General features: G+C 63.1%; 51 protein-coding genes and 1 tRNA gene. 20 read left to right on the forward strand and 32 right to left on the reverse strand.

Annotated features, from left to right (window positions below; translation table 11 throughout):
* The 3 genes from HGI46_RS19090 to HGI46_RS19100 all read left to right on the forward strand — a co-directional run.
* Positions 1-529 (forward strand): electron transfer flavoprotein subunit beta/FixA family protein (locus HGI46_RS19090; RefSeq protein WP_168905447.1); only part of this gene is annotated, 529 nt, incomplete at its 5' end.
* Positions 529-1,461 carry an electron transfer flavoprotein subunit alpha/FixB family protein gene (locus tag HGI46_RS19095; protein WP_168905448.1) on the forward strand — a complete coding sequence of 311 codons (933 nt, stop codon included), beginning with the start codon at positions 529-531 and terminating at the stop codon, positions 1,459-1,461. The genes HGI46_RS19090 and HGI46_RS19095, both read left to right, overlap by 1 nt.
* Positions 1,462-1,610: 149 nt before the next feature.
* Complete coding sequence (locus tag HGI46_RS19100; protein ID WP_168905449.1) at positions 1,611-2,531, forward strand: hypothetical protein; 921 nt, start codon at positions 1,611-1,613, stop codon at positions 2,529-2,531.
* A gap of 166 nt (positions 2,532-2,697) precedes the next feature.
* Here HGI46_RS19100 and HGI46_RS19105 read toward each other — a convergent pair whose 3' ends face one another.
* From HGI46_RS19105 to HGI46_RS19125, 5 genes are read right to left on the reverse strand one after another with little or no spacing between them, the layout of a single operon-like run.
* The gene (locus HGI46_RS19105) at positions 2,698-3,381 is read right to left on the reverse strand and encodes a glutathione S-transferase family protein (RefSeq protein WP_168905450.1); all 684 of its coding nucleotides are present in this window, start codon (positions 3,379-3,381) and stop codon (positions 2,698-2,700) included.
* A 45-nt stretch (positions 3,382-3,426) separates the two neighbouring features.
* Complete coding sequence (locus HGI46_RS19110; RefSeq protein ID WP_168905451.1) at positions 3,427-3,975, reverse strand: glutathione peroxidase; 549 nt, start codon at positions 3,973-3,975, stop codon at positions 3,427-3,429.
* 13 nt (positions 3,976-3,988) lie between these two features.
* On the reverse strand, positions 3,989-4,651 hold the full coding sequence (locus tag HGI46_RS19115) for a CoA transferase subunit B (protein ID WP_168905452.1): 663 nt from the start codon (positions 4,649-4,651) through the stop codon (positions 3,989-3,991).
* An 18-nt stretch (positions 4,652-4,669) separates the two neighbouring features.
* Positions 4,670-5,521 carry a hypothetical protein gene (locus HGI46_RS19120; protein ID WP_168905453.1) on the reverse strand — a complete coding sequence of 284 codons (852 nt, stop codon included), beginning with the start codon at positions 5,519-5,521 and terminating at the stop codon, positions 4,670-4,672.
* Positions 5,518-6,228: a CoA transferase subunit A gene (locus HGI46_RS19125; RefSeq protein WP_168905454.1), complete on the reverse strand. Its 711-nt coding sequence runs from the start codon at positions 6,226-6,228 to the stop codon at positions 5,518-5,520. The genes HGI46_RS19120 and HGI46_RS19125 overlap by 4 nt, the downstream gene beginning before the upstream one ends.
* A 94-nt stretch (positions 6,229-6,322) precedes the next feature.
* On the opposite strand from HGI46_RS19125, the gene HGI46_RS19130 reads away from it, so the two are divergent.
* Positions 6,323-7,204: a LysR family transcriptional regulator gene (locus HGI46_RS19130; protein ID WP_168905455.1), complete on the forward strand. Its 882-nt coding sequence runs from the start codon at positions 6,323-6,325 to the stop codon at positions 7,202-7,204.
* Between the two features lie 62 nt (positions 7,205-7,266).
* On the opposite strand, the gene HGI46_RS19135 is transcribed toward HGI46_RS19130, so the two are convergent.
* The 5 genes from HGI46_RS19135 to lgt all read right to left on the reverse strand — a co-directional run bounded on the left by HGI46_RS19135 (position 7,267) and on the right by lgt (position 12,214).
* Complete coding sequence (locus HGI46_RS19135; RefSeq protein WP_168905456.1) at positions 7,267-8,088, reverse strand: cytochrome c1; 822 nt, start codon at positions 8,086-8,088, stop codon at positions 7,267-7,269.
* Between the two features lie 32 nt (positions 8,089-8,120).
* On the reverse strand, positions 8,121-9,413 hold the full coding sequence (locus HGI46_RS19140; protein WP_039337158.1) for a cytochrome b N-terminal domain-containing protein: 1,293 nt from the start codon (positions 9,411-9,413) through the stop codon (positions 8,121-8,123).
* Positions 9,414-9,424: 11 nt separating this feature from the next.
* Positions 9,425-9,988 (reverse strand): ubiquinol-cytochrome c reductase iron-sulfur subunit, encoded by a 564-nt coding sequence (gene petA / locus HGI46_RS19145; protein ID WP_118072511.1) that lies wholly within the window; start codon positions 9,986-9,988, stop codon positions 9,425-9,427.
* A gap of 286 nt (positions 9,989-10,274) precedes the next feature.
* The gene (locus tag HGI46_RS19150) at positions 10,275-11,321 is read right to left on the reverse strand and encodes an SAM-dependent methyltransferase (protein ID WP_168905457.1); all 1,047 of its coding nucleotides are present in this window, start codon (positions 11,319-11,321) and stop codon (positions 10,275-10,277) included.
* Complete coding sequence (gene lgt, locus HGI46_RS19155) at positions 11,318-12,214, reverse strand: prolipoprotein diacylglyceryl transferase (RefSeq protein ID WP_240344899.1); 897 nt, start codon at positions 12,212-12,214, stop codon at positions 11,318-11,320. The genes HGI46_RS19150 and lgt overlap by 4 nt, the downstream gene beginning before the upstream one ends.
* Positions 12,215-12,371: 157 nt before the next feature.
* Between lgt and HGI46_RS19160 the strand changes: the two genes are divergently transcribed.
* Complete coding sequence (locus tag HGI46_RS19160) at positions 12,372-14,075, forward strand: class I adenylate-forming enzyme family protein (RefSeq protein WP_118072514.1); 1,704 nt, start codon at positions 12,372-12,374, stop codon at positions 14,073-14,075.
* 21 nt (positions 14,076-14,096) lie between these two features.
* On the opposite strand, the gene HGI46_RS19165 is transcribed toward HGI46_RS19160, so the two are convergent.
* From HGI46_RS19165 to HGI46_RS19175, 3 genes are read right to left on the reverse strand one after another with little or no spacing between them, the layout of a single operon-like run.
* A complete protein-coding gene (locus HGI46_RS19165; protein ID WP_168905458.1) occupies positions 14,097-14,588 on the reverse strand; it encodes an asparaginase domain-containing protein in 492 nt (163 codons plus the stop codon).
* 32 nt (positions 14,589-14,620) lie between these two features.
* Positions 14,621-15,385: a hypothetical protein gene (locus HGI46_RS19170; RefSeq protein WP_168905459.1), complete on the reverse strand. Its 765-nt coding sequence runs from the start codon at positions 15,383-15,385 to the stop codon at positions 14,621-14,623.
* The gene (locus tag HGI46_RS19175) at positions 15,385-16,032 is read right to left on the reverse strand and encodes an RNA polymerase sigma factor (protein WP_206065832.1); all 648 of its coding nucleotides are present in this window, start codon (positions 16,030-16,032) and stop codon (positions 15,385-15,387) included. Before HGI46_RS19175 ends, HGI46_RS19170 begins: the two co-directional genes overlap by 1 nt.
* A gap of 306 nt (positions 16,033-16,338) precedes the next feature.
* Between HGI46_RS19175 and HGI46_RS19180 the strand changes: the two genes are divergently transcribed.
* Complete coding sequence (locus HGI46_RS19180) at positions 16,339-19,515, forward strand: autotransporter domain-containing protein (protein ID WP_168905460.1); 3,177 nt, start codon at positions 16,339-16,341, stop codon at positions 19,513-19,515.
* 57 nt (positions 19,516-19,572) lie between these two features.
* Here the strand turns inward: HGI46_RS19180 and HGI46_RS19185 are convergent, their stop codons facing one another.
* A complete protein-coding gene (locus HGI46_RS19185; RefSeq protein ID WP_168905461.1) occupies positions 19,573-20,898 on the reverse strand; it encodes a family 1 glycosylhydrolase in 1,326 nt (441 codons plus the stop codon).
* A gap of 86 nt (positions 20,899-20,984) precedes the next feature.
* Positions 20,985-21,896 (reverse strand): LysR family transcriptional regulator, encoded by a 912-nt coding sequence (locus HGI46_RS19190; protein WP_118072520.1) that lies wholly within the window; start codon positions 21,894-21,896, stop codon positions 20,985-20,987.
* A gap of 156 nt (positions 21,897-22,052) precedes the next feature.
* Here HGI46_RS19190 and HGI46_RS19195 point away from each other — a divergent pair, with 156 nt between their 5' ends.
* From HGI46_RS19195 to HGI46_RS19225, 7 genes are all read left to right on the forward strand, one after another.
* Entirely contained in the window at positions 22,053-23,345 is a 1,293-nt protein-coding gene (locus HGI46_RS19195) for a tetratricopeptide repeat protein (protein WP_168905462.1), read from the forward strand.
* Between the two features lie 17 nt (positions 23,346-23,362).
* Positions 23,363-28,195 (forward strand): hypothetical protein, encoded by a 4,833-nt coding sequence (locus tag HGI46_RS19200; protein WP_168905463.1) that lies wholly within the window; start codon positions 23,363-23,365, stop codon positions 28,193-28,195.
* Positions 28,196-28,376: 181 nt separating this feature from the next.
* On the forward strand, positions 28,377-29,222 hold the full coding sequence (locus tag HGI46_RS19205) for an SH3 domain-containing protein (RefSeq protein ID WP_240946896.1): 846 nt from the start codon (positions 28,377-28,379) through the stop codon (positions 29,220-29,222).
* Between the two features lie 99 nt (positions 29,223-29,321).
* A complete protein-coding gene (locus HGI46_RS19210) occupies positions 29,322-30,008 on the forward strand; it encodes a response regulator transcription factor (RefSeq protein WP_168905515.1) in 687 nt (228 codons plus the stop codon).
* Positions 30,005-31,351, forward strand: a complete 1,347-nt coding sequence (locus HGI46_RS19215; RefSeq protein WP_168905465.1) for a HAMP domain-containing sensor histidine kinase — start codon at positions 30,005-30,007, stop codon at positions 31,349-31,351. The genes HGI46_RS19210 and HGI46_RS19215 overlap by 4 nt, the downstream gene beginning before the upstream one ends.
* A complete protein-coding gene (locus HGI46_RS19220; RefSeq protein ID WP_168905466.1) occupies positions 31,348-31,935 on the forward strand; it encodes a hypothetical protein in 588 nt (195 codons plus the stop codon). Before HGI46_RS19215 ends, HGI46_RS19220 begins: the two co-directional genes overlap by 4 nt.
* 312 nt (positions 31,936-32,247) lie before the next feature.
* Positions 32,248-32,751 carry a hypothetical protein gene (locus HGI46_RS19225; protein ID WP_168905467.1) on the forward strand — a complete coding sequence of 168 codons (504 nt, stop codon included), beginning with the start codon at positions 32,248-32,250 and terminating at the stop codon, positions 32,749-32,751.
* Between the two features lie 398 nt (positions 32,752-33,149).
* Here the strand turns inward: HGI46_RS19225 and HGI46_RS19230 are convergent, their stop codons facing one another.
* From HGI46_RS19230 to HGI46_RS22420, 7 genes are all read right to left on the reverse strand, one after another.
* Positions 33,150-34,586, reverse strand: coding sequence for an NAD-dependent succinate-semialdehyde dehydrogenase (locus HGI46_RS19230; protein WP_168905468.1), 1,437 nt, complete (start codon positions 34,584-34,586; stop codon positions 33,150-33,152).
* Between the two features lie 22 nt (positions 34,587-34,608).
* On the reverse strand, positions 34,609-35,838 hold the full coding sequence (locus tag HGI46_RS19235; protein WP_240946897.1) for a fumarylacetoacetate hydrolase family protein: 1,230 nt from the start codon (positions 35,836-35,838) through the stop codon (positions 34,609-34,611).
* A complete protein-coding gene (locus HGI46_RS19240) occupies positions 35,807-36,892 on the reverse strand; it encodes a glycoside hydrolase family 172 protein (protein ID WP_168905469.1) in 1,086 nt (361 codons plus the stop codon). Before HGI46_RS19240 ends, HGI46_RS19235 begins: the two co-directional genes overlap by 32 nt.
* A 5-nt stretch (positions 36,893-36,897) precedes the next feature.
* On the reverse strand, positions 36,898-38,514 hold the full coding sequence (locus HGI46_RS19245; protein ID WP_168905470.1) for an MFS transporter: 1,617 nt from the start codon (positions 38,512-38,514) through the stop codon (positions 36,898-36,900).
* A gap of 81 nt (positions 38,515-38,595) precedes the next feature.
* The gene (locus HGI46_RS19250) at positions 38,596-40,719 is read right to left on the reverse strand and encodes a TonB-dependent receptor (RefSeq protein WP_206065833.1); all 2,124 of its coding nucleotides are present in this window, start codon (positions 40,717-40,719) and stop codon (positions 38,596-38,598) included.
* An 883-nt stretch (positions 40,720-41,602) separates the two neighbouring features.
* Complete coding sequence (locus HGI46_RS19255) at positions 41,603-41,827, reverse strand: transposase (protein WP_346766779.1); 225 nt, start codon at positions 41,825-41,827, stop codon at positions 41,603-41,605.
* Between the two features lie 15 nt (positions 41,828-41,842).
* The gene (locus tag HGI46_RS22420; RefSeq protein WP_277346383.1) at positions 41,843-41,974 is read right to left on the reverse strand and encodes a hypothetical protein; all 132 of its coding nucleotides are present in this window, start codon (positions 41,972-41,974) and stop codon (positions 41,843-41,845) included.
* Positions 41,975-42,357: 383 nt separating this feature from the next.
* On the opposite strand from HGI46_RS22420, the gene HGI46_RS22245 reads away from it, so the two are divergent.
* The gene (locus HGI46_RS22245) at positions 42,358-42,570 is read left to right on the forward strand and encodes a hypothetical protein (RefSeq protein ID WP_240946898.1); all 213 of its coding nucleotides are present in this window, start codon (positions 42,358-42,360) and stop codon (positions 42,568-42,570) included.
* A gap of 107 nt (positions 42,571-42,677) precedes the next feature.
* Here the strand turns inward: HGI46_RS22245 and HGI46_RS19265 are convergent, their stop codons facing one another.
* From HGI46_RS19265 to HGI46_RS19280, 4 genes are read right to left on the reverse strand one after another with little or no spacing between them, the layout of a single operon-like run.
* A complete protein-coding gene (locus tag HGI46_RS19265; protein WP_168905474.1) occupies positions 42,678-43,502 on the reverse strand; it encodes an amidohydrolase family protein in 825 nt (274 codons plus the stop codon).
* The gene (locus HGI46_RS19270) at positions 43,502-43,927 is read right to left on the reverse strand and encodes an RbsD/FucU domain-containing protein (protein WP_168905475.1); all 426 of its coding nucleotides are present in this window, start codon (positions 43,925-43,927) and stop codon (positions 43,502-43,504) included. Before HGI46_RS19270 ends, HGI46_RS19265 begins: the two co-directional genes overlap by 1 nt.
* Positions 43,921-44,889 (reverse strand): aldo/keto reductase, encoded by a 969-nt coding sequence (locus tag HGI46_RS19275; protein WP_168905476.1) that lies wholly within the window; start codon positions 44,887-44,889, stop codon positions 43,921-43,923. The genes HGI46_RS19270 and HGI46_RS19275 overlap by 7 nt, the downstream gene beginning before the upstream one ends.
* A 2-nt stretch (positions 44,890-44,891) precedes the next feature.
* The gene (locus tag HGI46_RS19280; protein ID WP_168905477.1) at positions 44,892-45,572 is read right to left on the reverse strand and encodes a GntR family transcriptional regulator; all 681 of its coding nucleotides are present in this window, start codon (positions 45,570-45,572) and stop codon (positions 44,892-44,894) included.
* A 122-nt stretch (positions 45,573-45,694) separates the two neighbouring features.
* Here HGI46_RS19280 and HGI46_RS19285 point away from each other — a divergent pair, with 122 nt between their 5' ends.
* The 3 genes from HGI46_RS19285 (at position 45,695) to HGI46_RS19295 (ending at position 49,866) form a co-directional block, all read left to right on the forward strand.
* Positions 45,695-47,236, forward strand: a complete 1,542-nt coding sequence (locus HGI46_RS19285; protein ID WP_240946899.1) for an altronate dehydratase family protein — start codon at positions 45,695-45,697, stop codon at positions 47,234-47,236.
* A 31-nt stretch (positions 47,237-47,267) separates the two neighbouring features.
* Positions 47,268-48,026, forward strand: coding sequence for a phytanoyl-CoA dioxygenase family protein (locus HGI46_RS19290; RefSeq protein ID WP_168905478.1), 759 nt, complete (start codon positions 47,268-47,270; stop codon positions 48,024-48,026).
* A gap of 109 nt (positions 48,027-48,135) precedes the next feature.
* A complete protein-coding gene (locus HGI46_RS19295) occupies positions 48,136-49,866 on the forward strand; it encodes an acyl-CoA synthetase (RefSeq protein ID WP_168905479.1) in 1,731 nt (576 codons plus the stop codon).
* A gap of 123 nt (positions 49,867-49,989) precedes the next feature.
* Here HGI46_RS19295 and HGI46_RS19300 read toward each other — a convergent pair whose 3' ends face one another.
* Together HGI46_RS19300 and HGI46_RS19305 are read right to left on the reverse strand one after the other, a co-directional pair.
* Complete coding sequence (locus tag HGI46_RS19300; protein ID WP_168905480.1) at positions 49,990-50,367, reverse strand: hypothetical protein; 378 nt, start codon at positions 50,365-50,367, stop codon at positions 49,990-49,992.
* A gap of 49 nt (positions 50,368-50,416) precedes the next feature.
* Positions 50,417-51,174, reverse strand: a protein-coding gene (locus HGI46_RS19305) for an IS5 family transposase (RefSeq protein WP_168905481.1) whose coding sequence is annotated in 2 segments (ribosomal slippage) — positions 50,417-50,841 and positions 50,841-51,174 — 759 coding nt in all. Because the reading frame shifts where the segments join, the coding sequence is not laid out codon by codon here.
* 169 nt (positions 51,175-51,343) lie between these two features.
* On the opposite strand from HGI46_RS19305, the gene HGI46_RS21945 reads away from it, so the two are divergent.
* Together HGI46_RS21945 and HGI46_RS21950 are read left to right on the forward strand one after the other, a co-directional pair.
* Positions 51,344-51,598, forward strand: a complete 255-nt coding sequence (locus tag HGI46_RS21945) for a hypothetical protein (RefSeq protein WP_206065834.1) — start codon at positions 51,344-51,346, stop codon at positions 51,596-51,598.
* Between the two features lie 60 nt (positions 51,599-51,658).
* Complete coding sequence (locus HGI46_RS21950; RefSeq protein ID WP_206065835.1) at positions 51,659-51,859, forward strand: hypothetical protein; 201 nt, start codon at positions 51,659-51,661, stop codon at positions 51,857-51,859.
* A 14-nt stretch (positions 51,860-51,873) separates the two neighbouring features.
* Here the strand turns inward: HGI46_RS21950 and HGI46_RS19315 are convergent.
* The 4 genes from HGI46_RS19315 to HGI46_RS19330 all read right to left on the reverse strand — a co-directional run bounded on the left by HGI46_RS19315 (position 51,874) and on the right by HGI46_RS19330 (position 55,579).
* Positions 51,874-51,947, reverse strand: a tRNA-Cys gene (locus tag HGI46_RS19315).
* Between the two features lie 75 nt (positions 51,948-52,022).
* Positions 52,023-53,411 carry an RNB domain-containing ribonuclease gene (locus HGI46_RS19320; protein WP_168905482.1) on the reverse strand — a complete coding sequence of 463 codons (1,389 nt, stop codon included), beginning with the start codon at positions 53,409-53,411 and terminating at the stop codon, positions 52,023-52,025.
* Positions 53,412-53,432: 21 nt separating this feature from the next.
* Positions 53,433-54,239, reverse strand: coding sequence for a crotonase/enoyl-CoA hydratase family protein (locus HGI46_RS19325; RefSeq protein WP_168905483.1), 807 nt, complete (start codon positions 54,237-54,239; stop codon positions 53,433-53,435).
* Between the two features lie 140 nt (positions 54,240-54,379).
* Positions 54,380-55,579 (reverse strand): LL-diaminopimelate aminotransferase, encoded by a 1,200-nt coding sequence (locus tag HGI46_RS19330; RefSeq protein ID WP_118072527.1) that lies wholly within the window; start codon positions 55,577-55,579, stop codon positions 54,380-54,382.
* A 195-nt stretch (positions 55,580-55,774) separates the two neighbouring features.
* Here HGI46_RS19330 and phaC point away from each other — a divergent pair, with 195 nt between their 5' ends.
* Positions 55,775-57,655, forward strand: a complete 1,881-nt coding sequence (phaC, locus tag HGI46_RS19335) for a class I poly(R)-hydroxyalkanoic acid synthase (RefSeq protein ID WP_168905484.1) — start codon at positions 55,775-55,777, stop codon at positions 57,653-57,655.
* Positions 57,656-57,671 lie beyond the last annotated feature (16 nt).

Below are 57,671 nucleotides of genomic sequence, written 5' to 3' on the forward strand. Positions count from 1 at the left end.
TCTGGCGATGGGCGCGGACCGGGCGGTGCTGGTGCAGGTCGAGGACGGCACCGAGGTCGAGCCGCTGGCGGTGGCCAAGATCATCAAGGGTATTGCCGATGAGGAGCAGCCGGCGCTGATCATCACCGGCAAGCAGGCGATCGACGATGACAGCAACCAGGTCGGCCAGATGGTCGCCGCATTGCTGGGCCGTCCGCAGGGCACCTTTGCCAACGAGGTTTCGGTCGAGGGCGATGCGGTCGTCGTGAAGCGCGAGATCGACGGCGGCTTGCAGACCGTGAAGCTGGCGCTGCCGGCGGTGGTCACCACCGACCTGCGCCTGAACGAGCCGCGCTATGCCTCGCTGCCCAACATCATGAAGGCCAAGTCCAAGCCGCTGGCCACCAAGTCGCCCGCCGACTACGGCGTGGACATCGCGCCGCGCCTCAAGACGCTCAAGGTCTCCGAACCGCCGGTGCGCTCGGCCGGCATCAAGGTGCCCGATGTCGACACGCTGGTCGCCAAGCTCAAGGAAATGGGAGTAGCCTGATGTCCAAGGTTCTCGTTCTCGTCGAACACGACAACGCTTGCGTCAAGGACGCCACGCTCGCTGCCGTCACCGCTGCCAGCCAGCTTGGCGAAGTGACCGCGCTGGTCGCCGGATCGAGCTGCGACGGCGCCGCAACGGCCGCCGCGCAGATCGCGGGCGTCGCCAAGGTCCTGAAGGCCGACGACGCATCGCTCGACAATGCGCTGGCGGAAAACGTCGCCCCGCTCGTCGCTGGCCTGATGGCCGACTTTGACGCCTTCGTCGCCCCTGCCACGACCACGGGCAAGAACGTCGCCCCGCGCGTGGCCGCGCTGCTCGACGTGATGCAGGTCTCGGACATCCTCTCGGTCGAAGGCCCCAAGACCTTCACCCGTCCGATCTACGCCGGCAACGCCATCGCCACGGTCGAAAGCTCCGACGCCAAGCTGGTCATCACCGTGCGCGGCACCGCCTTTGCCAAGGCTGCCGCCACCGGTGGCAGCGCAGCGGTCGAAGCCGTATCGGCCACCCCCGACAGCGGCCTGTCGACCTTCGTCAGCGCCGAGATCGCCAAGTCGGAACGTCCCGAACTGACCAGCGCCAAGATCATCGTCTCGGGCGGCCGCGCGCTGAAGGACGCTGCCACCTTCGAGCAGGTCATCACCCCGCTGGCCGACAAGCTGGGCGCCGGCATTGGCGCATCGCGCGCCGCGGTCGACGCAGGCTACGTGCCCAACGACTACCAGGTCGGCCAGACCGGCAAGATCGTGGCACCGGAAGTCTACATCGCGGTCGGCATCTCGGGCGCGATTCAGCACCTTGCCGGCATGAAGGACAGCAAGACCATCATCGCCATCAACAAGGACGAAGACGCCCCGATCTTCGCAGTGGCCGACATCGGCCTCGTCGGTGACCTGTTCACGCTGGTCCCGGAACTCACCGGCAAGCTCTGACACCATCACACACAACGCCACCTTGGAGTGTTTCCCCGGGGAAACACTCCAAATGGGTTAAGCGCGGAACAGGCCCTGCCACGTTGGCGGGGCCTCTTTCATTTCATTACACCACTTCAAATCCGGGCGATTGCGGTTAGGCTTCGCGCATGAAACAGTCCTCACGCTTTGCCTTGTGCCTCCTCCTGGCCGACCTCCCGCTTTCTACGGCATTTGCTACGCCGCTCGTGCTGGAACCGAGTTCTGACTGGACGTTGCATGTCCAGGAGGACAACTGCCAACTGCTTCGCAGGTTCGGCCAAGGGCAGGCCGAGCTCACCGTCCAGTTCGATACGCGCAGTCCTGCGGAAAGCCCTTCGCTGATGCTGATCGGCGAACCTGTCAGCTTCCGGGGGGAGAAGACCAGCCTCAAACTTTCGATGCTGCCGGGCGGCGGAAGTTACAACTGGGTCGACAATTCCGTCACGCGTGGTTTTACGCTCGATGGCAAGCCTACTCTGCTCGTGAGCTACGTGCCTTTCGTCGACAAGCCGGACAGCACGAAGCCGAAGTATGCCGATTTCCATGCCCGGCGCCGCCTTGTGCTCATGCCCGCGAAGATTGCCGCGATCGACAGAATGCTTGTCGAGCCTGCGCTGAAGCCACCGCTCTTGCTGAAGCTTGGCTCGATGGCCGAACCCTATGCCAGCTTGCGCCGCTGCGGGATGAACGTGGTGCGCAGCTGGGGTATCGAACCAACGGACACCGCACAGATGCCGGAGACCTATCCCTCACCCCGGCGCGGCGCCGATAGCTGGATCGCCGCCCTTCCCCTGCCCCGAGCGACGTCGCAAAGGTCAGACCGGGCCGAGGCACGGGTGCGCCTGATGGTCGACGAACAAGGCCGTCCCTATGACTGCAAGATCAACGTCACCATGGTCAAGGCAGGCTTTGTCGATGAAACCTGCCAGCATCTTATGCATAATGCCAAGTTCGATCCGGCGCTGAATGCTGCACAGAAGCCCGTCAAGGGATGGTGGACAACGGTTATCCGGTTCCAAATGCGCAAGGGGGCGAACGTCGGCCCGTAATTGCATTTCGTGCAACCAAAACTCCATCCTTCGCACTTGCGGAATCAGGGCTGAAACCGCACATAGGACAGGCCTTTCAGGCATCCTCTCCCAAACTTTCCAAGGCTGGCCTTCGGGCCGGCCTTTCTTTTTGCGCAATTGACTCGCAGTCAAGCGCCAAGGCGGATCAGGCGCGGCGGTAGTCGGCGATGATCTCTCCGCATTCGGCCAGCTCGGCCTCGTGACCTTCCTCGCGCCAGGCTTCCTCAAGCGCTTCGGCTTCCCATTGCTGCATGGCGGGGTGCGCCAGCACATGATCCACCCACGCCTGCCCTTTGCCGACATCTAGCCCGTAAGTGCGGATGCGGAAGGCAACGGGCGCGAAGAAAGCGTCGAGCGCGGTGAGAGCAGGCCCTGCCAGCCAAGGCCCGCCAAAGCGCTCCAGCCCCTCTTCGAAGATCTCGCGCACGCGGGCCACATCGCGCAGCAGCGCCGGGCGCATCGGGCGGGGCTTCACGCGAACGCCGACGTTCATCGTGCAGTCGTTGCGCAGGGCGGAGAAGCCTCCGTGCATTTCGGTCACGGCGCAGATGGCGAAGGCGCGAGCAGCTTCGTCAGCGGGCCAGACGCCGTCATGCCGTTCCGCAAGATGGAGTGTGATGCCGAGCGAATCCCACACTGTCCGTGCGCCATCGAGCAGGACGGGCACCTGCCCGGTGGGCGAGAAGGCGCGGAATTCGTCGTAGTTCGACGGCTTGGTGAAGGGCTCGATGCGATCCGTGAACGGGATGTCGAGCGCCTTCATCAGCAGCCAGGGCCGCAAGGACCAGCTGGAGTAATTGCGGTTTGCGGTGATCAGGGTGTAGCTCATGGGGCGCGAACCTAGCGCGCCATGAGCCACGCGCAAGCAGGCCGGCTACTTCGCCAGTTCTGCATCAATCGCCGCCACCAGCGCCGCATCTTCAGGCGTGACGCCCGGAGCGAAACGGGCGGCGACCTTGCCGTCGCGGCCGATCAGGAACTTCTCGAAGTTCCACAGGACTTCGGGGTCCTCGGTCGGCGTCATGCCATATCCCTTGAGCCGCTCGCGCATTTCTGCGGCCGGGCCCTGCTTGGTCGGAGCAGCCTGGATCAGCGCGGCATAGAGCGGCTGCTTGGCCGGACCGGTCACGTCAGCCTTGGCAAAGAGCGGGAAGGAGACCCCGTAGTTGAGCTTGCAGAACTCGGCGATTTCCTCGTGGCTGCCGGGCTCCTGCGCGCCGAAATCGTTGGCCGGGAAGCCCAGCACTTCAAAGCCGCTGCCTGCCTTGGCCTTGTAGAGCGCCTCAAGCCCCTCGTACTGCGGGGTCAGCCCGCACTTGGAGGCGACGTTGACCACCAGCAAGACCTTGCCGGCATGGTTGCCCAGCGTGTCCGGGCTGCCATCGATGCGGCTCAATGGAATTGCGGCAAGGTCATTGGCCATCAGGTGCTCCCCTTCAGAGATCGACGTAGTGCGCCGTCGTGCGGGCGCGGACCTCCTCGGCGGACACGCCCGGCGCGCACTCGATCAGCTTGAAAGGCGAATTGTGGTCCGGACGCTGGAAAACCGCAAGGTCGGTCACGATCATGTCGACCACGCCCTTGCCGGTCAGCGGCAGGGTGCAGGCGGGGATGAACTTCGGGTCACCGTTCTTGGCGCAGTGCTCCATGACCACGATGATCTTCTTGACCCCGGCGACGAGATCCATCGCACCGCCCATGCCCTTGATCATCTTGCCGGGGATCATCCAGTTGGCGATATCGCCGTTCTCGGCCACTTCCATCGCGCCCAGCACGGTGAGGTCAATCTTGCCGCCGCGAATCATGGCAAAGGACTGCGCGCTGTCGAAGTAGGCCGAATGGGGCAGTTCGCTGATCGTCTGCTTGCCGGCATTGATCAGGTCCGGGTCTTCCTCGCCTGCATAGGGGAACGGACCGATGCCGAGCATGCCATTCTCGGACTGCAGCGTCACAGTCATCCCCTCGGGCACATGGTTCGCAACCAGCGTCGGGATGCCGATGCCGAGGTTCACGTAGAAGCCGTCCTGCAGTTCGCGCGCGGCGCGTGCCGCCATTTCGTCACGGCTCCAGCCCGTCTTCAGCCCGTCATGCGTGGTCATGGGTCTTGCTCTTTCGTGTCACTTGATGGGGGGCGGCGCGAGGAACCAGCCTGCGCCGATGAACTGTTCGAGCGCGATGGCGACAGGGCCATCGGCATTGCGCAGATAGTCGAAGACCTCGTCGAAATCGGCCTTCCGGTCGCCGGCAATCGCCAGCACGCACCAGTCGTCGTCCGCGCGGTCGAGGATCTGCTGCTTGCGGGTCTCGCGCGAATGCAGGAGCATGACCCGATCGATGCCGAGCGGATCGAGTCCGGTCGCCTTGAGGATCGTGGCGAGGCGCTTGGCATCGCTTTCGGGCAGCGAGGCGATCCACACCACCGCCGTCCCCGTGCCGCGGATGCGCCGCAGGTGCTGGGCGAGGCCGGGCATCGGAGTGGGCGGATCGTTTAGGTCGAACGCCTTGTCGCCCGGATCGAGATCAATCAGCACGGCCCCGCGCTGGTCGGTGCAAGGGCTCATCTTGGGGACTGCGACAAGACTGCGCTGATCGAGCAGGGCAGAGGTGCGCACCTTGGCCGGCTGGGCCGCCTCGGCTTGGGCCAGAACATAGGCGGCAAGCGCGCCGTAGGGATCGTAGGACGAATCGTCTGCGGCTTGAGGCTCTGCCGCTTCGACCATCGGTGCGGCCGCAGCAGGCTCCGGCACTTCCGGGGCAGGCGCCAGCAGTGGCGGCGTGGCCGAGACGCCTTGGCCGACCGTCACTTCGGGCGTCGTCTGGGGTTTGGGTTGCTCGGGCTTGTTCTTGCCCTTCACCGCCTTGGTACCGAGCGCGCCCGTCGCCGCCAGTGGCGCGATGGCCGCAGCGACGCAGCCCGAGAGCTGCGTGGCCGCCAGCGCCGCCATCAGAGGCAGCGCATGCCGGATCATGCGGCTTCCCGCTCGCGCACGGTGCGGAACTCGATCTTCTTTTCGTAAGGCGCGCCGACGATCATGCGCTGCACATATACGCCGGGGAGGTGAATGCTGTCCGGGTCAAGCGAGCCCGCCGGCACCACTTCCTCGACCTCGACGACGCAGACCTTGCCGCAAGTTGCGGCAGGCACGTTGAAGTTGCGCGCGGTCTTGCGGAACACGACATTGCCGGTCTCGTCCGCCTTCCAGGCCTTGACCAGTGCGATGTCGGCGAAGATGCCGCGTTCAAGAACGTATTCCTGCCCGTCAAATACCTTGGTTTCCTTGCCCTCGGCCACGAGCGTGCCGACGCCGGTCTTGGTGTAGAAGCCGGGGATGCCGGCGCCGCCGGCGCGCATGCGCTCGGCGAGAGTGCCTTGCGGGCAGAATTCGACTTCGAGTTCGCCGGAAAGGTACTGGCGCTCGAACTCCTTGTTCTCACCAACGTAGCTCGAGATCATCTTCCTGACCTGCCGGGTACGCAGCAGCTTGCCAATGCCCTCGTTGTCGATCCCGGCGTTGTTGGAGGCAAAGGTCAGGTCCTTGACGCCCGAATCGCGCACGGCATCGAGCAGGCGTTCGGGGATGCCGCACAGACCGAAACCGCCGCAGGCAATCAGCAGGCCATCGCGCAGCAGGCCATCGAGCGCAGCAGTGGCATCGGCATAGAGCTTCTTCGACATCGGCAGACTCTCCTTTTCGCCGGAGGTGCTAGCACAGGATACAAATTGAAAAGAGCGATTGTTTTTTATCACAATCGATAACAACCTGTGATCAATGAAGCGAATTGCGATCTATCACCTTGAAACGCTGCTGTGGATCGCGCGCCTCGGCACGTTCCGCGCCGCGGCCGAGCGGCTGAACACCACGCAGCCCGCGATATCCGCCCGCGTGCGCGAGATCGAGGAGCAGCTGGGCATCGCGATCTTCCGTCGCGAGGGGCGCAACATGGTGCTGACCGCGCGCGGGCGGCGGCTGGTGCAGGAATGCGAGCCGCTGTGGGCAGGGTTCGAAAAGGCGCTGCTGACGGCGTCCGGCTTCGAGGGCGCCAGCGGCGTCGTGCGGATCGGTTCGGGCGAGATTGCCGCAGCATCGTGCTTGCCGGGCTTCGTCCACGCAATCGAGCAGGACTTGCCCGGAGTGACACTGGAACTGGAGCTGGACCTGACCGCGCGCATGTTTCAGCAACTGCTGGGCGGCACGATTGATCTTGCCTTTCTGGCCGGACCGGTGGCCAGCCCCGGCATCCGCACCACGCCGATCGGTTCAGTCGGCCTCGTCTGGGCAGCGAGCGCGCGGACGGCAGCGGCGGGCGGCTTTGCCAATGCCTTGCCGGTGTGGTCAATTCCGGACCTCTCGCCGCTGCACGGCGTGACGATGGAGACGCTCGAAGCCAACCGCGTCACGCCGCGCTCGATCGGCACCTGCAACAACGTGCGCACGCTGATTGACATCGTCACCGGCGGCGGCGGCGCGGCCGTGCTGCCCGAGCCGATGGTGCGGCCACTGCTGGAGGCGGGCGTGCTCGCCGAGGTTCTGCCGGCCCCCGCCCGCAAGATCCGCTTCGAGGTGGCCATCCGCAATACCGAGAGCGATCCGCTGGTGCTGGAACTGTTTCGCCGGGCGAGCGAGCTGAGGATCGACGGCACGCCGGACTGACGCACGAAAAAGGCCACCGTTTCCGGTGGCCTCGTTCGTTTTGCCCATCGGGCGGGAAAGGCTTATTCGCCCTTCTTGTCCGCCCAGACGTTCTTCTTGGCAAGGTAGGCCAGCACAGTGGCGAACAGGAGGAAGCCGAGCACGGCCCAACCGGTCTGCTTGCGCTTGTCCAGCTTGGGTTCGGCGGTCCAGATCAGGAAGGCCGAAACGTCCTGCGCCATTTGGTCGACAGTGGCCTTGGTGCCATCCGAATAGGTCACCTGGCCTTCGCCGGTCAGCGGAGCGGGCATCGAGAGGTTCAGGTTGGCGAAGTACGGGTTGTAGTACAGGCCGTCCGGAGTCTTGGCATCCGGGAACTTCTTGAGCAGCTCGGCAGGCTGTTCCTGATAACCGGTCAGCAGCGAGGCGACATAGGCGCCGCCATTGTGACGGGCCTTGGTGATCAGCGACAGATCCGGCGGGCTGCCCTGTCCTGCGTAGTACACGGTCGGGAAGTAGTCCGACGGGATGTTGTCACGCTCTGCGCGCTCGCCGGTCTTCGCATCGAAGGTCGGCTGCTTGGTGCCCCACTCCTTGGCGATCGCCTTCACTTCGGCTTCCGAGTAGCCGAGGGCGGCGAGGTCACGGAAGGCAACGTGCTTGAGCGAGTGACAGGTGGAGCAGACTTCCTTGTAGACCTGGAAGCCGCGCTGCAGTTGCTGCTTGTCGAACTTGCCGAACGCCCCGTCGGACGCGAACTTCACGTCCTTGGGGTGCAGGTGGAACTCGTGCTCTGCCGTGGGGGCAGCGGGTTCCGAGATCGCCGAGTAGGCGCCATTGCCGAACGACCAGAGCAGTGCGACGGCGAAGAAGAGGCCGACTAGGGGGCCAAAAAGACGGACCATGGGGTTCTCTTTCTCTTGCGCTTCGTACCGGCTCAGGCGGCCGCAGGGTTGGCGTTGAGCACTGCGCTCTCATCCTTGCCGAGTACGGCTTCGGTGATCGAGAACGGAAGCGGTTCCGGCTTCTCGATCGACGAGACGATCGGCAGGATGATGAGGAAGTGCGCGAAGTAGTACAGCGATGCCAGCTGGCTGAGCATCACGTAAGGTTCCGCAGCCGGAGCGCCGCCGCAGTAGAACAGCACGGCCATGGTCGGGATCAGTCCGAACCAGAAGAACTTGCGGAACAGCGGACGGTAATGCCCCGAACGCACCGGCGAGGTATCCAGCCAGGGCAGGAAGAACCACACCAGGATCGCGCCGAACATGGCGAGCACGCCCATCAACTTGGCCGGGATGAAGAAGAAGTCATAGGTGAAGGCACGCAGGATCGCGTAGAACGGCCAGAAGTACCATTCCGGAACGATGTGCGCAGGGGTCGAGAGCGGGTTGGCCGGAATGTAGTTGTCCGGGTGACCCAGCGCGTTCGGTGCGAAGAACAGCACCGCGCAGTAGATCAGCAGGAACACGCCGAGGCCGAAGCCGTCCTTCGCCGTGTAGTACGGGTGGAACGGAACGGTGTCGCTCTCGCTCTTCACTTCGACGCCGGTCGGGTTCGACGAGCCGGGGATGTGCAGCGCCCAGATGTGCAGGATGATGACACCCGCGATCACGAAAGGCAGCAGGAAGTGCAGGGAGAAGAAGCGGTTGAGCGCGGCGTTGTCGGGCGCATAGCCGCCCAGCAGCCAAACCTGCAGCGGTTCGCCGACCACCGGGATCGCGCCGAACAGGCCGGTGATGACCTTGGCACCCCAGAACGACATCTGGCCCCAGGGCAGCACGTAGCCCATGAACGCCGTTGCCATCATCAGCAGGAAGATGACCACGCCCAGCAGCCAGATCATCTCGCGCGGGGCCTTGTACGAGGAGTAGAAGAAGCCGCGGAAGATGTGGAGATAGACGACGACGAAGAACGCCGAAGCGCCGTTGGCGTGGGCGTAGCGCAGCATCCAGCCCCAGTTCACGTCGCGCATGATGTGCTCGACGCTGTCGAAGGCAACGCCAGCGTTCGCGGCATAATGCATCGCGAGGATGACGCCGGTCACGATCTGAAGCACCAGGCAGAAGCCGGCGAGGACGCCGAAGTTCCACATGTAGTTCAGGTTGCGCGGAACCGGATAACCGGCGCCGACGGCGTTGTAGACGAAGCGGGGCAGCGGCAGCTTTTCGTCAAGCCACTGCGTCAGGCCATTGGCCGGCTTGTATTCGTTTGCCCAGGGAAAGCTCATGTTGCCTGTCCTCAGCCGATCTTCACGACAGTGTCGGAGATGAATGCATATTCGGGCACCTCGAGGTTCTTCGGTGCCGGACCCTTGCGGATGCGTGCGGCGGTATCATAGTGCGAACCGTGGCACGGGCAGAAGTAGCCGCCGAACTCGCCCTTCACTTCACCTTCGCCCGCGCCCAGCGGCACACAGCCGAGGTGGGTGCAGACGCCCATGGTGATGAGCCAGTTGGTCTTGCCTTCCTTGGTCCGCTCTTCCAGCGTCTGCGGATCGCGCAGCGAGGAAGCGTCAACCTTGTCGGCAGCGGAAATTTCTTCCGGCGTCAGGTTGCGGATGAACACCGGCTGCTTGCGGAAGACCGCCTTGATCGCCTGACCCGGCTGGATCGCCGAAATGTCGATTTCGGTGGAGCTCTGCGCCAGGACGTCCGCCGACGGCGCCATCTGACTTACCAGCGGGACCAGCACGGCAGCGCCGCCAACCCCCGCAAAACTCACCGCCGCGATATTGATGAAATCGCGCCGGCGCACGCCTTCTTCGGCCTGTGCCGAAGTGTCGATGCTTGCCTGTTCAGCCATTGAAATTCCCTGCCTGCTGCCGCCGCGCACGCGGATCGCGCACGGTCCAACTTGCCCCTTTGGAACGGCTCTGGAAATTGCCCATGGGGCTAACCACATGAACACCGGAACCGCACGGGAACCGGGCACGCGCAATGCACGGCCCCGGCCCCCACTTGGCGCGCCTGATAGACGCAAAGCCACGGCTTTGCCAACAGGCATTTTGGTGCGGGAAACAGCCCTTGATCGAGCCCGTATTTCCGGGCGATTTCAGTCTTGCGACAGTTGGTGGCGCACAGGTTTCGCCTCAGGCGAATCCGGCGCCTTGCGGCCAGCGCGGCCCGGCGAGTCCCATGACCTTGAACAGAACGCCCATCTGGCCTTCCCCGGTCAGCCGCTCGCGCGCGGCGTGGATTGCCTCGGCATGGGTGGGCGCATAAGCCGCCAGCGCTTCGGCCCGCGCATCGATCCCCAGCGCCCGCAACCAGCGCCCCTGCTCGACCGTGCCGAGCCACTGCACCCCGCGCGACAGCGCGATCGGAGCCAAGGCCGAGAAATCGACATGCGCGGTAAGGTCTGCGTCACCCGGATTGGAAAAGACATCGACCTTGCGATGCGCCCGCACCGCCTGGAGCGAGGAGCCGAAGCGCGGCTCGGCGTGGCCATAATCGATGAACAGCGCTGCGCCGCCCTGTCCGGCCAGCCTGCCCGCCACTTCATAGACGACTGCGGCCGAAGCCGGCGATGTTTCGATGATCGTGCCTTCAGGGGCATCCTGCCGCCCCTGCGGCACAGCCGCATCCATCGGCGCGGAGCCTGCGACCGGCACCAGTCGCCCCTCGGCAAGGCCTACCATGCGCTCGCGCCAGCCAGCAGGCGTCCGCACCATCTGCCGGACCGGCAGGGCATCAAGAAATTCGTTGCCGACGATCAGCAGCGGCCCGTCGCTTGGCAGGGTGGAAAGATCGGCATGCCAGAACGCCGTCGGATGGAGTTCGAGTTGCAGCGCCTTGAGCGCCGTGCTCGTCTCCACGAAATGCACCCGCGGCGTCAGGCCATAGCGGCGTGCCGCGCCCAGCGCATCGCGCGCCAAGGTGCCGCGGCCGGGCCCGAGTTCGACATAGTGGATCGGCTCGGGCCGCCCGGCGCGAATCCACATGTCGGCCATCCACAGCCCGATCAGTTCGCCGAACATCTGGCTGATCTCGGGCGCAGTGATGAAATCGCCCGCCGTGCCGAAGGGATCGCGGCTGGAGTAATAGCGCGCGTTGGATTCGGCCATGTAATGCGCCACGCTGATCGGCCCGGTGTTGGCGATCAGGCGGGCGAAGGTCTCCAGCAGCGATTGGCTCACGCCGGGACGGCTCCGCCCGCGGGCACCGGCTTGCGCATCAATCCGCGCAGAAGGAAGAACAGGCCCACTGCCATCATCGGGACGGTCAGCCACTGGCCCATCGAAAGACCGGTCTGCATGGCAAAGTCGAGCAGCTGTGCATCGGGCTCGCGGAAGAATTCGACGGTGAAGCGCGAAAGGGCATAGCCCAGCGTGAAAGTGCCGACGAGCAGCCCCGGCCGCCAGCGCGCCTTGGTCTTCCAGAACAGCACGAGCAGGATGACAGCCAGCACAAGCCCTTCGAGCCCCGCTTCGTAAAGCTGGCTGGGATGGCGTGCGACCGGCCCACCACCGGGGAAGACCATCGCCCACGGTACGCCGGGACCTGCCTCGCGGCCCCACAGCTCGCCATTGGCGAAGTTGGCCAGACGGCCGAACAGCAGGCCGAACGGCACGCAGACGGAAATGTAGTCGCACACCCGCACGAAGTTCAGCTTGCCGCGCCAGGATACCCAGGCAATCGCGAGCACGGTGCCGATCAAGCCGCCATGGAAGCTCATCCCGCCTTCCCACAGCTTGATCAGGTTTTCAGGATGCGACAGCAGTTCGGGCGCATAGAAGATCGCATAGCCGAGCCGCCCGCCAAGGATGATGCCGAGCGTTGCATAGAAAAACAGGTCGTCGGCATGGCGCTGCGCCATCGGCGCACCGGGCTGGCGCAGCATTTTCGACAGGTGCCAGTAGCCCAGCACGATCCCGGCGAGATAGGCGAGGGAGTACCATTTCAGCGCAAAGAACCCGAGATCGAGCGCGATCGGCCCGACGCCCAGATCCTCCCAGCGAATCGGCGCATGTCCGGCACCTGCGGACGCCGACGCTACGGCAAGCGCGGTTGCTGTTGACACTAGTGACAGCAAGAAGTGAACTCCCTAGAACTTCGTGAACGGACCCGTTTTCGTGCTGTCAAACGCGCCCAATAGGGTAACGTATTGGCACAGGGAAAAGGTTGCAGGCAAACCCGAAAAAGGCGCGAAACAAGACAGCGTCAGGGTGAGGAGACGAAAGGGTATCATGAAGACCGAACTGGACCTTGCCATGGACGGCGCCTTTGGCGCGCTCACTGCCGAAGGTGGCATGTTCCACACCGTCCCGATCGAGCGGTTCGGGCAGCAATTGCCCATGATCGCCGCCGCCCCGCCGCACCTGCCGGCCTACTTCGCGTACTTCTGCGCGACGCAGGGCGAAAAGACCTTCATCGTCGATGGCGATACCCGCCTCAGCTTTGCCGATGCCTACAAGGCCGCGCGCCATGTCGCGGGCGGCCTGGTCGAAGGGCTGAAGCTGCAGAAGGGCGAACGAGTCGGCATCGCCGCGCGCAATTCGGCCAACTGGGTCATCGCCTACATGGGCGTGCTGATGGCAGGCGGTTGCGCCACGCTGCTCAACGGCTGGTGGCAGGGCGAGGAACTGGCGCACGGCATCGATCTGGTGAAGTGCCGCTTCGTCATTGCCGATGCCGGCCGCGCCGCCCGGCTCGATGGCCACGCCCATGGCGCGCAGCTCCTGCCGATGGGTCACGATTGCCCTTATGAAGAGGGCCTTGCCGCGCTGCTCGCAAACGGTGGCGGGATGGAGACGATCCTGCCCGACCTTACCGGCGACGATCTGGCCACGGTGCTGTTCACCTCGGGCTCCACCGGCATGGCCAAGGGCGCCTATTCGGATCATCGCGGCGTGGTTCAGGGCACGATGAATTACGTCTGCCAGTCGGCCGCTATGCTGGCGATCCTCACCGCGCGAGGCGAAGGCCCGGCCGAAGGCTCGCAGCCGGTGACGCTGGTCAACGTGCCGCTGTTCCATGTGACCGGCGAAGTGCCGGTGTTCCTCCAGTCCTTCGCACTGGGCCGCAAGCTGGTGCTGATGCCCAAGTGGGACGCGGTCGAGGCGATGCGCCTGATCGAGCGCGAGAAGGTAACCTACTTCGTCGGCGTGCCGCTGATGAGCTTCGAGATCGCCACCCACCCCGATCGCGACAACTACGACCTGTCGACCTGTGTCTCGTTCGCTGCCGGCGGCGCGCCGCGCCCGATCGAGCATGTCGACCGCATCCGCAAGGCACTGCCCCATGCCTTCCCGCTGCTGGGCTATGGCCTGACCGAGACCAACGGCGTCGGCTGCGGCAATCTGAACGAGAACTACCTGGCGAAGCCTGGCAGCACCGGCACCGCCTCGCGCCCGCTGGTCGATCTCGCGATCCTCGATGACGATGGCAAGCCACTGCCCCAAGGCCAGGTCGGCGAAGTGTCGATCCGCTCGATCTGCAACTTCCTTGGCTACTGGGACAACGAAAAAGCCACGCGTGAGGCGATCATGCCCGATGGCTACTTCCGCACCGGCGACCTTGGCTACCTCGACCCCGAGGGCTACCTGTTCATCGTCGACCGCAAGAAGGACATCATCATCCGCGGTGGCGAGAACATCTCGTGCATCGAGGTGGAAAGCGCAATCTACGCCCACCCCTGCATCGCCGAGGCCAGCGTGTTCGGCCTGCCGGACGAGAAGCTGGGCGAAGTGCCCGCTGCGGTCTATCTCGCCAAGGAGAACTGCTCGGCCACCGAGGAGGAGCTGCGCGAGTTCCTGAAAGCCCACATCGCGCCGTTCAAGATCCCGGTGCGCTTCTGGGAAGTAACCGAGCCGCTCCCGCGTCTTGGCACCGAAAAGGTCGACAAGCGCAGCTTGCGTGAGCGCTACACCAGGGAATTCCTCACGGCCTGACCGGCTGGCGAGTTCGTGAGCTCAGACGCTCACGAACTTGCCGGCCGCGCGGTCCTTGCGGACCTTCAGCCCGTCGAACACCTGCCCGCTCATTGCGATCCACACGCCGGGCGCGGCGACCTGCGCCGTGGCGAAGGCCATGCCGAGGTTGAAGTGCGCGTCGGTCTCGGCAAAGCGCGCCGGTGACAGCGCGCCGGTCAGCACGATGGTCTTGCCTTCGATGTTACTGAGTGCCTTGGCCGTCTCGGTCATCGTATCGGTGCCGTGGGTAATCACGACATGGCGCTCGGGCGCCTCGCGCACGGCGGCAGCGATCAGCGCTCGGTCGGCATCGGTCAGTTCCAGGCTGTCCTTGCGCATCAGCTCCATCACCCGGAACGGCAGCGCCACGCGCGCCTCAGCGATCAGCGCCGGGATGCCGCTCTCGACGATCTGGTATTCGCTGAGCGCGTCGAAATAGGCCTTGTCGATAGTGCCGCCGGTGGTCAGCACGAGGATCGGTTCTTGTTGCATGGCAAGCCCTTAGCCGAGCGACAGGCCTGCCGCTAGTTGCCGGAGGGGGGCGGCGGCGGCGGTGCCGTACCGGTCGTCTGGCTCGGCAGCGATTGCCCGCCTGGCAGCGTTCCACCCGGCGCCCCGCCCGAAAAGCCCCAGCCCTGCTGCGGCGCCGGCGGCCCCATCAGCCCGCGCGGCGGTGACGGCCGCGCCGAAGGATCGGCCTTGGGCCCGGCAGTTTCCCGCGGCGCAGGAGCAGCTGCGGCCGCCATTTGCGCCTCAGGCTCAACGGCCGGCTGCACCGCCGGAGCGGGCACAGGCGCATCTGCCTGCGTCCCCGCCACAGCGACGGCTTGGCGTGCTGGCTGCGCGGCGGGAGCACGCGCCAGTTGCGGGGTCGGTTCTGCCATGACTGCCGCTGGCGCTGCCGCCGGTTGCCCTGCTTCAGGCTGCTGCTGCGCCATCACTGCTGCGGGTACGCCCGATGGCACCGGACTCTGTCCCGACTGGCCCAGCAGCACCACGGCCGCGACAGTGGCGGCAATCGCGGCAAACCCGCCAACCGCAAAACGCTTGCGTGACGGGGTCGTCACCGAAGGCTCCTGCACGGCGAACGGAATGACCTGCGCGGTTTCGCGCGAGGGCACCGGCTCGGCTTGGGGAACCGGTTCGGCCGGAAGCTGCGGCAGCGCCGTCGCCTGCGCCACGATCCGCGCAGCAAGTCCAGGCGGCATCGCCGGACGCGGCGCCTTGTCGAGCACCTGATCGAGCGCGGCATCGGCCCGCGCGGGCGAGGCTGGAACCTTGCGCGCCATCACGCTTGCGCCCCAAGATCGGCGCAGGACACATCGCGTGCCTCGAGCAGCGTGCGCATCTGCCTGCGGGCCCTGAACAGCAGCGATTCCATGGCCTTGATATTGAGGTCCAGAACCTCGGCTGCAAGAGCGTTCGAAAATCCTTCGTAATAACAGAGCACTAACGCCGCCCGATAGCGCTCGGGCAAGTCACCCAGCGCGTCGGCGACGGCCTGCGAGGCCTGGTCGGCTTCGATCCGGCGATCGGCAGACGGCGCGTCGTCAGCGGGATCGGGCATCGTGTCGACCGTGACCACGCGGAAGCGGCGCTTGCGATCGAAGCACAGGTTCATCGTCACGCGGTGCAGCCAGCCGACCAGGCCAGCGCCGGTCGGCGTCCAGCGCGGGGCGTTCTGCCACAGGCGGGCAAAGCAGTCCTGCAGCACGTCCTCGGCCTCGGCCGCATCGGACAGCATGCGCATGGCCACGCGATAGAGCGCGGGCGAATGGCGATCGACCAGCAGCGTGAAGGCGTCGACCGAGCCGCGCGCGACCTCGCGCATGAGGGCCGCATCGTCGAGCGCCTCGCGATGGATCGGGTCCGCAGCGGGAATCGGGCTGTCTTCAGCCGACACCGCTTCCGAGCGCAGATCGCCGTAGAAGGTCAAGGATACCCGCCGTTTCGCACCAATCCCCGGCCCAAGCGCAGGGGATTCCACGTACTCTGCCTGCCGGTTCCCAAGTGAACAACAGATTTACGGGAACTCCAGACACGGTCCGTCGCAAATATTTGCGCGACCGGGCGAAGGGTTGGCCAGCGCACTCCGTTAGGTGCTGCGGAGGCAACCGGCTTTGCGGCCAAGAGTCCTCCGACCTGTCGATCGGACAGCGGGGCTTGCCTCGCCGTCCGGCACTCGGCCCGCGCCGACCGCACCCCGGCGCGGGCCATCTTTATCGGAATTGATGAGGGGTTTATGGACCGTCTTCGCAGCACCACTTTTCTGTCGACGCTGACTGGAGCGTCTCTGGCTCTCATCCTCCTGGCGCCTCAGGCGGCTCATGCCGACACCACCGTCAGCACCAGCACGACCGCGCCGCTCAAGACCTCGACCGCCGGCAACGTCACCGTTGCCAGCGGCGGCACGATCACGCTGGGCTCGGGCGGCACCGCGGTGACGGTCGATTCGAACAACACCGCCACCGTCGCTTCGGGTGGCACGATCAGCAACACCGGCGGCAAGGACGGCGATACCGGCATCACCATCGAGGCCGGGCGCAACACCACGGTGACCAACGGCGGCACGATCACCGTGACCGAAAGCTTCAATGGCGCCGATACCGACAACAACGGCATCGTCGATGGCCCGATCGCCTCGGCCAGCAACCGCTATGGCATCCTTGTCGGAGCGGGCGCGACGACCACGGCAACCCTCAAGAACACCGGCACGATCACGGTTGAGGGCCTCAACTCGGGCGGCATGGTCGCCAAGTCTGACCTCACCGGCAGCGTTTCCAACACCGGCACGATCAAGGTGCTGGGCGACAACAGCGTCGGCATCGGCACCAAGGGCGTCTCGGGCAACGTCACGGTCGAAGGCACTGTCGCAGTCGTCGGCGCCGGTGCGCAGGGCCTGGTCGTCGATGGCAATGTCGGCGGCGCGGTGCGCATCCAGGGCGCGATCTCGCAAAGCTCTGCCTATACCAACGATGCCGGCTCCACGAAGACGCTTTCGCGCACCGACTTGCGCACCGGCAAGGCCGCGGTCGAGATCGGCGGCAGCGTTGCCGGCGGCATCCTGCTCGACGCCGCTCCCTATGACCTCGACAGCACCAAGACCGACGAGGACAACGACGGCGTGGCCGATGCTTCGGAAGTGACCGGCACGATCACCTCGGTCGGCAACAGCCCTGGTATTCTCGTCGGCGCAGCCAGCGACATCGTGATCGGCAAGGTCAAGGGGCGCGATGGCGAATTCTCGCTCGCGCTCGACGGCAACGTCACTGCCAATGCCGTCTACAGCAATACCGATGCCTATGCCGTCGTGATCGGCGGCAAGGGTGGCACCGTGACCATGGCCAATGGCATCGGCGTTTCGGGCACGATCAGCGCGACGACTGTTGACCAGAAGGCCGTCGCCATCCTGATCAACGAAGGCTCGACGGTGCCCAGCCTGTCGAATAGCGGTTCGATCAAGGCCACGCTGTCCTCACCTGGCGAAGGCACTGCCTATGCCATCCAGGACAAGTCGGGGACTCTGACCAGCCTCAACAACACCGGGTTCATCTCGGTATCGGGCTCCAGCGGCGATGACCTGCGCGCGATCGACCTGACCGCCAACACCAGCGGCGTAACGATCAAGCAGTACCTCAACGCGATCGACAAGAAGGCGCAGGATGCCGAGAAGGCCGCCAGCGGCTACAACCCGGCCAACCCCACGATCTACACCTCGATCACCGGCAACATCCACACGGGCAGCGGCAACGACGTGCTCGACGTGGCTTCGGGCCGCATCTTCGGCAACAGCTTCCTCGGCGCGGGCAACGATTCGGTCCTGCTTTCGGGCGACAGCGGCTATGTCGGCAACATCGACTTCGGCGCGGGCACCGCGACGATGACGATGGGCGACACCGCCTTCTTCATCGGCAAGCTCGATCTTGCCGGGAATGCCGGAACGCTGACCCTTGGCGGCACCTCGATCTTCGCCGGCACGCTGGCCAACAGCGGCGCGCTCGACGTCACGGTCAACGGCGGACGCTTCGGAGCCAGCAGCGCCACTACTATGAAGTTCGACAGCCTTGCCGTGAACTCCGGCGGTGCGCTCAACGTCTATATCGACGGCAGCACCGGCACCTCCTCGCTGATCGACGTGAACACCGCGACTTTTGCAAGCGGCTCGAAGGTCACGGCCACGATCACCTCGCTCGACAAGGCCGTGGGCAACTACACCTTCCTCAAGGCGGGCACGCTGACCGGTTCGCCGGTGTTCGATGCCACCACCACCCAGCTCCCGGTCCTGTTCAACGGCGCGATCAATCGCGTCGGCGAGACGCTGGTGCTGGCCGTGACGCGCAAGAGCGCCGCGCAGCTGGGCCTCACCGCGCCGCAAGCCGCCGCCTATGACGCGATCTACAAGCAGGGCACGGCGGTGACCAATCTCGGCAGCAGTTTCCTGCAGGTGGAGGATGCTGCCGCGCTGCAGGGCCAGTTCAATCAGCTCCTGCCCGACTATGCCGGTGGCGTGTTCGATTTTGTCACCCGTTCGGGCCGGATCGCCTCGCGCCACCTGATGGACGACAGCTCGATCTTCGACATCAGCGAAGTTGGCGGCTGGTTCGAACCGGTCTACTTCCGCGGGACCAAGGACCAGACCGGCACGGCGGCGTTCGAGGTCAAGGGCTGGGGCCTGTCGGCCGGGCTGGAGCGCGATATCGGCGCGGGCTATCTCGGCCTGTCGTTCCTTTATACCAAGGGCGACATCACCACCTCGGACTACCAGAAGACCGATGCGAGCAACTACGAGCTCGGCCTGTTCTGGCGTCTTGCATCCGGTCCGTTCTACGCCTTCGCCAAGGCCTCGGGCGGCCGCGTTTCGCTGAATTCGACGCGGCAGTTCACCGGCGCCGTCAATGGCACGGCCCTGTCCTACACCGCCAATGGCCGGTGGAAGGGCTGGACCGTGGGCGGTCAGGGCGGCGTCTCCTACCGCGCTGATCTCGGCGGCAACCTCTCGCTCAAGCCGATGGCCAAGTTCGACTATTATCGGCTGAGCGAAAAGGGCTACACCGAGAGCGGCAGCGAACAGATCGCCTTGTCCGTCGCCAAGCGCACCTCGGACCTGCTGACCGGCACCGGCAGCCTCACCGCCGCGTGGAGCGCGGGCGAGGTCACCCGCGACGAGCGCCCGCTCACGCTGGAGCTGGAAGGCGGCTACCGCGCACGGCTCGCCGGAACGCTCGGCGATACGGTGGCGAACTTCGAGGACGGCGACCAGTTCCGCCTGGTGGCCGACCGCATGAAGTCAGGCTGGACGTCCGAAGCGCGCCTGCTGATGGGCGGCATGGACTATACCTGGCAGCTGGCCGGTGGTGCCGAACAGATCCAGGGCGGCGTCGACTACTCGATCCGCGCCTCGCTCAGCATAGCGTTCTGATCGAAACGACAGCGAAAATGGGCGGGTGGCAGGTCAGACTGCCGCCCGCTCTTTTTTTCACGCGAGCGCGTTGGCCCTGGCAATCGCCCCCAGAACGCCGGCACTCGGCTTGGCCTTGCGCTCGAAGGTGACCGGATCATAGCTGGCAAGGCCGAATCTGGGCCGGAAGCCGAAGATCCATTCGAAGTTGTCGACCAGCGACCAGTGGCAATAGCCGATCACCGGCACGCCATCATCCATCGCCTGCTTGAGACCCGCGAGCGAAGGCGGAATGAACGCGGCGCGCACCGCGTCGTCATCTGTGCCGACGCCATGCTCCGAAACCAGCACCGGCACGCCCGTTACCGCATGGGCATACCGCACCGCGCCAGCCAGCGAGAGGGGCCAGACTTCCGTACCTGAAAAGTTGCGCACGCTGCCTTCAGGCGCAGGCAGCCTGCCCTTGTCGCCCCACAAGGCGCGTTCGTAGTTCTGCACACCGATGAAGTCATCGGTCTTGGCCACCTCAAGCCATGCCCCGTAAAGCTCACCGCGCATGCGGTCGCGGATCGAGTTCTTGCCCACCGCCTGATCGTCCAGCATCGCCAGCGACACGCCGACGGGAAGGTCGGGACGCACCGCCTTGATTGCCGCACGGCCGGCCTTGTGCGCGGCCAGTAGTCCCACCTGCAGCGCCGGCAGGTCATCGTACGCCGCCACGTTGCCGCAGACCATCTTCTCCACGCCAAGCCGCTTGGCCGCCGTGTCCAGCGTCAGCTTCTGGATGTCCCACACCGGCTTTGGCAGCATCGCCTTGAGCAGCAGCAGGATGTTGGGTTCGTTGAGCGTGATCGCGCTATGCATCCCGGCGCCCATCGCCTGCGTCACCCTTGTGCAGTAGCGGGCGAACAGCTCGGTGCTCTCGGGATTGGTCCAGCCGCCCTGCGCGCTGAACCACAAGGGCGCGCTGAAGTGGCTGTAGGTGACGATCGGCGCAAGGCCGCGCGCGCGGCAGCCTTCGATGATCCGTCGGTAATGCCCCAGCATGCCCATGCTGAACCGGCCCTTGGCCGGCTCGATCCGCGCCCATTCCACGCCGAAGCGATAGGTATTGAGCCCGATCCACTTGGCCAGATCGAGATCCTGCTCCCACATCAGGAAACTGTTCGCCGCATCGCCCGATGGCTCGGCAAAGACGGTGGGCTGCTGGTGTTCGAGATACCACAGGTCCGACGTGGTGTTGTTGCCCTCGATCTGGTGCGGCGCGGTCGATGCGCCCCAGAGGAAGCCCTCGGGAAAGCGTGGGCTGGGTGCCGCCTTCCGCGTCGTCTTCGCCGACAGCGAGGCACCACTTGCGGCAAGGGCGGCAACGCCCCCGGCGAGAACGGAACGGCGATCAAACATGGTCTCTCCCAAGGCTTTGCCGCCGGACCTACGCCGCGCCAGCCATCAGGTAAAATAACCGATTATCGCCCCGCCATCGGCTCAGCCTATGCCTCGGCGAGGACGTCGAGCATTGCCCGCCCCAGTGGTGGCAGTCCGCGTTCGGCCAGATAGCGCACGCCCACGCTGCGCTCGAAGGTCGCCTCGCCGATCCCGATCGCGCGCAACACGCCGATGGACAATTCCGCTGCGGCCACGGTGCGCGGCAGGATCGTCACACGGTCGCTGTGGCGGACGATGGCCTTGGTCGTCAGCAGCGAATCGCAGCGGATCACGTTCTGCGGCACGGCCACCCCGGCCGCAAGGAACAGCGCGTCGACCTGGCGCCGGAACGCCCCTTGCGCCTCGGGCAGCACCCACGGCAATTCGGCCACTTCGCGCAGCGAAATCCGGTCTCCCAGCGCATCGTGCCGCCGCCCGACGATCAGGGCAAAGGAATCGCGCGCTGCCGTCACTTCCACCAGGTCGGGCGGACAGGCCTCGATCTCGGTCGTGACGAAAGCGAGGTCGATCGCGCCATTGCGCAAAAGGTCGGCCAGTTGCGGGTCCGGCCGCTCGACCACGCTCAACGCAAATGGCCCGACGCGCTCCTCCAGCCGCGCCACCGCTTGCGGCAGCAGGCTGACCAGCGCGCCTGGCGTCCCGCCGATCCGCAAGGGGCCCGCCACGTTGCGCGCGGCATGGTCCACCTCGACCGCTGCCGTCTCCAGCAGCCGCACCATCGCCTGCGCACGTTCCCGCAAGGCCTCACCCTCGCGCGTCAACACGATGCCGCTGCGCGAGCGGGCGAACAGCGTCACTCCCAGCCGCTGCTCCAGCAGCGAGATCGTGTTCGAAACCGAAGGTTGCGAGATGTTCAGCACCCGCGCCGCGCCGCTGATCGATCCGGTCTCGCACACCCGCCAGAACGTGGCGACGGCACGGGGATCGAGGCGGAGGCGCGATGGGGGCTTGCTCATGACTCTGGCTTAGCCCGCAAGCATAGCCTGTGTCTATGTGATAAGCCTCAGGGATCTGCCCTACTGACCTTGTCACCCCGGTGACAATCATTGTCATCGGACATCGCCCAGGCCCCGCGATAGCTGGAATGCCATCATCCAGTCGCGAGGGGTACGATGGCGACCAAGCACCTTTTCCTGCAGGCCAGTGCCTGCGCCCTGGCCGTGGCCGCCGCGCTGCCCACGCCCGCGTTCGGCCAGCAGGCCAATGAAGCCGAAGCCCGCTATACCGCGCTTGCCGCGCAGGAGCGCCAGAAGGCCGGCGACCCCGCGTTCGACTACGCCCTCGGCCTCGCCGCGTCGGATGCCGGGCACTACGGCGAAGCCATCGTCGCCCTGCAGCGCGTGCTGGCCCGCCAGCCCGACAATGCCCCCGCCCGCGCCGAACTCGCCCGCGCCTATGCCTTGGCCGGTGACATCGACACCGCCCGCGCCCAGTTCGCCACTGTGGTCGACGATCCGACCATTCCCGACCCGGTCCGCCAGCGCTTCACCGGCTTCGTCCGCCAGTTTGACAAGCAGATCAAGGGCGGCGGCTCCGACCTTTCCGGCTTTGCGGAAAGCGCGTTCGGGCACGACAGCAACATCAACTCCGCCACCCAGCTGACCTCGATCACCATCCCGCTCTTCGCCGCGCTCGGCCCCGGAACGCTGGGCAACAACGCCCGCGCCCAGAAGGACGAATTCTACGACCTGTCCGGCGGCATCTCCGCTGTCAGCGCGATCAGCCGGACCAACCGCGTGTTCGGCTCGCTCCTCGGCAACTTCCGCGACAACCTGGATTCCGCCGCCTTCGATCAAGCCAGCCTCACCGGCACCGCAGGTTTTGCCCACACCTTCGCCAACCGCGATGTCGCCTCGCTTTCGGGGCAGGTGCAGAAGTACTGGCTCGGCCACAAGGGCTTCCGCACTGCCTTTGGCGCGATCGGCCAGTACACGCATATGCTGCCCGGCGGCAAAGCCCTCTCCGCCTCCGTCCAGTACACCCGTTTCGACTATGACCGCGATCCCTTGCGCGATGCAGACCGCCTTGCCGTGGGTCTCGGCCTTGCCGCGCGCCAGTTCTCGGTCAACCTGATCGGCGGGCACGAGGAAACGCGCAGCCAAGCAGGCGATGCCGAATCCAACACCTTCGCCGGAGCGAGCGCCGGTGCCGAAATCCAGATTGCGCCCAAGGTCGCGGTCGTCGGCGGCGTGGCGTTCGACTTGCGCCGCTATGACCGCGCCGACCTGCTGTTCATGCGCAAGCGCCATGACGAGCGCGTCGATGTGACCGCCGCGGTCAAGTTCGCCATCCTGCCGCGCCTGTTCCTCCAGCCCAAGGCCACATGGTCGCGCAACTGGTCGAACATCGCCCTCTACGATCACGAACGCTGGACCGTGCAGGCCGGCGCGCGCTTCGAATTCTGATCCGGGAGACCAGCCCCATGAAAGCCTCAGCCCTCACCGCCCTCCTGATCGGAGCCTCCACTCTCGCTCTCGCCACCCGTGCCCAGGCGCAGGAAGTGGTCTTTGCTGACAATGCCGATCTTGCCGCCGCCGCCCTGCGTGGCGAGCGCGTCACGCAAGGGTCAGGCGTCACCCAGATCCGCCTGTCCAGCGGCGCGATGCTTTCGTTCGTCGAAGGCGCGGAGTTCCAGCTGCGCCCCGATGGCTCGGTCGATCTCTTCAAGGGCAACGTCACCGTCACCGGTGCAGGGATGAGCGAAACGCTCGTCCGCCTCGGCGGTCAGGGGACGGGCAAGATCGCGGGCGCAGGCTCGTCCGGCAGCTTCTCGGTTGCCACTGACGCCAGCGGCAAGACCATGGTCACGGGTCGCGTCCTTACCGGCCTTGCCAGCATTGCCAACGGGCGCGAGGAACGGCGCTTCAACGCCGGGCAGGCATGGGAAGTTGCCAACGGCCACCCCCGCCTTGCCACTTCGGCCCCCGTCGCGCCCGCCCCGCGCATGACCCCGCAGCGGCAGGCGCAGCTTGCGGCCCAAACGCCAGCTCCGGCACCGGCGCCCACACCAGCTACCGAACCGCAAGTCGCCGCGATCAGCGAAGGCGGCCCGGTTGCCGCTGCCGAAAACGGCGTGCCCGTGATCCTCGGCGAAGCGCTCGCAGCCGCTGGCGCCTCGGGCGATATCGTCTCCTCAGGCCAGCGCATCGAAGCGGCTGTGGCCAATCCCAGCCTCGAAACCTTCCCGTCCAGCGATCTTGCCGCCCTCGTCGCCTATGCCGCCCGGCTCGAGAGCCTCTACGGTGGCCAGCCGTTCAATCAGGCCCAGGCCGACGTGATCCGCGCCTACCTGAACTACCTCGCCAGCGGCCAGACCCAGGCGCAGTTCCTCACCGTATATGCCGGCCTGATGGTGCAGTTCCTCGATCTCGTCCGTTCGGGCGCGGCGCCGTCCTCGTTCAGCGGCACTTCGCTGGCGGACATCAACGCCTTCATCTCCTACCGCTCGCGCACCGATGGCTTTGCCGCGCTGTCGAGCCAGAACCGCGTGCTGGTCGATGCCTATCTCGCCTTCGTGCTGGGTGGTGGCAATGCCGACCAGTTCGTGTCGCGTTACACCTCGCTGACCAGCGCCTACTTCGCCTATATCCGCACAGGCGGCGATCCGCTGGCGTTTGCCGGCGCGACCCAGGCGACGATCAACGCCTATATCGGCTTCCTCAACGATTCCGGCCTGCTCGTCCGCCTTGCCGAAAGCGACCGCGCGCTGCTTCAGGCCTATCTCGCCAATGGCGGCACCACGTTCATCGCGCAGTACCGCACCGCGCTGACCACCTATTTCGCCTACCTCCAGAGCGGCCAGCTGCCGAGCGCCTACGAAGGCGCCGATCCTGCCGCGCTGCGCCAGTACCTCGAAACCCTGCAGGCGACCGGCCTGTTCGAACAGGTGCTGGGCGCGCAGGCGACGTTCTATGCGCAGTATCTCGCCTATCTGAAGGATGGTGGCACCATCGACGGCTGGCAGGGCCTGCCCGCCAATGTCTTTGCCGGCTATGCATCCGCGCTCGCCAGCTATCAGGCCTACCTTGCCGCAGGCGGCGTGCCGTCGGCCTACACCGCGCTCGATCCCGCCGTGCTGCGCCAGTACCTCGATGCCCTCGCCGCAGCGGGCGCGCTAGATCGTTTCCTCGGCGCACAGGCCACGTTCTATGCGCAGTACCTCGCCTACCTCACCAGTGGCGGGTCCATCGACGGCTGGCAGGGCCTGCCGTTCAACGTCTTCACCGGCTACGCCACGGCGCTGCAGGCCTATTACGAATTTCTCCAGAACGGCGGGTTGCCCTCTGCCTACACCGCACTGACGCAGGACGAGATCCGCCAGTATCTCGCCGCGCTTTCCGCCGTCGGCGCGAACGAGGCGTTCCTCGGCCAGCTCGCCAGCTTCTACTCGGCCTTCTTCACCTATCTTGCCAATGGTGGAAACCCGGACCTCTACACCGGCCTGCCGACCCCGCCGAACTACGAAGCCTTCGCCGATGCGCTCGCGGCCTATGTCGCCTACCTGCAGGCAGGCGGCGTGCCGAGCGCCTATACCGGGGCCGACCTTGCCCTGCTGCAGCAGTACATCAAGGCGCTGATCGACAGCGGCAAGCTTGCGACGCTGCTCGGCGCGCAGGCCGAATTCCTCACCGCCTATTATGCTTTCCTCACCGGCGGCGGCACGCCCGATGGCTACACCGCGCTGCCGGTCTACGCGACCTACGTCACCGCGCTCGAAGCCTACTACGCCTTCCTCGCAAACGGCGGGAAGCCATCGGAATATACCCTGCTCACGCAGGCGCAGATCCTCGCCTATCTCAAGGCGCTGACCGATGCCGGCGTGCTCGCCGCGCTGTTCGATGGCGCGACGCTGGCCTTCATCGAAAGCTTTTACGTCTATCTCGCAGGCGGTGGAAATCCGGACCTGTTCTCGGGGCTTCCCGGTTCGAGTGGCGGCACCGGGGGCGGAACCGGCGGCACGCGCCTCACCACCTACACCGGCGGTTTTCCGTCGAATGCCTCGGGTTCAAAGGCGCTTGCCGGGCACAACGGCAATATCCAGCCTGCCAACTCCACCCCCACGATCAACGCTGCCGGGGAGCTTGAAACCGCAGGCGACATCGCCACGCTTGGAGCCAAGGTCACCGACGTTGCGGGCGATGCCAGTGCCATTGTCGGGCGCTACTACGATGGCAACGCCCGCTTCAAGAACAGCCAGTTCGGCTTCGGCACCAACAACGGCCTGCCCTATGTCGTGCTCGCGCCCAAGGGCGGCACGCTGCCGGTTTCGGGCACGGTCGATTACAAGGTTCTGGCGGCAACCCGCCCGGTCTATTCCGACGGTCGCACCGCGCCGGGCACTTTCGATGCTGCGCTGACCATCGGCTTTTCCAGCAACAACCGCAATCTCACCTACCGCACGCTCGGCACGATCGTCATGCCCGAATCCGGCGGCGACGTGACCTACACCTTCAGCACGCCGAACTATGCCAATGGCCAGATGCAGGAGGTGATCTACGACAGCCTCGGCAACTACTTCTTCGGCAACAGCATGACCGGAACGGGCCAAGGATGCGTCGCCGGGGGCACGCCGTGCAACATCAGCTTCTACGGCGATTTCGCCGGGCAGGAGCAGGTCAACCGCCTCGGCCTGATGTACCAGACCTACGGCGGCAGCTTCAGCGCAGGCCGCATCCAGGGCGCGGTGATCTTCGGCAAGGACGGCACCCTGCCGGGCGGAACCACCGGTGGCGGGACGGGTGGCAGCGTGCTGACCAGCTACACCGGCGGCTTCAACGGCACGTCCCCACGCATCAACTTCGTAACAACCTTGCGGTTGCCGGATGGCCGTCTCATCACCGGCAGCGAACTGGGCTTCAGCGCCACGGCCTATACGCTCGATACCAACGGCGGGCTTCAGAGCTACACGCGCCCGGCCAACATAACGCGCACGCCCGGCACGATGACGGTCAGCGACGTTGCCGGGGATGCCGATATCGTGCTCGGCCGGTGGTCCAATGGCACCAACACCGGGGCCAACCCCTTTACCCTGACCGCCAACCAGGGGTTGCATTACTTCGCCGCGCGGGCCCTGCCGACAAACTTCTCGGCGCCGACGACAGGCATCGTCAGCTATGCTCTCTATGCCGCGACCAAGCCAACCTGGATCGACGGATCAAGCGCGCCGGGCACGTTCACCGGCAGCTTCAAGGTCAATTTCGGGCGTACCCTGCCGATAGTGGCGATGGAAGCGCGTATCGTCATGCCCGGCGGCAGTCTCAATGGTGCCGATTACGTCTATAACATCGCCACCACGGGCGGTCTTGCCGACATCTCGCAGTCGACAACGCAGTTCCAGCTCTATTCCAACGGGACCTTCGGCTTCGTCGCGCCCGGGGACGACGGATCGAGCCGCTGCACGAATTTCTGCACCGTGGCCGTCAACGGCAGCTTTGCCGGATCGGCAGACAAGGCGGCAATCACCTACGCCGCGCTGACGCCGGGCGGCGACAGCAAGTACATCATCGGCTCTGCTGCCTTCAGGGCCAGCGGGACCGTCGCCTCGTCCGGCTCGCCCACGATCAGCTTCGCGCCAACTGCGGTTCTGCAAAACGGCGGCACTAACGCGTCCTCGTCCGCCGAAGTCACGGTCTCGCCGGACGGCACGATCAGCCGGGTCAAGCTGACGCCAAACTCCAACATCCTCTACGGCACCTCCTCGGTGCTCAAGGAACACGGCCGGATCGATGATGCAGTGGCCTGGACGCGCTGGGACGATACCGCGAACAATGCCTCGACCAATCCTCAGGTTCATATCGTCACCGGAACCGCAGCAGCCAACCTCCCGGTAAGCGGGACGGTAAACTACGCCGTCGTCGGCTCGACCGCCCCGACCAACTTCAACGGGGCGGACGGCAACTCGGGAACGGCATCGGGCACGCTCGCCGTCCAGTTCGGCACGCAGGCCAAGGTCGGCTTCAACCTCAACGTCGCCACCGGTAACCGTGGCTGGACAATGGCAACGCCGGGCGGATCGGCAGACCCTGGCAACGGCGGCCTCGTTGTCGGCGGCGACATGCGCTTCGGTTCGGGCTCGGTTGCCATCGCGGCGGCAAACGCCAACAGCTGCATCGGTTCTTGCACCGCAAGCGTGGTGGGCGCGCTCTATGGCAACGCCGCCAGCCACGTCGGCCTTGGCTATCAGATCAGCGATTTTGCCCCGACTGGCGCGTTCACCGTCAACGGCGTGCTTGTCTTCGGCAAGGTTGCTCCTTGAACGGCAATTGCCGCGAAGATTAACGGCAATTGTCACGAGAGTGACGGGACAGTTGTGTGGGAGTCAGGGGGGAGTTGCCGCAGAGTTACCCCAGAGTTGGAAAGGGGCCGCACGGGGGTGCAGCCCCCCTTCTAGGGGAAGACCGATGCTTCGCAGGACCTTGACTTTCGCCGTGCTTTCAATGGTTTCGACTGCTGCCCTGGCTGCCGACAAGGAGCCGCCCGTCACGCTCGCCAAGTGCGACAAGAGCTATGGTTCGATCGCCCTGGTCGACGGCGAAACCCAAGGCTGGACCAAGTACGGCCTGTCCTCCCCGCGCGAGCTGATCGCCGCCATGGCCCGCGAATCCGGCTGCTTTTCGCTGCACGATCCGGCCAGCGGCAAGCCTGCCACGTTCCTGATGAACGTCATCGCCGGCGACAAGGAAGAAGTCGACCAAGCCATTGAAAAGGCTAAGGGTGTTGCAATGGAAGGCCTCGTCCGCTCGGGCGCGGCAAGCGGCATGATGCGCAGCATTCCAGGCGCCGGCTCGATGCTCGGCATGTTCGGCGGCTTCGGCGGCAAGAAGAAAGTGGTGGCCGCCGGCATCCGCCTGATCAGCCCGGCCAATGGGCAGACTGTTGCGTCGGGCTCAGGCGAGGTCAAGAAGACCACGATTTCCTTCGGAAACGGCGGCGGCACCCTTGGCGCAGTGGCCAGTGGAGCGACCGGCGCGGCCTATGCCGGGAGCAAGGACGGGCAGATGCTGATCGAGGCTTTCGTCAAGGCTTTCAACGGCTTGTCAGGCCAAGGCCCTGCGCTTGCCTCGCTCGCTCCGGCCGCCGCACCGGCACCGGCAGCACCTGCAAACGCCACGACCGCAATCGACACCAAGATGTTCACCGCGGCCGATCTCAAGTCCGCAACGCTTCGCACCGTGCGCGCCGGTACCGCTCTCACACCCACCGGTCAGCGGCAAGGTCTGTTCATCGAGGTCCAGGACAGCTTCGGCACCAAGGGCTGGGTCTCGGTCGAGGACATGCGCTGAAACGCTCGCGAAACGAAGGGTTGCAAGGCCACCGTCCGGCGTGAAATGATCGCGCCGGACGGTTCGGCCACGGCAAATGCCGGATCGGGGGCAGCGAAGATGGGCAATCTCAACATCCTATACGTCGAGGACGATCCACGCGCCGCGCAGGCCGTGCAGGAACTGGTGCTGGCCGACGGTGACCGGATGGCATGGGAGCAGACCGGGACGGCGGGCCTGCAGCGCGCCGGTGCCGAGGACTTCGACGTGATCATCCTCGACCGCATGCTGCCCGATCTCGATGGCCTGACGATCGTCTCGCGCCTGCGTTCGGCAGGTGTCGGCACGCCAGTGCTGATGCTTTCGGCCCTCGGCCGCAGCGAAAACCGCATTGAAGGGCTCGAGGCTGGCGTCGATGACTATCTTGCCAAACCTTACGAGCCGCAGGAGCTGGTAGCGCGGCTGCGCGCGCTGCATCGCCGCGCGGCGGGCGCGGTTCACGGCGCGGTGATCATCTACGGCGCGTTCGAATGCCACGTGAAGGCCCGCACCGCGTTCCGCTCGGGCAAGCACATCGCGCTAAGCCCCAAGGAATTCGCGCTCTTCCGTTATTTCATGGAAAACGCCGGCGAGACGGTGACGCGCGAAATGCTGCTGCGCGACGTGTGGAACATGAACTTCGATCCGCAGACCAACGTGGTCGACGTCAACATCGGCCGCCTCCGCCGCAAGCTCGAGGACGGCTTTGCCGCGCCCGCGCTCGAGACGATCTGGGGTGCAGGCTATCGACTGACGAGAGGCGAATGAAGCCTGCGCGAGTTCGAAGAAGGTCGATCTTCGGCCAATTGACGACCGCGTCGATCCTGATCGCAGTGATCGCTGTGGCTGTGCTGTTCGCGGTGACCACCATCACCGTCCAGCGCCAGACCCGCGCTTCGCTCTCGGCAACGGTCTCGACGGACCTTGCCGGCCTGATCGACATCTATGCCACGGCCGGGCGCGAGGAACTGTTGCGCCGCGTGGCCGACCGGCAAGCCGTGGTCAGCCTCGAGGGACGCCGTTCGCATTACATGGTCGCCGATGGCGGCGGGCGCCTGCTTGCCGGAGACGTGCGGCAATGGCCGCTGATCAATGCCGCCCGGTCGGAAGAAGGATTCGTCACGCTGGCGGGAGGGACGAACGTCTATGCCCAAGGCGCCAAGCTCGCGCCTGACCTGCAGTTGCTGGTCGCACGCGAATATGACCGCGACCGCACAGCCCTCGCTGTTCTTTCGGGCGCGTTCCTTGCCGTTGGCGCGGCCATCGTTGCCGCCGTGGCCTTTGTCGCGTGGATCACCGCGCGACACCTTGCGCGCAGGATGGACGCGGTGAATGCAGCGCTTGGCGCAGCCGCCGATGGCCGCGCGGCGAGCTTTCCGGCGCGACAGCGTGGTGGCGACGAGATCGACGAAATGGCCAGCCACGGTGCGCGGCTGCTGGCCCGGCAGGCGCAATTGCTCAAGGCCTACAAGCAGGTTTCTGAACACGTCGCGCACGAGGTCCGCACCCCGCTGATGCATCTCGACAACCGGCTCGGCGCGGCAATGCAGACACGTCCGGAGAACGCCGGCGGCCCGATCGGCCAATCGCGCGAGGATATCCGCGCGATCCTGTCGATGCTCGATTCCCTGCTCGACATCGCCTCGGCCGAAAGCCGCCGCGGCGATCTGGCCGGGCTGGCGGAGATCGACATGACTGCGCTCGTCACCAGCCTTGCCGACCTTTACGAAGGCAGCGCCGAAGATGCCGGGCTGACGCTGGAGACCGCGATCGCGCCGGGCGTGACCATGCTGGGCGAGCGCATGCAGATCACCCGGCTGCTTTCCAACCTGCTCGACAATGCGATCAAGTATGTGCCCGAGGGCGGGCGCGTGCGCCTGATCCTGCGTGCCGGGCCGCACGTGACCATCGAGGACGATGGCCCCGGAATCCCGCGCGACCAGCGGGACCGAGTGTTCGAACGCTTTTCCCGCGCCAATGCACCGGGCGACAAGCCCGGCCATGGCCTCGGCCTTGCTCTTTCCCGCGCCATTGCCGAACGTCACGGCCTTGTCCTGAGGCTGGGCGACGCCCCGCGCGGCGCGCAGTTCATCCTGGAGCCTGCACCATGAAGCCCTTAGCCATCGTCACCCTTGCCGGTGCCATCGCGCTGGCAAGTTGCGCCACCAACGCGCAGCACTCCGGGCGTGCCGCGCCGGTGCGTGAGGCACTGGCCATTCCAGCCGATCCGGCAGAGGGCGTGGCAAAACTGCTGGCAGAGGCAGACAGCGCTCAAGGCGATCCGCAACGACTGGGGACGATCCTCGCAGCGCTAGACAGCTTGGGCGCGCGGGCGATGCCCGGGGAACCGGATCCGGTGGCCCAATGGCGCGCAAAGGCCGTCATGCCCGATACGCCGCCTTATCGCGGGCGTGTGCTGGGGCCGGCCTACAAGGCAGGCATGATCAACCCCGGCGCAACCGTGCGCCTGCCGCAACTGTTTGATGGGGGGCGGTCCGCCCGCGTGGCCGTGGCAACACCCGGACAGGCCGCGCTCGATTTCACGGTTCTGGACGGTGAGGCAAAGCCGGTCTGCCCTCCCGCCAAGGCACGGACCCGCGAATGCATGTGGACGCCGCTGTTCAGCGGACGCTTCGAGATCGTGCTGATGAATCCATCCAGCAACGCCGCCGGCTATTATCTGGTGATCGACTAAGGGAGCGGCCGCGCTGGCAACGTGTGGAGGCCCGAGCCGGGCTTCCACTATTGCAGTTTTCTGCGGGTTAGCCATGTCTAACCACCCCGAAAGCACGCACGGATATCTGCGGCGTCCCAAGGCAGATGTCTAACCTAAAGAATCCGCCTGATCGCCAGATTGGCGCGTGTAGACCGTGCGGTACGTCGGCTGCGACGCGCGCAGCAGCTGGTAGGATGGACAGGGTATGCGAAGCCGGAATGCGAAATGAAAAGCAGATGGCTCTCCCCGGCCCTTGAGGGTCCGATGATCTCCAGAAAAGGTCAAAGCATAATGCCCGCCGTCATCGACTTCTCAGATTTCGACAGCTCACGCCGCCTCATGGCACTACCTGTCGAAGCACTGAAACCTCCAGTATCAAACGAACTGCGCGGATTTGGACTGCCCGCTGGAAGTCTCGATCTGCCGTTCTCGAACTTGATTCTATGCTCATCTCCAATTGCTCAGTCTTTCTTCCTGCCTCAGATGGAAAGGGCCCGTGACCATACGCAGAGAGATGTAATGCTGGTGCGGGCGGGCTTGGCACCGGAGATTCTCAATCCAGTGTTCGTTGACGTCGCAATGACATTGCCTTCGGGTCCAATCACTTTAACGGACCTGATTTTCACGAGACTGCGCGACGGTTCACTATGGCTTTCGCCCGTCGGCCGAGGCGCCCACTTGGAAATCCGACCAGATGGCCTTGCTCTTCGGACTACCCCGCCATTCCTGACCGATTTCGAGCGTTCAGACGGAGTTTGCCGTGCAGCAGCCGAAATAGTGCAATTAACGCGGTGAAAAGAAGTTCTTTGAAATGGTCAGAACCAATAGAGGCAATGGCGAAATCTCAAAGCAATCTTCAGCTCCATCTGACACTGATCTATGCACATGGCTTCTGACTGCCTATGTCGTGCGGGGCTCTCGTGTAGTATCTGTCCCATAGCGCATCCTTCCATTCTTGCATGGACGATGCATCACCAAATGCCGGGACGACACACCTAGTGGTCACACTCGGGCTTGGCCGGGAGAGCATCGATCGAGGCCCATCGGCGGTTTGGGCAATCAGATCATTAGAGGCACGAACAACAACCGCGACTCGCTTTATGCAGCCGCCAAACTGTCTAACAAGGCGGCACCACCTCGCTGCGTAAGAGCGCCTTGCTCCCGGACCCCGCTTAACAAATTAAAAGCTTTTGTTATCCGACGTGCACCGTTTTGGTAACCAAATGCGCTGCGACACCTTCGGGGCCGTCTTCGGAGCCGAAGCCTGACTCCTTCACCCCGCCGAACGGCGCATCGGGCCAAGTCGCGCGAACTTGGTTGATCATCACCATGCCAGCTTCGATAGCATCACCGAGAAGGTTCTGGCGTCGGCCATTCTCGGTGAAGCAATAGGCGGCAAGGCCGAAAGGAAGCCGGTTTGCTTCCCTGATGCCATCGTCGACACTTGCGAACGGACTGAGCAGTGCGACTGGGCCGAAAGGTTCTTGGTTCATCGCCCTCGCGTTTTCGGGAACGTCGGCAATCACCGTGGGCTGGAAGAAGAATCCACGCCCTTCGCCGCAGACACCGCCAGCCAGCACCCGAGCGCCGGAAGACCGCGCGTCAGATACCAGCCTTTCAAGGACCTCACGACCGCGCGAGTTGGCCATCGGCCCCATCTGGCTCGTCTCACTAAGGCCGTTGCAGACCTTGATCTGTTTCGTCCGCTCGGCAAATCCCCGCGCAAAGTCTTCGTAGATGCCCTCTTGGACATGAAAACGGGTCGGCGCCACGCACACCTGGCCGGCATTACGGAATTTGTGGCCGACGAGAATGTCGAGCGTCTTCTCAAGATCGCAATCGTCGAAGACGAGCACGGGCGCATGGCCGCCAAGTTCCATCGTCATCTTCATAACCGTGTCGGCGGCCAGCTTCATCAGATGCTTGCCGACTGGCACCGACCCGGTGAAGCTGAGCTTGCGGGTGATCGGGGACAAAAGCAGTCGGCGGGAAACCATATCGGGCACCCCGAACACAATCTGTGCCACATCGCCCGGCAAGCCCGCATCTTGGAAACAGCGCATCACTTCCACAGCGGTCCCAGGCGTTTCCTCGCTGGGTTTGAGGATGACGGAGCAACCGGCGGCCACGGCCGGTGCGATCTTGCGGACCACGTTCAACGCGGGGAAGTTCCATGCGCAGAAGGCCGCCACCGGGCCAACCGGCTGGTGCAACACCAGCGAGCGCATTCCTGTAGGTCTCATCAGCACGCGGCCATAGACGCGCACTGCTTCCCCTGCGTGGAAATCGATGAGCCCTGCCGCAGCAATGACTTCGCCCCTAGCTTCGGCAAGCGGCTTGCCCTGCTCCATCGTTGTAACGCGCGCAATGTGATCCGCACGTTCGCGCAATAGTTCGGCGGCTTTACGCAATACAGCTCCGCGCAGTTCTGGCGCTTCGACACGCCACGTCGCGAAGCCGTGCTTCGCGACCTCCAATGCATCGTGCAAGTCCGCATCGGACGCCAGCGGAAGCTCCGCCTGCATTTCACCGGTTGCTGGATTAAGCAACGAATGGTGGTCGCGGCCGCCGCCGGACACCCATTCGCCGCCGATGTACATACCCAGCGTCGCGGGATATTCCACGCTCATAGATGCTCCACCTTTGGTTCCCTCAGACCGCCTGTGCGGATGCCGACATCGAGCAGAACAACGCACGGATGCCTTCTGTCCACGGCGCCGCATCCCGCGATGTTACGACGTGGTTGGTCAAGGAACCCAGCCGGGAAGAAGATATCGTCACCCGATCACCGATCATATGCGTGAAGCCGCCGCCGGGCTCGGTGCGATCCTGCGTCGGAGCGAACAAGCTACCCAGGAAGAGGACGAATCCATCGGGATATTGATGCTCGGACAAGGCTTGCCGCAACAACTCGTTCGGGTCCCTGCTAATCTGGTTCATCGAACTGCCTGCTTCCATATGGAAACCTTCAGGGCCATCCACCGTCAGTTGCAATTCCGCATTGCGGATGTCATCCATGGTGAAGCCTTCGTCGAATAGCCGCACGAATGGACCGAGAGCGCACGACGCGTTGTTATCCTTGGCCTTGCCAAGCAATAATGCACTGCGGCCCTCGAAATCCCGCAGGTTCACGTCGTTACCCAAAGTCGCGCCCACGGGGCGTCCTTGCGCATCGATGACCAGCACAACCTCGGGCTCGGGATTGTTCCAAGCCGAATCCGAACGGATGCCGATCTCCCTGCCCCAGCCGCAGCTCGACAACACAGGTGCCTTGGTAAAAATCTCGGCATCGGGCCCGATGGCGACCTCAAGATATTGCGACCACATATCAGCCTCGATCAATGCCGCCTTCAATTTGGCCGCATCAGCGCTACCCGGCGTCACCGCCCGAATGTCACCTTCGATACGCTGGCCCAGCAGATCGCGGATCGCCTGGGCTCTTTCAGATTCCCCGCGAGTGCGCTCCTCGATCACTCGCTCGATGGCCGATACGGCGAAAGTGACACCGCAAGCCTTGATGCATTGAAGGTCGATCGGCGACAAAAGCTCAAACGTTCCGCCACCGACGGTAAGATCCTCAACATGGCATAGTGTCGACCCGTCTGCGTTGTGAGGCTCGGCCAAGTCGAACAGGTCGGACGTTGTGGCCGCGCTCCCGGAGACATCGATCACGCAGCCATTACGAACGAGGATGGGTATCGAGCGCGGCCCTATCTTCACCCGTCCGGCGAGCGTTGCTGACCCGGAGTCATCGGGAAGGGCTGAAGGTTCGAATTTTCGCATGATATCGCCTTGATTCGTGCAGCGCGCAGCATCCGACGCATCGCCATGGATGTTGACGATCTGTTCCTCAGACCGGTTCGACCGTGGGTAGATCGGCAATCCGCTCCGCAAGGGGGCAAAGCGCCGGCAGTGAAGCGCTCGGACTTGCTTCATACCAGAAGGACGCGGCCGACCAGTCGTCCAGCCGTTCCACGAACATCGCCTTGTACGCATCAGCGGTGGCGGGATTCGATCCGTTGAGGCCGATCTGCTGGATCGTGCCCCGGATATCCGTCTTCCAGAAGATCGGATCGGGAAGATGCCAGCGATACATCGACACGCGGCCAGTATCGATCCGATCGTCGCGTTCACGCCAATTCACGCCGTGAAAGCGAAACGGCGTCTGCTGAATGCAGAAGGATATAGCAGCATAGTCCTCGGCGCCGGTGCCGACGATCGTGGCGAAATCGCTGTCTCCGTCGAGGTAGAATTTCGCCTCGCCCTCGCCCCACCATTGTGGCGCCAAAGGGCGGATACCCAGCACCGTCCCAACGAACTTTCCAACGCCTTCGCGCCGGGGCATGAATTCAAAGTCCTGTCGCAACACGGTGGGATTGGACCGGCGGAAACAGGTATGAAGCCGACCGATAGTTTCGGGATGCCCGTCGCCGATCGTATAATCAACCTGATAGAAAAGCGGAATCTGATAATCGAGTTCATTGGTGAGCGTAAAGCGCGCGCCGCGGGTGAAGGGCATCGGCAGCCAGATATTCAAGCCGTTGCGTTGACCGACACTGTGGACCTTGCTTTCGAAAGGAGGCGTCCAGCCGTGGGCGAAGCCGAAAAAATCGCCAAGCGGACACTCGATCGCGGGATGGTCGGAACCCTCCCAGTATCCACGGATCACCGTCGCACGCATGATTTCCGGCGATTGCGTGGTCGTCATCCAGAGGTGCCTTATCGTGCCCGGCCCCGCGATATCCCACAGCTCGATACATTCGCCTGGCGCCACGAAGCGAGCGGGATCGCCCTTACGGCCGATCCCCAACGGACTTGCAGACATGCCGCCCCGCCCTTTACCGCCATCCCGGTTCTCGAAGCTTATCGACCTGGATTCCAGCCTGGTGTGAATGTCGAACGGCTGACCGGTATCTTCCCAAAAGCGCATGATCATGGTCCTTAGATGGGTTCGCCAAAGGCTCGCGCCCGGCTGGCCAAGCTTGCTTCATCCCGCCCAACGCTCCGGATCGCGGCAATCACCATCGCGATGCCGATCGTTGGGATGACAAGGCTGAACAACATTGATTCACGCAACGCCGAACCTGCCGCCCTCCCCGATGCGGCAAGCATATCGCTGCCAACGCCTATGGCATATGGGCCGATGGCGCCCGCGATTAGATAGGTCGACATGAAACCAAAGGCCGTTGCCGTGGCACGAACGCGTGGAAGCACGAGATCGTTGAGCGTCGAAACGCTGGGCCCAAGACCCATGGACGAAAAAAGCAATAGGGCGAAGCTTCCGACATAGGCTATTTCAACCTGGCGCGCGGTGAGCAGCAGAAGCGATGCGGCCATGCTCATCATCAAGCTGATCAGCAGAACAATCAGTTTACCAGCAGCGGTCCAACGGCGCAGCAGATCGGACAACAAGCCGCCGGCCACCACGCCGACCAAGCCCGCCGTCGCGGCTGCCATTCCGATAACCTTGCCGATTTCTTCCGTATTGAGACCGAACTGGCGCTGATAATAAGAAATGCTCCAGAAGCCGATCGACTGGATCATAAAATTGGTGGCCGATGCACCGACGACGGTCCACAGAAATGTACGGCAATGAAAGATCAGACCGAAGCTGACTCGATCACGGATCGCCAGCAACTGCGCCCAAGAAAGCACCGTGTACATGCCGAAGCCGACGGCTATCCATTGCACGATATTGCCTGTCGCCTGAATCATCAGCCCGGCAAATGCAGCGATCAACAGGCCACCAGCGAGATTCGACAAATGAGCGCCCCGCCCGGCTTCGTGACGTTTCAACGCCCATGCAGCGCCGATCGGCAACATGCCGACCAAGGTCAGCGATGCTTCTTGGACAGGATGCGGATGCTCGGCTGTGACGATGCCATCGCCTTGCCCCCGCCGAGGCTCCCGAAGAAGCAACACGATCAATGCCAGCAGCAGGCCCGGAAAACCGACAACGAAAAACGCTACCTGCCACCCGCTTAGGGCGAAGGGGGCGGATTCGGGATCGGGAAATGCTGCCGCCCATCGGTGCAATAGAAAGCCGCCGAGGAACACACCAAGGCCCTGCCCGATGAAAGCACCCGCCGAGTAGAGAGAGAGGATGGTGGTGCGGATGCGCGGCGGAAAATAATCGTAGAGAATCGAATAGGAGGCTGGCGACGCGCTCGCCTCTCCCGCCCCTACGCCAAAGCGGCAGAAAGCAAGCGCGGCGAAGCTGTGCGCGAAGCCGGAAAGGGTGGTCATAAGGCTCCATATGCTCAGCCCTACGGCGATTAGCTTTTTGCGGTTCCAAACATCGGCAAGGCGACCCAGCGGAATGCCCATCACCGAATAGAAGACGGCAAATGCGGTGCCGAAGAGAAAGCCGATATCGGCGTCCGATATGCCCAGGTCCTGCTTGATCGCTTCGGCTAGGATCGACAGGATCTGCCGATCAATGAAGTTTAATATGTACACGACCATCAAAACCGCGAGCACCAGCACCGGATAGAGGCCGCCCTTGGACGGCACAGCCAATCCAGAAGATCCCGCTGCATTGGCGTCTGTTTCGAGCATGTTCAGCCTTCCCGCGCCGGCGCGCGATCATAATTGGCTTTATTCCGGCTGCGCCTTGATGGCGCAGCCGGAATGAGACGGCTAGAAATTGATCTTGAGTTCAGCGCCATAAGTCCGAGGCGGCTCGATATAAGCAAGGAATCCGGTGCGCAGCAGCGCAGTCTGAGTAACGGTGCGGGAAAATACCACCGTATTGGTCAGGTTCTTGCCATAGAAGGACAATTCCCACCTTTTGCTGTCGGGCCGCAAGGTGATCCGTGCTCCGAGAAGATCATAAGCCGGTTGCATCGCGTTGAACGAATTGTTGGTCTCACTGAGGAAGCGCCTTGAGCTATGATAATAATCGCCGCTCAGAACGAAGTCACCGAAGGTTCCGAGCGCCTGCGTATAGGCAACGCCCGCGTTGAACGTTAATTTCGGCGCATTTGGCAGCCGGTTGCCGGCCAGATTTCCGGCAAGAGTCGGAAAGTCGCGATACTTGGCGTCAAGTACTGCAACTCCCATGTTAATGCTGAGAGGATCGACCGGACGCCACGCCATTTCGACCTCGCCACCTTTCAGACGCGCGCGTGCGGCATTGCGAACGATCTCGACACCCAGATTGTTGGGATCAAGCCCCTGCACCTGCAGGTCGCGATAGGAATAGACGAAGGCGGAACTGTTAAGGGTCAGCCGGGCTTCGGGAAAATGAAGTTTTACGCCCGCTTCGAAAGCATCGACATTTTCCGGATTGACGGCTGGGTCGAAGGAAGACGCGTTAAACGCGCCCGACTTAAAACCTCTCGAATAGGAAGCATAAATCATCTTGTTCGCATCGATAACATAGTCGATGCCGATCTTCGGCGTCCATGCGTCCCAGCCCTTCTTCGCCCGGACAGGCCCCGCGAGTAGATTGAAGTTCAGATATCGCGCGCGGTCGATCCGCTTCGTTTCCTTGCTGTATCTCAGCCCCGCATTCACCCTGATATGATCGGTGAGGAAATAGGACAGGTTGGCAAAACCCGCATAGGCGCTCGTCTTTCCGAAAGCGTTGTACGTCGTGTGGTTCGCAGCGAGGACCGGGATCAGCGCGACATAAAGCCCCTGACGAAGTGTATAATTGTCGTCATGCAGATAATAGAGCCCAGTGCTCCACTGGAACGGCCCCTTTCCGGAGGAGCCTAGGGTGATTTCCTGACTAAAAGTGTTGCCGCCATCAGCGATGCCATTGGGCTGGCCGTTGCGGCCATCGGTGATGCCCGCGATCTCGGTCACGTCCAGATCGCCCGTATAGGGGCCGACGTCGATCGAATTGTATCCGGTGATGGAGGTCAGCACCATCGACCCCAGATCCAGCGTCATTGTCCCGTCAACGTACCAACTGTTGATCGGCGCCATGCGGGGCCCGTAATCCGAGTTCACCTTCCGTGGATCGGCGATTATCTTCGCACGCCCGAACGGCCCCAGCGGATCGATGTAATGTTTGAGCGCGGTCTGATCCGATTCATCGTCCGAGAAACCGGCGTGGACATCTATCGTCAGGTTGCTGCTCGGCGTAATCCGGGCGGCGATGCGGCCTGCCTCCAGGTTCTGGCGACCGAAGGTCTCGCCCCGGCGCAGCAGATTTTTAGTGTAGCCGCTGCGCTCGCTATGCATGAAGGTCGCGCGAACCGCAACAAGGCCGGGAGCCACTGGCACGTCCACTTGGGCGATTAGCCGGAGCGCGTCATAGGCGCCATAGCCCGCGACCACCTTGCCGCCGAAGTTCTCCTTGGGCGGTTCGCTGATATAGCGCACCGCGCCGCCGGTCGAGTTACGGCCGTAAAGCGTGCCCTGTGGACCGCGCAGCACTTCTACCCGTTCGAGATCGACGAAATCGAGCAACGCGGATGTGCCGCGCGAACGATAAACCCCGTCGACATAAACCGATGATGAGGGATCGGCACCCGCTCCGCTGAGGCGGGTCGAACCGATGCCACGTACGAAAATCTGGCCATCCCGGCCCGATTCCCCAAAGATCACGCCGGGCGTTGCCTGCTCCAAATCAGCCGGCCCGCGGATGTTCGCGGCTTCAAGTTGGCCGGACGTGAAGGCGGTAATGGCGATGGGTACTGTCTGCAGCGACTCTGAACGACGCTGTGCCGTGACCACGATTACATCACTGCCTTCAGACTGCGCCCCGGCTGAGGCGTCCTGAGCAGCAGCAGCCGACACCGGAGCCAGCAAGGCGACGCATAGCGCAAGAGTGGATATCCTCAGGGTCCGGTGCACATACCTCCCATGGATTTTCGGCTTGCTAGAAATCACGGCAGTCCTCCCCTTTTCAACCTACGACACATCACATCTTTGTGATCACGCCCTTCATGTCATTGACATGTTAGCTACCACACATCAGAGGTCAATGCTTAATTTGCAGGCTTCTTATAGTCAGAAAATCCCTTATGTAACATTCTAGCCCGAAGGGCGGTGGACAGTTTTTATGCTTATCTGATAACGGAATGCAGGATTGGCATGGGAACAGATTTGCCCTGCGCAACGCGGCAACTTTAGGAGCGGAATTCCGCGAAATCGCCGCAGCTTGCGTGACTCTGATGGCGACACTAGGCCGGCAAGCGGAAGAAAGAGGCGTTGGGGACTGTTTGCTCGCTGCCCGCCGCGATCTGCGCGTAACCGTCAAATGGCCCCCCGAGCACCCGATGTGATCTAGGGTGTCGGGTCCCTGACCCATCGCAGCGCGGCGCTAAAGTATCCGTGATGATGAAGTCGGAGATTGGGCCCGGCATCGATCGGCTTTGAGCAGAGCGTTTGCAATAATGAAGATTTTACGCATAACAATTGTGATGGCGATTTGGGGAGGTTTTCTGTTTGTGACGAGCTGCTTGCACTTCGTCTTGAGGTCAGGGTTGTATCGGGCTGCAACGAGGGCGGTTATGAAGAGCGCATGGCGCACGCTAGCGCGCTCGCCGCGAATGAAGCTGATACTTTTCCATTGGTGCGAAAGGAGCACGAACAGCGAGTGACACGGGCTACTTGTTCTTGATAGTACAGAATTGGGTCGTTTTGGCGATGAGTTGGTTGGCGTTTAGCGTTCCGATGCCGGCGATACTGGTCAGGATCTGATGTCGGCGTGCGAGCGCGGCATCGGCGGATGCAGGGTAGCAGCCATGTGGGCCAGCAGCCTAGCATCGATGCGATCGGTCTTGGCGAGCATACCGGTGGACTGGGCGAAACGCCGGGCACGTTCAGGGATAATATTGACGCAGGTCCAGTCGGCGAACGCCTTTCCCAGCACGCGATGGTAGCTGCCAGTTGCCTCGAAGGCGATCCGCTCAATCGAATATCTTTGCGATCAAGTGATCAACGCGTTGTAGCTTTTGGCTGTGTTGGCGAACTGGTGCTCGGCGCCGACAGGGTGAATTTGGAAGTCGAGAATCGCTGTGGAGATGTCGATGCCGATTGTCTTTGCTAGATTGCCGCTCATCCTTTCAAATGTCCCAAGCTTGTCATCCGAGTCCAAAGCCCCGGTATCCGTTCGGGCCTGAAGGAAAAGAAAGGGGCGATCGTACTCCTAGCCTGGTCTCTAGACGACCGGCGGTTTAGCGATCCGACCACTCCCGCCCGGACCGGAGTGGCCACCTTGGTCCGGGCAATCAGGCATGACCGAAACGAAAGGCAATGTCATAAGACAAGCGTTCAGCCGATGACGCTCGTTTCACAACACCGGCGCCAGCACTGATTGACTACGCTGCTGTGGAGCGCTTTGCTGAGTAGCTCATTTGAAGCGTGCGAGCCGAGTCTGACATCGCGCGACACCCTGAGGACTTGCTTTCTTGGTCATCGCTGACTCCGGTAGCCGATCACATCATGACGGCGATGCTCCTTCTCGACGATACGGCGATCGACAACAGTTGCCTGAAGATCGCGCCCGCCAGCCAGCGCACGGGCCTGATGTGTCCGCGCTCGGAAGACGGTTTTGGCGATGGACGGTTCGGATTTCGGCATCGGACAGCTTTTGCCCATTCAAATACAGGCGGGTTCGATGATCTTCTTCAACGCGCTTCTCATGCACCGTTCTGATGCCAATCGTTCCTTCGACGACTGGCGGGCGCTGCCCCCCCCTCCTATCAGCCGGCGGGATCTCCAAAAATAAATCGACCCAGCGCGGAGCACCCGGCTAGAATGATCTATAGTCCGTAGAAACGCGCTGCAGTTTCTCCCCAGATCGCGGCGCGATCCGCGTTGGGTAACGCCGCCGACCAGTTCTCTACACAGCCTACCCAGCGGTCATAGTCACCGTTGATCATCAGGACCGGCCAGTCACTTCCCCACATCAGTCGCTCCGCGCCAAATGCATCCAGCAGCAGATCCATATAGGGCGCGAGCACAGCGTCGCTCCAGCCGGGCGACGCCTCTGTCGCAAGGCCCGAGAGCTTGCAAAACGCGCCGCTTCCAGCGGCGATGGAGCGCATCGCGTCAGCCCATTCGCGAAACGCACCACCCTTGATATTCGGCTTCGCGCCATGATCGACAACGACGCGTAAAGAAGGATAATGCGTGAGGAACTCGCAGAGCGGCAAAAGATGTTCAGGCTTCACGAGGGCATCGAACGTCAGCCCATGGTCGGCCATTGCGTTGAATCCGGACGTCAAACCGCGATTCAGCATCCAGCGTGGATCGGCTATGTCCTGGATCATGGGCCTGAGACCTTTGAGCCAAGGCGAGCTGGCTAGACTCGCTATACGCTGTGTCACATCATCCGCCTCGAAATCGACCCAGCCAACAACTCCGGCGACGAACGGCGTTCTTGCCGCGATATCGAGAAGAAAATGCGTCTCGTCTTCGGAAGGAGCCGCTTGGACCAGAATGGTCTGGCCGATGCCGTGCTGCCGCAACGTGGGCGCAAGATCGCGCGGCAGGAAATCCCGGTAGATGGGACGTGATGCAGGGCTAAGCCAGTCATAATCGCCGCGCTCGATGCGCCAGAAATGGTGATGGGCGTCGATCCGCATCAGCCGATCACGCCCTTCACCAGGATTAGATTACCATAAAGGAGCATCTCTCCGGTCGCGACGATCGCGAAGCATCGACGTGCGCGATCATAGAAATCATCACGGTCAAGTAGGCCGATCTCATGGCCATGCCCGCTTACGGCGAGCAACCGGGCGAATGCCCGGGCCATGGCCGACGGCTCGCTTTCGTCCCCCTCCACCGCCATGCAGTAGGCCGAAGGCAACGCAAAATCGTCGACCGGCATTACGGACAGGATCGCTTCAGCCATGCGCGTTGCACCGATACCCTCGGCCCGGTGCAACCGCCTAGCATTGGCTTCAGCGGGAAAATTGGCGTCCACGATCGCTATAGCATCACCATGCCCCATCGCACAAAGGCTGTGCAGCAGATCGGGACCTAGCAAAGGGTCAATGTTCTTCAGCATATCGCATTCGCTCCGGCGGGCACGCCCAGCTCGCGCCACAGATCTTCCGGCACGGCGTCAGCAAGCGCCTGTGCGTTGCGGGTGACTTCCTGCACTGACTGCCCTCCCGGAATAATGGACACTATTGCAGGATGTGAACGGGCGAAGTGGAGTGCGGCCGTCGCCAGCGGGATTCCGTAACGTGCGCATGTCGCCGCCATTACCCGAACACGCTCGATGATATCGGGAGGGGCCGGTGAATAGGCGTATCGTGCGTCGGGAACTGGTCCCGTTGCAAGAATACCACTGTTGAAGGGGCCGCCAATCACCACCCCGACGCCCCGGCTCAAACAGGCGGGCAGCAGATCGACGGCCGCCGTCTGGTCAAGCAAGGTGTAGCGCCCGGCAAGCAGCAGCAGATCCGGATCCGCCTCTGCGACAAGACGCTCGCAAGGGGCGTTCTCGTTCATTCCCGCCCCGATGGCGCGCACCGCTCCTGTCGCTCGGAGTTCCCGCAATGCTTCCCAGCCGCCCCGGCACATCAGTTGGTGCCAATGATGCTCGTACTCGGTGCCATGCGTCACGGGGTCGAGATCGTGGACGAAAAGGATATCAGGCGAAATGCCACCTAGCCGAGCCAAGCTTTCTTCAAAGGAGCGCATGATGCCGTCGCGGCTGTAATCATAACGAACCCGCACTTGCGGCGTGGACAAATAGATGCCGCTAGCCTCCTCGCCGGCCGCGCATGGTTCAAGGATCCGCCCGACCTTGGTGGACAACAGGAACTGCTCTCGCGGCTTCAGCGCTAGCATCCTGCCCAACCGCATCTCGGATAGGCCGTGCCCATAGAGCGGTGCGGTATCGAAATAGCGGGCACCCGCATCCCATGCGGCTGCGATGACATCGTCGGCCTCGGTTTCGGCCAGTATCCGGTTCATGTTACCGAGCGGCGCAGCGCCGAATGCGAACCAAGAGAACTCCATGTTCAGCCGGCATTTGCCGAATAATGTTCAAGCTGCCCTTCGACGGCCTGGGCTACGGCATTGAGATGTGCACGCATCGAAGCGCCGGCGAACTCCGGATCGCCGATGCGGACAGCTTCAACCAACCGGGCATGCTCCGCCAGCGTCGCTTCCGGACGCCCCTGCGACGGCAGCGCCAGCCGCCGGACACGATCGAGCTGCGCACGGACGGCATCAAGGAATTTCATCGCGCGCGACCACCCAATAAATCCGAAGATCAATTCGTGAAGCTGCTCGTCGAGTTCATAGAAATGGGTAAGGTCACCGCGCGCGAGCGCTTGGCGCTGCCCTTCTAGGTTTTCATCGAGCGCAACGATCAATTCTGGTGTACGTATTGCAGCCGCCTGGCGCCACGCTTCCACCTCCAGCCCCGTACGGATGAACAGGCCTTCCCGCACATCGGAAGCGCGGATTTGTGCAACGAAGCTACCATGCTGGGGAAAGACATCAACCAGTCCTTCCTCCGTCAACCGGGCAATCGCTTCGCTGATTGGCGCTCTTGACACGCCTAGTTCTGTAGCCAGTTCGTCCTTTTTCAACAGCGCCCCGGGCGGCAGGTCCAGGTCGCGGATGCGCTGGCGCAACACCGCATATACGCGATCAGCCTTGAGGACGGACAGGCCAGCGTTTTTTTCCTTTGTCATATCTTGGCCTCTTAACACTAATATGTTAGCGACGTCAAATAGCCTGGTGGTTTCGGCATGAAAGCCGGAGTTTCAGCAATTTCACCTTCTATAAACATTTCAGAAGATCGGAGGATATCCGCTTGCCGACCCTAGCGCCAATGCCGGCAACCCTATGTCTGAACGCTAACGACTCAGTCGTTATCGCCACTCGGGATTTATCCCAAGGCGAAGCACTGACCGAGTTGGGGCTTGCTGCATCTGGTGTCGTCCGGTCCTCTGTTCCAAGCGGGCACAAGCTGGCCATCTCCTCCATTCGCCGGGGCGACCCGATCTTCAAATATGGTCAGGTTATCGGAGTGGCATCACGCGATGTCGAGCCAGGCGATCATGTTCATACACATAACCTTTGTATGTCCGATTTACGCAATGCAGCGCCAGCCGCCACTCCGTCCGGTGTCGAGGCCGCTCCAAATCAACGCAGCTTTCGTGGTTATCGCCGCACGCGCGGGCGGGCAGGCACGCGCAATTATGTTGCTGTCGTTGCATCGGTGAATTGCTCCGCGACGGTGGTTCGCGCCATCGTCGAGCAAGCGGAACGGTCGGGTATGATGCGCGCCTATGCCAATATCGATGGATTGGTGGCCCTGACCCACAATAGCGGCTGCGCCATCGCGGGCGCGGGCGAGAGCTATGACATGCTCAGAAGGACTCTTTGGGGGACCGCCGCCAATCCCAATATCGGTGGAGCGCTTTTCGTGGGCTTGGGTTGCGAGGTGGTTCAGGCGAATGGCCTGCTGGCCGATTCCGGCTTGGCGGGGGAACCGGGCTACGCCGCCATCACGATCCAAGGCGCGGGTGGCACAAGGGCGGCCATCACCGAAGGGGTGCGGGCTTTGGCCGGCATATTGGAAGCGGTGGATCAGACCGCGCGCGAGGATTGCCCGGTGTCAGATCTCGTACTCGGACTGCAATGCGGCGGGTCAGACAGTTGGTCGGGCCTCACCTGCAATCCGGCGCTGGGCAATGCGGCGGACAGGCTGATTGCCCTCGGCGGCACCGTGCTGCTCTCCGAGACGCCGGAAGTGGTAGGCGCCGAGCATCTGCTGATCGCTCGTGCCGCTGCTCCAGAGATCGCCGAAAAGCTGCACGAGCGCATCGCGTGGTGGAAAGCGCACACGGCCATCCATGGCGTCAGCCTCGACAATAATCCATCGCCGGGAAATATCGCCGGCGGGCTGACGACGATTTTGGAAAAGTCGCTGGGGGCCGTCGCGAAGGGCGGCTCAATGCCTTTGGTGGATGTGATTCGCTATGCCGAGCCAGTGCGCAGGAACGGCTTCATCTTCATGGACAGTCCCGGCTTCGACCCTTGTTCTGCCACAGGCCAAATCGCGACTGGAGCGACACTCATTGCGTTTACAACCGGCCGCGGATCGGCTTTCGGCGCTAGGCCAAGCCCCTCGATCAAGCTCGCCTCCAACAGTGAAATCTATCGCCGGATGCCCGACGACATGGACATCGACTGCGGCCCTATCCTCACCGGAGAGGCCAGCATCGCCGAGATGGGCGAGGCTATTCTGGAGTTTCTCATCGCAACAGCATCCGGGCGACCATCGAAAAGCGAGACGCTCGGCTACGGCAATATGGAGTTTGTTCCATGGCTAACGGGCGCCACCCTCTAAATTGCCATATCAAACTACGACAGGAGGACCCATGTTTCCCAAGCCGACATCAGATCAGATTGCCTTCTATGCAGAACATGGCTGGATCATCGTCAAGGATGCCATACCACAAGCCACGCTGGATGAGATCGAAGGTTATTGCGACCAGCTTATCGACCGCAAGGAGGAAATCGCATTCGATTGGGCTTGGGCGGAGGGCGAGAGCCGTGACGCCCGCTCCTTTCGAATCATCCAGTCCAAGCCTGAATTCGTCTGGCCGGAAGTCGACGTGCAACCCTATCGCCAATGGCTCGTCGAGTTTGCGTCAGGCCTGATGGAGCGCCCCATGGCATTCTGGTACGATCAGTTCCTGGCCAAGCCGCCGGGCCGGAGTGTGCCGACCTATTGGCATCAAGACGAGGGATATTGGGGCCGCAACCTGCTAAACAAAGGGATCACCTGCTGGATCCCCCTTCACGATGTCGATGCGAGCAACGGGTGCATGCATTTTATCGATCGGGGGCATCGTGACGGAATCATCGAGCATTGCCACGTGACCGGCGTTCAAAGCGACCTGCTCACCTGTGCTGTCGATGAAGCCAGATTGGTGGTGGCGCCGCTGAAGCGTGGTGACGTGACATTCCATCATTCAGCGATGCCACACATGACTACGGCAAATGTCAGCAGCCGCTACCGAAAGGCGATCAGCAACCACATCCAAGCGGCAGACTCCAAGGGCGAGGGCGACCATTATTCTTGGAAACTCAGCGTCAATCAGTTCTCCGGAGAACGAAACGTCCCTGCAAACTGAACATATCGTCGAACGAATGATCACACCCGCCGGCCGGAAATCCGAATTGATATGCCATTTGCCTTTTCCGGCCGTTCCAGTCGGGCGGACAACACCACGGAGCAGAAAAATGCATAAGCCCCGAAGACCGGCATCTACGGCCGGTCGCGCCTACGAAGCAGCACCGACAAGCCTTCCCGCCGATCTGCCCGATAGTAGCTACGCTCTGCTTGAGTGGGCCGCGGAGCAATATCGCGACCGGACTGCCATAAGCTTCTTTCCGGATGTTAATCGGCACTGGGAAACGACGAATCTCAGCTATGCCGAACTGTTCGACAAGGTCACACGCGCCGCCAATCTCTTTCACCATCTGGGCATCGAACCCAATGACGTCATTGCGCTTCTACTGCCCAATCTGCCCGAGACCCACATCGCGATGTGGGGTGCAGAGGCTACTGCCATTGTCTTCCCGCTTAATCCGGCTCTCGATGCGACATCACTTGCACTTATGATCGCTGCCTCGAAAGCGCGGCTCTTGGTCACAACCGGTCCGGGTTCGGAATTGTATGAAACCGCTCGTGCCGTGTTGGGCAACACGCCGTCGGTTGAAAATGTCGTGGTGATCGGGGCAAAGGACGTGCCCTTATCCATCTACGGCAAGCCCGTGCATGATCTGGCCCGATCATTGGAGGCTATGCCGTCCAGCAGACTCGCCAGTAACCGCTGCATCAGATCAAGCGAACTCGCTTCCTACTTCTGCACTGGCGGCACCACTGGCCTGCCAAAGATCGCCACGCGGAGCCATGGGCAGGTCATCGCCAACGCCTGGATGACGGCAAGGATGTTCGAGGGCGAACTGGGACCAGAATCAGTCTTGTTCTGCGGCTTGCCCCTGTTCCATGTGAACGCGGTCGTCGTGACCGGCCTTATGCCATTCCTTATCGGCGCTTCAGTCTTGCTAGGAACACCACAGGGGTATCGCTCGCCGGCCTTACTGTCGCGGTTTTGGGAGATCGTAGCGGATCATCGCATCACCGGCTTCAGCGCCGTGCCGACCTTGTTCTCCAGACTGCTCGAGCACCCTGTCTCAGGTCATGACCTTTCTTCCCTGCGCTTCGCCATCTGTGGCGCTGCTCCGCTGTCGACCGAACTCTTGTCGCGCTTTGAACGAAGCTGCAGCGTCTCGGTGGTGGAAGGCTACGGGCTTACCGAAGCGGGGTGCGTGGTATCGATCAACCCTGTTCGCGGAGAGCGCCGCGCCGGTTCGGTCGGACTTGCTCTGCCGACCGAGGACATACGCATAGTGATCCTCGACGAGGGCGGATCATTCAGCCGCGACGCGCGCATTGGCGAGATGGGCGTCGTAACCGTGGCCGGCCCGAACGTCTTTTCTGGTTATCTTGACCACCGGCACAATGCAGATGTGTGGATCGATCGCGGTGATGGCAAGTGGTGGCTGAACACCGGCGATCTTGGTCGTTTTGACGACGACGGTTATCTGTGGCTTACGGGACGTTCTAAAGATCTGATTATCCGGGGCGGCCACAATATCGACCCTCAAATCATCGAGGAAGCACTCCATGCTCACCCCGATGTAGCACTGGCCGCCGCAATCGGGCGTCCGGATGCTTATGCTGGTGAGATTCCAGTCGCGTATGTCCAGTTGCGCAGCGGTGCCCTCATTAACGAAACGGATCTTATGGCCTACGCAGCGAAGAGTGTAGGTGAGCGCGCGGCGATTCCAAAAGCAATATTCATTCTAGACCACCTGCCTCTAACGGCGATCGGTAAAATTCATAAGCCAAGCTTGAGAGCTTACGATCTCAATAACCGCATATCAAATAACGCTGTGTCGAATTGATGTGATGTGCGCCCCTGATTGCTATCAATCAAATGTAGAGCCTTGCTCGTTCCTGATAATTGTTTGAAGGGAAGACGACGATATTGGCGCGGGTCTAATCTGAATATCCCCTAGGGTCCAGACTCAATCCCAGCAGCCTTCGTCAGTCGCCAGCTTGCCTCCTTCGACGGTGCCATAGCAGCCGAAGGTGGAGCGCTCCGCTTCACACTGCCCGGCGACGACGTCCCCGACCTTCGCTTCGTTCGACTGGCCGTCGAGGGAATAAAGGCACCTGCCTTGGCAATCGGCCTTCGCCGAACAGGCTTTGCCAGCATCACTATAGCGGAACTGGCAGAACGGGCTGCCAAAGGGCGCTCGGCTTTCATAGCCGCCTTGCGCACGACATATCTTCGCCTCAGTGAAGGTCAGTCGCTTTTGCGGAGCGGAGCAACTTCCAACGCATGTCGCTGAGGCGATCAGCAGCCCAATCCACGCCGCACGGTCAAAGATGTTCCAATCCATGAATGACAACATCTCACGCTCTGCTTTAGCTTTCTACCCGCAACCGCGTTCAGAGCCAGAAGGCGACGGCGGCTGCGAGGCTTACGGCTGACAGAAAATTCCTGGCGAGCTTGTCGTAGCGGGTGGCGATGCGTCGGAAGTCCTTCAGGCGGCAGAACATGGCCTCAACCCGCCATCGGTCCTTGTAACGGCGTTCATCATACTGGATCGGGCGCTTGCGGTTGCATCGTCCGGGGATCACCGGGATCGTGCCCTGTTCGCGCAAGGTCGCCCTGATGCGGTTCGCATCGTAGCCTCGGTCGGCGATCACCCGCTTCATGCCGACGGTCTCGCCGATCAGCAGGTCGGCCCCTTTCGCATCCGACGTGTTGCCGGGCGTCAGGACGAGGCGGAGCGGTCGCCCGAGAACATCGACGAGCGCGTGAATTTTCGTTGTCCGGCCGCCACGCGAGATACCAATGGCATTGGCCCGCGCCCCCCTTTTGCACCACCGGCAGAGCGGTGGGCCTTGATGTAGCTGCTGTCGATCTGGCCGGTTTCCACGATCCAGCCTTCCTCAGTCAGCGCCGCCAGGATGCGCGTCCAGATGCCCAGGCGGCTCCACCGGTTCCAGCGGTTGTAGACCGTCGTCGGAGGGCCGTATGCGGACGGGCAATCCGCCCAGCGGCCACCGCACTTGAGCATGTGAATGATGCCCGAGATCACCCTGCGATCATCGACCCTTCGCGCTCCAGGCTGGTTCTTCGGCAAGTGCGGCTCAATCGCGGTCCACGCTTCGTCCGACAGCCAGAACAACGAACGCGACATTCCCAACAGCCTCCTCCATCACTGGAGACCTCTGAATCAATGTGCACACAAATTTTCAAAAGGCTGATTGGGTTTGGACCCTAGCGAACGTTCCACCGGCTTTTACGCTTGGACAGAAAACGACATCGCGAGATTTAGAAACCACTGGAAGTTGGGAACCAAACAGCGATTGGCGATGGAGCTGTTGCTCTGGACCGATCAGCGCAAGATCGACACCGTTCATCTAGGGCCGCAGCATGTCTGCGATGGCAAGTTCGTGATTCGCCAAACCAAAACTGGCAAGACACTTATCTTACCCATCGCGCCTCAATTACTGGCCGCACTACAGTCGATGACAGATAACGACGGTTCCTGTTTTCTCATGACGGAGTGGGGCAAGCCATTTTCCGCAAAAGGGTTCGGGAACTGGTTTCGCAAACAATGAGATGCGGCTGGCCTGCCAAAGTGCACGGCCCATGGCCTACGCAAAGCTACAATGCGGCGCATGGCTGAGCAGCAGATGACGAATGCCAGCATGAAGGCAGTCAGCGGACATTCAAAGGACGAAGAAGTTGCACGCTACATTGAATCGGCCAACCAAGAACGTCTGGCGGAAAGCGCAATTACACAGATATCTGCATGGGAGATGTCTAACCTCGAACCAAGGTTAGACAGCGGGTCGCAGCAAGGCGCTGAAAATAAATGACTTTTCAGCGCGAATGGAGGCCCGAGCCGGAATCGAACCGGCGTAAACGGATTTGCAATCCGGTGCGTAACCACTCCGCCATCGGGCCTCGATCGCAGGAGCTGCGTGGTTCGGCGCGGTTAGCCGGAAGATCGCGCTGCCGCAAGCGGTTCTTGCGGGATGGTCAGCTTACCGGCGCGAACTGGAGGCGGCGCTGCTTGCTGTCGATGCCGGCGAGGCTCAGGTTCACGCGCTGGCCGGGTGCGGCACCGGCAATGCGGGCGCGGGCGACGACGGGCAGGTCCAGCAGCTGCACGCGCGCCGAATCGCCGTCGGTATCCGTCACGCAGGCACGGAACGTCTCACCCTCGCGCCCGTGCAGCATGACGGTTTCGGCAAGATCGATGACCGCGCGCTCGATCTGGCCGGAGAGCGCCTCGGCCTTCGCCATGACGGCAGGCAGGCGCTGGAACGCGGCTTCGACCTCCGGCGAGGCGGGCTTGCCATTGGTGACAGCGAGCGTTGCGCGAATCACGTAGCGGTCTGCCAGACGCCGCAGGGGCGCAGTCGCGTGAGCGTAAGTGGCAGCGATCGCTTCGTGCCATGGCGTGACGCCGGGTATCCATGGGGCGTAGCCGGCGCCCCCGCCTGCCCGCCGCACTGCCAGCATGAAGGCTGCGTGGTTGGGATTGCGCTGGTCCAGCGTACGTTCAAGCGTCTTGAGATCGGTGTGCGCGGGCCAGTCCAGCCCGAGGCCTGCGGCGGTGGTGCGCAGGCGAGCCATGGCTGCGGCGGTAGGGCCTGCCATGACGCGGAACAGGCCGGTGCCCGCCTCGTGCAATGCGCGCGCGATGGCGAGATTTGCGGCCAGCGAGAGGGTGGCATTGGCGCGTTCCGAAGCGAGCAGCGGACGGAAGGACAGGGCATAGCGCCCATCCCCGAGCGCTTCGACTTCCTGCTCCGGCGGATCGACGCGGGCGGCGCCGCGCGCGGCTTCGGCCGCGTTCATGCGCTCGGCAAAGCGGGCAAAGTCGGCTGGGAGCTGGTCGGGGCGGACGCTGTCGTAGGCGAGCTTGGCCCGGCTGCGGATCACGGCGCGGCGGGCGGCATCGAGCCGCGGTTCGCCATTGGCGCCGAGGCGCACGGTGAACACGACGGCCGGGCGCGGGCCATCGGGCAGGAGGCTGGCGGCACGCTCGGCCAGAGCGGGTGGGTAGAGCCCGGCCTTGCCATCGGGGAGATACTGGGTTTCGCCGCGCTTCCACGCCTCGATGTCGACCGGATCGCCATCATCGACGAACCAGGCAACGTCGGCGATGGCGTAGTGGAGGATCAGGTCGTTGCCGGCTGCCTCGATATGGAAGGCCTGATCGAGATCGGTGGACGTTGCCGGATCGAGCGTGACGAAAGGCTCATCGGTGCGATCCTCGTGCTCTGGCCCCAGTGCTTTTGCCGCTGCCAGTTCCGCCGCAGCGAGGACTTCGGGCGGGAAGCCTTCGGGCACCTGGAACTGCTGGCGGATGGCAGCAAGGCCGGAAGCAAGGGCGCCGGACGGATCGTGGATGGCCTTCATCGGGCAAAGCCTAGCAGGCTGTTACGGATCGACAAATTCCGCAGGCCGCTTTTCCATGCCCGCGCGGACCGCTTCCATCTGGTTCTTCGAATACATCAGTTCATGCTGGGCGACGGATTCGGCCATGAGCACTTCATCGACGCTCATGTCAGGCGTGCGATTCGACAGCGTCTTGGCTCCGCGCACGGCAGTGGGGCTCTTCGAGGCAATCGTGCGGGCGAGCGCCATGGCGTCGGCCAGCGGATCGGCGCTGACGTGGGTGGCAAAGCCGAACTGCACCGCTTCGGCGCCGCTGAATTCGCGGTGGGTGTAGGTCAGTTCGCGGAGCACATCGTCGCGCACGTTGCCGCGCCACAGGGCGTAGCCAGCCATGTCGGGGACGAGGCCCCACTTCACTTCCATCACCGCCAGCCGCGCATCGGGGGCGATGAAGCGGATGTCCGCACCGCTCGCGACCTGGAGGCCGCCGCCGAAGCAGACGCCGTGAACCGCAGCGACCACCGGCATCGGCAGCTTGCGCCAGACCATGGCTGCCTGCTGGGCGCGGTTGGCGTTGCCGTGGGTGCGGGCGGTGAGCCCGTCACCTTCCCACCGGCTGGTGTTTCCCATGCTCGACAGATCGAGCCCTGCGCAGAACGAACGGCCTGCGCCCGAAAGCACCACCGCGCGCACGCCGCGTTCGGTGTGGAGGTGATGGCCAGCAGTGACGATCGCTTCGAACATGGCATCGTCGAGCGCGTTCATCTTGTCGGCGCGATCAAGCAGCACGTGGGCGACGTGATCCTCGATGGTGACGGTGACGCGGTCGTGGAAGTTCATGGCAGGCATCCGTTGTCTGGTTCGTTGAGACCAAGGTGCCCGAGCGCTCGCGTCCGGTCCAGCTTCCTCATTTGACGGATCGCGCGAAACGGCAACGGCCCCCTCCGCAGGGGCGGAGAGGGCCGTCGTCATTCGTCATCAATGCCGCGTCAGGCAGCCGAGGAATTGACGCCCATCGACTGCAGGTAGCGCTTGATGTTGCGCGCGGCCTGACGGAGGCGCTGTTCGTTCTCGACCATGGCGATGCGCACGAAGCCCTCGCCGTCCTCGCCATAGCCGACGCCAGGGGCGACAGCGACTTCGGCGTGGGTGAGCAACTGCTTCGAGAATTCAAGGCTGCCGAGATGCGTGAGCGCGGGCGGCAGCGGCGCCCAGGCAAACATCGAGGCCTTGGGGCTGGGTATTTCCCAGCCGGCGCGGCCGAAGGCTTCGACCATCACGTCACGGCGCTTCTGGTAAAGCTCGCGATTCTTGACGACGATGTCCTGCGGGCCGTTCAGCGCAGCGCAGGTCGCCGCCTGGATCGGCGTGAAGGCGCCGTAATCAAGGTAGGACTTCACCCGCTTCAGCGCAGCGATCAGGCGCGCATTGCCCACGGCAAAGCCGACGCGCCAGCCGGCCATCGAAAAGGTCTTGGACATGGAGGTGAATTCCACCGCCACGTCCTTCGCGCCCGGCACCTCGAGGATCGAGCGCGTCGGGTTGCCGTCGTAATAGAGCTCGGAATAGGCGAGGTCCGACAGGATCCAGACCTTGTTCTCTTTCGCCCAGGCAACGAGTCGTTCGTAGAAGGCAAGGTCGACCGTTTCCGCCGTCGGGTTCGACGGGTAGTTGACGATCAGGATCGAGGGGCGCGGCACCGAGTACTTCATCGCGCGGTCGAGCGAATCCCAGTAGCGCTCGTCCGGCGTGGTCGGCACGGAACGGATGGTCGCGCCGGCAATGATGAAGCCGAAGGTGTGGATCGGATAGCTCGGGTTCGGGGCGAGCACGACGTCACCGGGCGCGGTGATCGCCGTGGCCAGGCTGGCAAGGCCTTCCTTGGAGCCCATTGTCATCACCACTTCGGTCTCGGGATCGAGATCGACGTTGAAGCGGCGGCCATAATAGTTTGCCTGGGCCTTGCGCACGCCCGGGATGCCCGAGGAGGCAGAGTAGCCATGCGCGTCGGGCTTGCGCGCCACTTCGCACAGCTTCTCGATCACATGGTCGGGCGGGGGAAGATCGGGGTTGCCCATGCCGAGGTCGATGATGTCCCTACCGGCGGCGCGCGCGGCGGCCCGCATGCCGTTGACTTCGGCAATGACGTAGGGCGGCAGGCGCTTCATGCGGTAGAATTCTTCGTCCACGGTTGAATACTCGTCGAAAAGGCGCGGCAGGATCGCCGCAGCGCAAGCCCTTACGCCAATTGCCCAGTTGTGGAAACCTTGCTCTCGATGGATGCATGATCGCGTTCGGCGGATGCATCTGCGGGCTAACAAGCTGTCACACGGCGTGTATAGATCGCTGCTACAAGGCCATGACGTAACGGCAGGGAACGGAAGATGACGAACAAGAACGTGGGTGATTCGCCAGCGGATTCGATCGTGTTCGAAGACTTGTTCCGCCAGCAGGGTGAAGCGATGCGCGCCATGTTCGCGCCGCTGGTGCCCGGCGCCGAAGCCGTCACCACCGATCCTGCCGACCTCCAGCACTGGGCGATGTCCGCGGCCAAGCTGCAGAAGATGTGGCTCGATTTCAGCGCCGAACAGGCCGGACAGGTCGAGCCGATGCTGGCGCGCCTTGGCGACATCGGCAAATGGACGCAGACGTTCATGGCCATGGCCGGCCAGTTGCCGATCGCGCAAGCCGAGACGCAGGCCAGGCTGTGGAACGAGAGCATGGCGTTGTGGTCTTCGGTCATGGGGCAGTTCGTCTCGGCCGGAACCGGCAACGCCGCGCCCCCTGCGCTGCCGCGGCAGGACCGACGGTTCAAGGACAAGCGCTGGCAGGAACAGCCCGCTTTCGCGCTGATCCACCAGACCTACCTGTTCCTTTCGGAAAAGCTGCAGCAGATGGCGGACGAGGCGCAAGGGCTCAGCCCCGAGCGCAAGGAGCAGCTGCGTTTTGCCACCAAGGTGGTGACCGACGCGCTTTCCCCGGCGAACTTCCCGCTGACCAACCCGGTAGTGATCGAGCGGACAATGGAGACCAAGGGCGAGAACCTGGTCAAGGGCGTCGAACACCTGCTCGATGACTTGCGCAAGGGGCAACTCACCCACACCGATCCCGATGCGTTCGAACTGGGCCGCAATATCGCGGTAACGCCGGGCAAGGTAGTGCATGAAACACCGCTGTTCCAGCTGATCCAGTACACGCCGACGACCGACGAGGTATTCGAGACGCCGCTGCTGATCTTCCCGCCGTGGATCAACCGCTTCTACATCCTCGACCTCAACCCGCAGAAGAGCTTCATCCGCTGGGCTGTGGCGCAGGGTCTGACGGTGTTCGTGGTGTCGTGGAAGTCGGCCGATGCCTCCATGGCCGAAGTGGTGTGGGACGATTACGTGCGCTCCCAAATCGAGGCGATCGACCATGTCCGCGAACGGCTCAAGGTTCCGGCGGTCCACACCATCGGCTATTGCGTGGCCGGCACCACGCTGGCGGCGACGCTGGCCGTGCTGGCGCGCCGGGGCGAGGCCGAAAAGGTTGCCAGCGCGACGTTCTTCACCGCGCAGGTCGATTTCGAGGACGCGGGCGAGCTCAAGAACTTCATCGACGACGGGCAGCTGAAGATGCTGCAGAGCCTTTCCACCGACGGCTATCTCGATGGGCGCTACATGGCAGCGACGTTCAACGCGCTGCGCGGCACGGACCTGATCTGGAACTACGTCGTCAACAACTACCTGCTGGGCGAGGACTATCCGGCGTTCGACCTGCTGCACTGGAACGGGGATACGACCAACCTGCCCTCGCGGTGGCACCAGGCCTATCTGTGCGATCTCTATCGCGACAACCGTCTGGTCATTCCCGATGCGATGGTGGTTGACAATACGCCGGTCGACCTGCGCCGCATCGCAACGCCATGTTACATCCAGGCCGGCCGCGAGGACCATATTGCGCCGCCGAACAGCGTGTGGAAACTGACGCGGCATCTGTCCGGCCAGTGGAAGTTTGTACTCGCCGGTTCAGGGCATATCGCCGGGGTGGTGAACCCGCCGGAATCGGGCAAGTACCAGTACTGGCTCAACCCGAATGATCCCGCGAGTCTGGAGGAGTTTGTGGCTGGGGCCACGGAAACCAAGGGCAGCTGGTGGCCGGACTGGATTGAATGGATTGAAAAACAGGCGCCCGACCTGATTGCAGCCAAAGGCAAGCGCAGTCCGGGCAGCAAGGGCGATCGCGTGATTGAGGATGCGCCGGGACGCTACGTCCGCAGCCGCTGACGCTTTACGGCGCCCG

The organism is Novosphingobium sp. ERW19, assembly GCF_012641315.1.
GTDB lineage: Bacteria > Pseudomonadota > Alphaproteobacteria > Sphingomonadales > Sphingomonadaceae > Novosphingobium.

Excerpts from the sequence above, each read along its gene's own strand:
- HGI46_RS19125 (WP_168905454.1), bottom strand. The coding sequence starts at position 6,228 with ATGTCGAAGAAGCTCTATGCCGATGCCACTGCTGCGCTCGATGGCCTG.
- HGI46_RS19265 (WP_168905474.1), bottom strand. The coding sequence starts at position 43,502 with ATGCGGATCGACGCCCATCACCATTTCTGGCGCATCGAGCGCGGCGAT.
- HGI46_RS19210 (WP_168905515.1), top strand. The coding sequence starts at position 29,322 with ATGGGCAATCTCAACATCCTATACGTCGAGGACGATCCACGCGCCGCG.
- HGI46_RS19190 (WP_118072520.1), bottom strand. The coding sequence starts at position 21,896 with ATGAGCAAGCCCCCATCGCGCCTCCGCCTCGATCCCCGTGCCGTCGCC.
- HGI46_RS19295 (WP_168905479.1), top strand. The coding sequence starts at position 48,136 with ATGCATAAGCCCCGAAGACCGGCATCTACGGCCGGTCGCGCCTACGAA.
- HGI46_RS22420 (WP_277346383.1), bottom strand. The coding sequence starts at position 41,974 with ATGAGCGGCAATCTAGCAAAGACAATCGGCATCGACATCTCCACAGCG.
- HGI46_RS19215 (WP_168905465.1), top strand. The coding sequence starts at position 30,005 with ATGAAGCCTGCGCGAGTTCGAAGAAGGTCGATCTTCGGCCAATTGACG.
- HGI46_RS19115 (WP_168905452.1), bottom strand. The coding sequence starts at position 4,651 with ATGACCACGCATGACGGGCTGAAGACGGGCTGGAGCCGTGACGAAATG.
- HGI46_RS19165 (WP_168905458.1), bottom strand. The coding sequence starts at position 14,588 with ATGCAACAAGAACCGATCCTCGTGCTGACCACCGGCGGCACTATCGAC.
- HGI46_RS22245 (WP_240946898.1), top strand. The coding sequence starts at position 42,358 with ATGACGGCGATGCTCCTTCTCGACGATACGGCGATCGACAACAGTTGC.
- HGI46_RS19290 (WP_168905478.1), top strand. The coding sequence starts at position 47,268 with ATGTTTCCCAAGCCGACATCAGATCAGATTGCCTTCTATGCAGAACAT.
- HGI46_RS19105 (WP_168905450.1), bottom strand. The coding sequence starts at position 3,381 with ATGAGCTACACCCTGATCACCGCAAACCGCAATTACTCCAGCTGGTCC.
- HGI46_RS19205 (WP_240946896.1), top strand. The coding sequence starts at position 28,377 with ATGGTTTCGACTGCTGCCCTGGCTGCCGACAAGGAGCCGCCCGTCACG.
- HGI46_RS19100 (WP_168905449.1), top strand. The coding sequence starts at position 1,611 with ATGAAACAGTCCTCACGCTTTGCCTTGTGCCTCCTCCTGGCCGACCTC.
- HGI46_RS19110 (WP_168905451.1), bottom strand. The coding sequence starts at position 3,975 with ATGGCCAATGACCTTGCCGCAATTCCATTGAGCCGCATCGATGGCAGC.
- HGI46_RS19185 (WP_168905461.1), bottom strand. The coding sequence starts at position 20,898 with ATGTTTGATCGCCGTTCCGTTCTCGCCGGGGGCGTTGCCGCCCTTGCC.
- phaC (WP_168905484.1), top strand. The coding sequence starts at position 55,775 with ATGACGAACAAGAACGTGGGTGATTCGCCAGCGGATTCGATCGTGTTC.
- HGI46_RS19130 (WP_168905455.1), top strand. The coding sequence starts at position 6,323 with ATGAAGCGAATTGCGATCTATCACCTTGAAACGCTGCTGTGGATCGCG.
- HGI46_RS19220 (WP_168905466.1), top strand. The coding sequence starts at position 31,348 with ATGAAGCCCTTAGCCATCGTCACCCTTGCCGGTGCCATCGCGCTGGCA.
- HGI46_RS19140 (WP_039337158.1), bottom strand. The coding sequence starts at position 9,413 with ATGAGCTTTCCCTGGGCAAACGAATACAAGCCGGCCAATGGCCTGACG.
- HGI46_RS19225 (WP_168905467.1), top strand. The coding sequence starts at position 32,248 with ATGCCCGCCGTCATCGACTTCTCAGATTTCGACAGCTCACGCCGCCTC.
- HGI46_RS19230 (WP_168905468.1), bottom strand. The coding sequence starts at position 34,586 with ATGAGCGTGGAATATCCCGCGACGCTGGGTATGTACATCGGCGGCGAA.
- HGI46_RS19200 (WP_168905463.1), top strand. The coding sequence starts at position 23,363 with ATGAAAGCCTCAGCCCTCACCGCCCTCCTGATCGGAGCCTCCACTCTC.
- HGI46_RS19320 (WP_168905482.1), bottom strand. The coding sequence starts at position 53,411 with ATGAAGGCCATCCACGATCCGTCCGGCGCCCTTGCTTCCGGCCTTGCT.
- HGI46_RS19135 (WP_168905456.1), bottom strand. The coding sequence starts at position 8,088 with ATGGTCCGTCTTTTTGGCCCCCTAGTCGGCCTCTTCTTCGCCGTCGCA.
- HGI46_RS19280 (WP_168905477.1), bottom strand. The coding sequence starts at position 45,572 with ATGACAAAGGAAAAAAACGCTGGCCTGTCCGTCCTCAAGGCTGATCGC.
- HGI46_RS19160 (WP_118072514.1), top strand. The coding sequence starts at position 12,372 with ATGAAGACCGAACTGGACCTTGCCATGGACGGCGCCTTTGGCGCGCTC.
- HGI46_RS21950 (WP_206065835.1), top strand. The coding sequence starts at position 51,659 with ATGGCTGAGCAGCAGATGACGAATGCCAGCATGAAGGCAGTCAGCGGA.
- HGI46_RS19170 (WP_168905459.1), bottom strand. The coding sequence starts at position 15,385 with ATGGCGCGCAAGGTTCCAGCCTCGCCCGCGCGGGCCGATGCCGCGCTC.
- HGI46_RS19245 (WP_168905470.1), bottom strand. The coding sequence starts at position 38,514 with ATGCTCGAAACAGACGCCAATGCAGCGGGATCTTCTGGATTGGCTGTG.
- HGI46_RS19300 (WP_168905480.1), bottom strand. The coding sequence starts at position 50,367 with ATGGATTGGAACATCTTTGACCGTGCGGCGTGGATTGGGCTGCTGATC.
- HGI46_RS19195 (WP_168905462.1), top strand. The coding sequence starts at position 22,053 with ATGGCGACCAAGCACCTTTTCCTGCAGGCCAGTGCCTGCGCCCTGGCC.
- HGI46_RS19095 (WP_168905448.1), top strand. The coding sequence starts at position 529 with ATGTCCAAGGTTCTCGTTCTCGTCGAACACGACAACGCTTGCGTCAAG.
- HGI46_RS19325 (WP_168905483.1), bottom strand. The coding sequence starts at position 54,239 with ATGCCTGCCATGAACTTCCACGACCGCGTCACCGTCACCATCGAGGAT.
- HGI46_RS19180 (WP_168905460.1), top strand. The coding sequence starts at position 16,339 with ATGGACCGTCTTCGCAGCACCACTTTTCTGTCGACGCTGACTGGAGCG.
- petA (WP_118072511.1), bottom strand. The coding sequence starts at position 9,988 with ATGGCTGAACAGGCAAGCATCGACACTTCGGCACAGGCCGAAGAAGGC.
- HGI46_RS19270 (WP_168905475.1), bottom strand. The coding sequence starts at position 43,927 with ATGCTGAAGAACATTGACCCTTTGCTAGGTCCCGATCTGCTGCACAGC.
- HGI46_RS19120 (WP_168905453.1), bottom strand. The coding sequence starts at position 5,521 with ATGATCCGGCATGCGCTGCCTCTGATGGCGGCGCTGGCGGCCACGCAG.
- HGI46_RS19240 (WP_168905469.1), bottom strand. The coding sequence starts at position 36,892 with ATGATCATGCGCTTTTGGGAAGATACCGGTCAGCCGTTCGACATTCAC.
- HGI46_RS19275 (WP_168905476.1), bottom strand. The coding sequence starts at position 44,889 with ATGGAGTTCTCTTGGTTCGCATTCGGCGCTGCGCCGCTCGGTAACATG.